The following is a 57,671-nucleotide window of genomic DNA, read 5'->3' on the forward strand; positions in this document are numbered from 1 at the left end:
CTGGGCGTTGATGCTGTTTCATTGCAGAGCCAGGATGGGTCGGCAACGCTCATGCTGACCATTTTCAGTGGGGAATCCGGTCCTCCAGGAACGCTCTCTCAATCGGATATGGTAAAGCATGCGCAGCGACTCAGGGGCTTTGCCGAGGAAGCACTGGCCGGTGGACTAAAGGGAAAGTTGCGGGACAACTCCCCTGAGGAAGACCTCAGAAATGGGCTCGAAGAGACTCGCGATCAGCTGATAAAACTTCGTCTGTTTCTTGTAACTGACTCGAAGCTTAGCGAAAGGGTCAAAGAGCTGCCTGCGGAGACAGCTGCAGGCGTGCCCTGCGAGTATCACATCTGGGATATTGTTCGGCTCGCAGAATTGTCGGAGTCAGGGCACGAGCCACTGGAAATTGATCTGGAGTCCGACTTCGGGCAATCAGTGGCTTGTCTGCCTGCACATCTGACCGCCGCGGAATACAAATCCTACCTCTGTGTTGTGCCCGCCAGCTTCGGCAGATCTCTACGAGAAATTTGGTGCACGATTGCTCGAAACCAATGTACGTGGGTTCCTTTCTGAGCGCGGGAAAGTCAATCGCGGCATTCGGTCTACCATTCAGAACAGTCCGCAGATGTTCTTCGCTTACAATAACGGATTGACTGCGACAGCTTCAAGTGTGGAACTGGATGAAGACAATTCCAGGATTCTCGATATCAAGGATCTTCAAATCGTCAATGGCGGGCAGACCACGGCTTCGCTTTTCTGGGCGAGAAAGAAGCACAAGGCTGATCTGGGCAGCGTTAGCGTGCAAATGAAGCTGTCTGTTATTCCGGACTCGCTCGGAGATAGCTTCGACGAGATAGTGGGCAAGATTTCCGAGTACGCGAATAGTCAGAACAAGGTCTCGGAAGCTGACTTGTCTGCCAATCGCGGGTTCCATCGTGAAATGGAAAAGATCTCCAGGCGCGCGGGGCGTTTCACCGGTTGGTGGAGGAAGGTTTCAGACCTATTGGTTCTATGAGCGCGCACGGGCGCAGTTCGATAACGAACGAAGGGCGCTGAGCAAAGCCGAGCAGCAGAAATTTGACCTTCGGTACCCAAGAGCCAGCTTACTTCCAAGACCGATCTGGCCAAGTATTGGGCGTGCTGGGAACAACTTCCGCAGTTTGTAAGTCGTGGCGCGCAGAAGAATTTCCAAAATTCGCCAGCACCATCAAAACACGCTGGGACAGAAGTCCGGATCAATTCAATGAAACGTTCTACAAGAGAATTGTTGGGGTGGCCATTCTCTACAAGGCGATGGAGTCAAGGATACAGAAGGAAGAATGGTACGACGGGTATCGGATAAACATCATTGCATATACCCTTGGCCTTCTTTTCCGGGCCATTGAGTCTGACGGAAAGCGACTGAACCTGCTGGGCGTCTGGTCTGAGCAAGCCCTGGAGCCATCCGCCGCTTCTGAACTCGTGGATCTTGCAAAACAGGTCTATGATGAGATTCGCGATTGCCCTGCCCGCCAAACTCGCCCCCAATGGGGCAACCTCGGCCAGTGGTTCAAGGAAGAGAAGTGCTGGGAGTATGCGACGGACTTCAGACTTGAGGTGCCGAAAGGAATCCGGACACTGCTCATTTCTCCATCCCAATATAGCTCCCAAGACGCTGCCGCCAACAAGGCACAGCGGGTCGACGAAACTATTGACGCGCAGATGGAGGTCTCCAGATTGCAACAGGAGGGCTACTGGCAACGGCTACACGAATGGAATCAGCAAGATCCGGTACTGTCTGAACTTGAGCAGGAGGCGGTCATAAAGATCGCCAGGTCGACCTTGACAACGGTACCTCCCGAAAGAATGTGCCTGCTATTGGTGAACGCACGGAAGCATGCAGAGTCGGAAGGGTTTGCTTGAGGATTTGCACCTGGTGAGGCAGGTCACTTCCGGCGATATCGGCCGCTGACGACCTGTTATTGACCTACCTCGGTATTCTCAGGATCTGGGCAACTGGTCACGCTGAGCCGCCCACGCTAGCCAGCTTACCGAGTCTGCCCAACGTGCGGCCTCCAATACGAGCTCGATAGAACATGTTTGAAGTAGCGACCTGTCGGACAGTTGATAGGTGCTGCTCGATGTCATGCCCCCGATCGAGCACGAGCCAGCTCAAAGGCGCCGCAATGCCACATAGGAAGGCCATCAGGCTGAGTGGATTCTGCTTCTGAGGGATGAAACCTTCTAATCTAATCCATGAATTCCGCCTTAGCTTGGGTGGCGGTAACATGGGCTTCATGGGTTCAAACCAGAGCACTGGAGCGCGCGCAGCAGTGAACACAATGGATATCTTGGGCGATGAAGACCTGTTTGAACTCCTGCTTGCGTCTTCCGCATCGGACCTCGGAGAACTCGCTAGCAAGTTGACTGGCGGCGGTCGCGGACGCATGGCAATGCACACTGCAGTCAAGAAGCTGATCTCGGAATCAACGCTGCGCGGAATTTACACGCCGGAAACAATTCGAATCATGATCAACGAATTGCAGCGCTTTGGTGGAAACACCATATTTAACAGTATCCAGGACAAAGGCGTGAGCTACGCCAAAATTGTCAAAGATGTCCTGAAACATTTAGGAGAAGCGGTCGATGAATCTGCGTCAACCCATGCGCTGGAGCTCGCGGTCGTAAACGCTCGTTTGTCTAGGCATTGGCCAAGACTCAGCGATGCAGAGAAGCAGGAGTATTTTTCCGCACTCGACGTTCGTCGAACAATCCCATGCGAGCTCTCTGACCTGCAAGAAGTGGTTTTGCTCGGCGGGCATACGGCTGCGTCGATTGCGCAACGTCTGGCTCGACTTAAATACGCCCCACCCCCGTCATCGGGGATGGCAAGTATTGCAGCAATTAGTGCGACTGTAATTCCAACGTTAGCTATTCTTGTGGCCGCAGGGGCGGCTTTTCGCATAACGATTCCGTGTGTTTTGCAGATAGCCTATATGCGGCAGAAAAAAGCAACTGGCGCACTTTCATTTGGGGGAGAGACTAATCATGAACTCGTCGGTGCGAGTGACGGCGACTCGATTGGCAGCGCAAATGATTCACCCCAAGGCTCCACTCAACCCGATCTAGTTCTTCGGAATGATCTGAAGCCAATTGTCAGCATTCTTGCCTTATCCCACCCTGATTCCATTGAGGCGCAGAAGCTGGTAGCAATAGACGTACCGGGCATCGATCGTTTGGCCCCACTTATTCAAGGTCTCCCGTCTCTTGCCGTTGGTAGCGAGTTGGGGACCAACCGCTATGTAAAAGTCTTGGTGAATGGCCCGCTTGCCTCGGCAGCTGACGGTGATGGCTTGCGTGGTTTCGTGCGAGGGAGCGATGGGCGGTTGGTCGAGCAAGCGCGCTTCTACGAGGACAATCACTTGGCGAATCTCACCAGTGGAGCTTTGCTTTTCCAAATTGCTTCCGTTGCCCTTGCGCAGAAGCACCTAGCCGACATCAATCAAAAGCTTCGTGATATCAAGGAAGGGATTGAGCGCATCCATGATTTCCAAATTAATAAGCGAAAGTCTGCCATTGTCGGAAAATTGGACTACCTGCGACAAGTGGCGCCAGCTATCCTTGACGGCGAGATGTCGCTACACGTTCGACAAGCACTGGAAGACTGCGAGCTAGCTCTTGGCGCGGTACAGGGGCACATACGAGCAGATCTCACTAGCACCGTGGTTGAACTCAGAACGTTTCGAGACCCTGGCAAACTTGGAGGCAATGGCCTTACGGCTGCACTAAAGGAGCGCCAGACTAGATTCGAGGAATTGGCGGAGCAGTGGCTCCTATGCCTAGCTGCACGTGGCATCGCGTGTCGGCTGGTTTGCTGCTACCCGAACGAGCGAAAGCTAGTGCGGCAACGCAGCAACAATCTCAAACAGATCGCTGATGATATGTTGGGTGTGGACGGGCTTGTCAAACAGTTCACAGGCGCTACGGCGAAGCGTGGCAAGGAACTGGATGGCCACTTTTATAGTAGCTCGGTCGAAACGCATGCCAACCACGAACGCTTGCGCCTGTGGGAGATTGACTACTTGAAGAAGTTTGAGCGCAATGCGCACGCGTCCATGGCTCAGCTCGATGGCATGCTTAGGGATAACTTGGAGCCTGTGGCTCTAGTATTGGAAATGCAGCACGACAAGATCGTACGAGTGATGTCCGGCTGAACTTTCGTCCTGACGAATTCTCGACTTCTTGTAGCCGATTTGATTTGGCGCCGGCCGTGCGAAAAGACACAGCGCCAGGCGAAGATGGAGATTTCGACGGTTTTTTGGACGCCCGAAACGCCTTGCCGAACATCCAGAATTGATCAACTTCAAAGCAGAACTTTGGGCAAGGACAAAGGGTGGAGCGAAGAAGCATAATAGCCAGATGGATGTCGTCATCGCGCTATGGGAAGAGGGCCATCTCTCGAATCCTTGCTGATCTTGATCAAAAAAGCGTTCGGGCCATACCGCTCGTCAACTTTCCCGGACTGGCACGTATAGTTGGCGCCCACCCTTTTCTAATTGAAAGGCTACGCACAGAACTTCTTTGTTCGCCAACGCACCGGCCTCGGTGATCCGCATTGCGGATCAAGGGCGCGGCAGCTTCCCAAAGCGCCGCCTCAAGGACTCAAGCAATGTCGATCCACTGGTATCCCGGCCACATGCACAAGGCCCAGAAGGAAATGATCGAGCTGCTGCCGCAGGTCGATCTACTGATCGAGATTCTGGATGCGCGGATTCCGTGGTCCAGCGAAAACCCGGCTATTGCCAAGCTGCGTGGGGACAAACCGTGCATCAAGGTGTTGAGCAAGTCCGATCTGGCCGACCCCTCAGTGACGGCGCTGTGGCAGGCGCGGTTCGAGCAGCAGCGGAACGTGAAGACTTTTCCGACCCGAAGCGATCAGCCGGCGGGGAGCAAGGCCTTGCTTGGGTTGTGTCGGGCGATGTTTCCGCAGCGGGACACGAACAAGGATCCGATTCACGCCATGGTGGTCGGCATTCCGAATGTCGGCAAATCAACGCTGATCAATATTCTGGCTGGCCGTACTATCGCCAGGACAGGTGATGAGCCGGCGATCACCAAGGGCCAGCAGCGCATCAACCTCGACAACAACATCACGCTGTTCGACACGCCGGGCATCCTGTGGCCCAAGGTCGAGAACCCGGCCAGCAGCTATCGGCTGGCTGTTACCGGCGCGATCCGGGATACGGCGATGGAATATGACGATGTGGCGCATTTTGCCGCCGAGTATTTGTTGGAGACTTACCCCGATCTTCTTGTGGAGCGCTTCAAGCTTGATGCCCTTCCCTCTGACGAGGAAGCGTTTCTGCAGGCTGCTGCGCTGAAGCGGGGGGCGGTCGCTGCCGGTGGCAAGTTCAACCGGCACAAGATCAGCGAGTTGCTGATCAAGGAGTTTCGCCAGGGAAAGCTGGGTAGGATCAGCCTGGAGACGCCCGAAATGATTGATGGGGAGCAGGCTGAGCTGGACCGGGTGGCTGCGGAAAAGGCCGCCGGCAAGGCGGAGCGCAAGCAGCGGTTCAAGGAGGGCTCGGGGAGCCTGGACAAGAAGGAACGAAAGGAAGTTCGGGTGGATGAGCGGGCGGCGAAGCGGCGGAAGCCAACAACGAAGCGGTGACGAGGGAAAAGCGATCGAAGCCTGCGCAGTGGATCGAGCGCTATTGGGTGTTAAAGCACCACCCTCGACAGCAGTTCCAGACGCTGTTCTCGGCCGCTGTTCCAGACGCGGCTCTACCTCCCCCATCCCTGGGGTCGTACCTCCTGCATCCATGCAGTCGTCATCCCCCTCTGGGCACCTTCTCCCGCCAGCGGTGGAAGGACTATTGCGCTGGCTATTGCCTCCCTTCAGGGAAAGTCATCGGTTTGCGTGGCAGGTCGGGTACGGGTAGTCGGCCGTCGGCGAGGTGGGTGAGTTGGACGAAAGCTTCCTCGGCGCGGATCGAATCGAATACGGCGTCGACGCGGGCTTCCATCATTTCCTTGGCGCGGACTTCGTTGTAGCGCTCGTATGTATAGAAGTGGCGTTCGAGCATTTCCAGTGCACGTTCCTTGTCGCCGGTCTGGGCGTAGATGGCAGCCAGGTTGTACGAAGCTGACATCAGCCACTCGTTTTCCTGGGCGATTCTCAACGCTTCTTCACGCTGGCCGTTGGCGGCCAGGAAGACTGCGGCGAACACCTGATTGTAGGGGTCCTTTGGCGCGAGCTTGAGAGCCAGCGCGGTGTAGTGGGCGGCTTTCTCGTGCTCGGCTTCGGAGTTCCAGAACACGGCGATATTGCGATAGGCCAGCGGCAGCGGAAATACCGCGACTGACTGCTCCATCAACTCCAGGCCCTTGATGAACTCGCCTTCATGAATGGTCATCTTGCCAAGCCCATGCAGCGCTACAGCGCGCGAGAGAGGATCAACCTGTTCGGTCAACATCTGCTCGAAGACGACGCGCGCCTCATCCCACTCGCCGGTGTGGTGGCGATACAGTTCGCCCAGGTAGCGCGAAGGCGCGGCATCGGCCGGATCGAGTTCGCGAGCCGCACTGTAGTAGCGCCTGGCCAGCTCATAGTCACCGGCGATTTCGGCATCGAGGCCGTGGTTCATCAGGTTGATGACCTGGTCCGCCAGATCTCCTTCGTGGATCGGCGTGCGATCCGGCAGCGCAGCGATCGTGTCGTCGTCAGCAACGTCGACATCCAGCTTCTTCAATTCCCTGGCAGCCTGCTTGGCCTCTTTCGGGAACAGCAGTCGTTCGGCCCAGACCTTTTGATACAGCTCGATGGCAGCCGCCTTGTCACCAGCCTTCGCCATCCCCTTCGCATCTTTCAATTGCTTGTTGACCGAGGCTTCGCGCCTGTCCAGTTCTTCTTTCACCATGTTCCTGACCGGCGCAATCTTCACGCCGGTGTTTCTGCCTTCTGCACGAGCGAGGACCGTGCCGTTGGCATCGGTCAGGATGACCTGGGACACATCCGGCGTCGCCCCCAGCTCCTTTGCAATCGGCTTGGAAAACTGCGCAACGAGCATGGTGATGCCCTGGCCCGACCACAACGAAAGCTCACGCGAGGTACGCAATCGCGACTCGGACATTTCGTTGGTCGACATCGGAAACCAGTAAAGCCGCAATCCCCCTGCCGGAATGGCCGGATTGTTGGACATCAACTGCCATGGCACCTCGTACGCTTTTTCCTTGTCGTTCGAGGTGCGAAATTCACTCATCGTGAAGCCACCGCTGCCACCGCCACCGCCGCCACCACAGGTAGCCCCTGCGACCGATGTCAGCAGCGATACAAACAATGCGACGGCAATGCGTTGCATGCGGAGGCTGGGAATTGGATTCATGGAGTGGCTCTCCTCGCGGAATCGATGACGTACGAGAGCTAGTGTAGTTGCTGCGATTGATCTGCGCGACCCATTTTTGCGAGCAGGACGTGATTTTCTTCGCCCATTCCACGCTGACAGTGGAAATTCGCTGTGGTTCGCATGCATCGTCGTCAGTCGGCGGCACCGCGAGAATGAGCCGGGTTTACATCAACGGCAGTCTGAAACCATAAACGGGCAATCCTTCCTGGTTGAAATCGAGATCCCTTGAACGAGCGAAACCCAGTCCCTCGTAGAGTGTCCAGGCAGTTTTCATGGCGTCCGTTGTGTGCAGGATGACCTGGGACATCCCTGCACCTGTCGCACGCTCGATGCAGGCGAGGGTCAACGCCTTGCCGACGCCTTGGCCGCGGAAGCGCGGACTTACCGCCAGCAGGCGAATGCCCGCAGCATTTCGTTCGGCAGTCGCGGTACCGCCTGATCCGTATTGCGCCATGTCCGAGAAATACACGACGCCGCCCTGCAGCTCGGATTTCTGCGAATGCGCAACCAGCACCTGCACGCCGGCTTTCTCGTTGAAGCTGCCAATGTTGGCCAGCATTTCGTAATAGCGCGGTTGTTCTGCCTTGCCTGGAAATCCGGGCAGCCCGGCATAGACTTCGACCATCAAGGCGCCGAGCGCGTCGAACTCATCTTCCCTGAGTTCATTGACCAAGATTCTGGAATTCATTCGCCTGACTACCCTTGATTTGGCGAAGCACTGCTGGACTCACGTCTCGGGAGGCAATGAATCGCGTACTCAACTGGCGTGTTCGAAAACGATGCGCATGCGTCCCTGACATGCCGACCACAGCTGTGTCGAAACGCCGCCCATCAGCTTCTCGCCATCGCGCATGATCGACCAGTCCAATACGACCAGGCTTGAATCCTCGCCGATGGCGCGGATGTCGATGACCTCATTGCTGAGCACGCCCATCATTGCGGGTTCGGCACCAAACTCGGCCTGCATGGATTCCGCGAAATCCTTGTAGCCGCGCGTTACACCCTTGGCATTGACCCAGGTGATATCGGTGCTTGGGCAATAGGATTCCATCGCGCCATCAAGATCACCGCTGTTCCAGGCACGGGTCTGTGCTTCGATACCAGCACGAGCGATGGTAGCCGGATCGCTCGGGCCGGAACATGCGGCTGATCCAGACAAGGCCATTGAGATCATCAGCAGGACAGCTCGAACGGTTGGGACTGAACGTGGGCACTTCATGTTCATGCCTGCTTGTTGAGATGGGCGACAAGGCCTTCACCAAGAATTGCCTGCCAGCCGCCGCTGACCGAGTTGCGCATGTCGGCACCGATGCGGCCGACGATGGCGTCGGTCAGCTTGAGGATGCTGGTTCCTTCCGTTTCGCCGGGCAGCACTTCAAGCCGCAGGGTTGATCGGGCGGGACCGCCATAGCGCACGGCGAGGTCGCCGACCAGATCGACCGAACGCCGCGGGTTGATCGCAAAGATGCTGTACCAGAGCACGCCCCCGCCGTTGGCCGATTCCTCGCGCAGGCAACCTCCGATTTTCTGGTCGAAGGTCATCACGGCATCTTCGCTGCCGGCGCGATAGGCGCGTGGCCACCAGATTTCCGGTTGCTCGAACAAGGTTGCCCAGAGCTTCTGGACGGAAACCGCGACCGGCCAGTCCAGGGCCAGATCGATGACGCTTGCGGATGTGGGGGAGTCGGATTGCGACATGTCGTTTCCTCCAGTGATGTCTGTCAGGCCATCCAGGGCGCCGGCGAACGCTGCGCCGCGCGGAGACAGCCAGCGTGATTGTAGTGAATGGATTTTCGCCACATTGAGATGATTTACACGGAATCGCCCCTGCTTGCGCGAAATGATCACGCCGGCCCGTTCGAGTACGCCGATGTGCTTCATGACGCCGAAGCGCGACATCGGCATGCCCTCGCAAAGCTGCGAGGTGGTCTTGCTGCCCGTGGCAAGGCGATCGACCAGGCTTCGCCGGGTCGGATCGGCCAGCGCCTGCCAGATGTCTGGCGCGGGTTCATTGGCTTGGCGAATCGAGTACATGTGACCATTTGGTCACATGTTGGGCCTGAGGTCAAGTTTGAAGCCCGATTCTCGCGGATCGTGCGGCCGCGATGCTCCAGGAGCTCTTCGCAGGAGGCGCGGCAGCGGCGATGCTCTTGTTTTTCGCCCGTTGAGACCCGTACGAACCAGAAGCCCAGCACGGCTGAAGCCGTTTCCTACGAAGAGCTGCCGCGCACCATCCGTATCTGGATCAACTCCCGGGCTCGAAGTCTCGTCGCACTCCCTGAGATCGCATCTGCCTATATCGGTGTGCTTCCCATGGAGGCCACGATGACGATCGCGAACGAACCTGCCCTGCTCGATTCCCCGCCACGCTCGATCGAACGCCTTGTCGAACGCTGGGCGCGCAAATACGGGGATCGCATCACCGGCTATTTCCGGCGACCGGCGCAAGCTGCCCGCTACGCCGAGTTTCCGAAGGGTTTGTCGCCTGACCTGCGCGATGCGCTGGAGCGGCGTGGCATCACCGAGCTCTACAGTCACCAGCGCGAGGCCTGGGATCATGTGCAGCGCGGCGAACACGTGGTGGTGGTGACACCGACCGCATCCGGCAAGACGCTCTGTTACAACCTGCCGGTTATCGAGGCGGTGCGCGAGGCAAGGGCCAAGGCGCTGTACCTGTTTCCGACCAAGGCGCTGGCCCAGGACCAGGTCGCCGAACTGCTGGAGCTCAACAAGGCCGGCACGCTGGGGCTTCGCGCCTTCACCTTCGATGGCGATACGCCCAGCGACGCGCGCCAGGCGATTCGCATCAAGGGCGACATCGTCGTCAGCAATCCGGACATGCTGCACCAGGCGATCCTGCCGCATCACACCAAGTGGGCGCAGTTCTTCGAATCGCTGCGCTATGTGGTGATCGATGAAGTGCATACCTATCGCGGCGTGTTCGGTTCGCACGTGGCCAATGTGATTCGTCGCCTGCGCCGGGTGTGCGCGTTTTACGGCGTGACGCCGACCTTCATCCTCTGTTCGGCGACGATCGGCAATCCGAAGGAACACGCCGAAGCCCTGCTCGGCGCACCGGTGCACGCGATCACGCAGAGTGGCGCACCGTGTGGCGAGCGCCACGTGCTGCTGTGGAACCCGCCCGTGATCAATCCCGATCTCGGCATCCGGGCCTCGGCGCGCTCGCAGTCGATGCGACTGGCCCGCCACGCGATCCGGGCGAAGATGAAAACCATCGTGTTCGCGCAGTCTCGCCTGATGGTCGAAGTGCTGACCAAGTACCTCAAGGACGTGTTCGATCACGACCCGCGCAAGCCGGCACGCATCCGTGCCTATCGGGGCGGCTATCTGCCGACCGAGCGCCGCGAAACCGAGCGCGCCCTGCGCAGTGGCAACATCGATGGCGTGGTCAGCACCTCGGCACTCGAACTCGGCGTCGATATCGGCGCGCTGGATGTGGCCATCCTCAACGGCTTCCCGGGCTCGATCGCGGCCACCTGGCAGCGTCTCGGTCGCGCGGGTCGACGCATGAAGCCTTCGCTGGGCATCATGATCGCATCGAGCCAGGCGCTCGATCAGTATGTCGTTCGGCATCCGGAATTCTTTGATTCCGCGCCACCCGAACATGCACGCATCGCCCCGGACCAGTTGCTGATCCTGCTCGATCATATCCGCTGCGCGGCATTCGAACTGCCGTTCGTGTCGGGCGACACGTTTGGCGAATCGCGTGCCGATGACTTCCTCGAAGTGCTGGCCGAATCGGGCGTGCTGCATCACGAAGGCGAACGCTGGGACTGGATCGCCGACAGCTATCCGGCCGGCGCGGTCAGCCTGCGCTCGGTGGCCGATGGCAATTTCGTCGTCATCGATCGCACCGATGGCCGCCAGACCGTGATTGCCGAGGTCGACTACTCCAGTGCCGCACTGACCTTGTACGAGGGCGCGATCTACATGATCCAGTCCAGTCCGTACCAGGTCGAGCGGCTCGACTGGGAGGGTCGCAAGGCTTTCGTCACGCGCACGAATGCGGACTACTACACCGACGCCATCGACTACACGAAACTCAAGGTGCTCGAGCGCTTCGACGGCGCCAGGGCCGGCAGTGGCACCTGCCACCATGGCGAAGTGCACGTGGTGCGGCATGTCTCGGGCTACAAGAAGATCCGCTTCTACAGCCACGAAAACATCGGCTACGGACCGGTCACCCTGCCCGACCAGGAATTGCACACCAGCGCGTTGTGGTGGCAATTGACCCAGGCCACCCTCGAGGCGGCGTTCGGCAGCCGTCAGGAAGCGCTCGATGGATTTCTCGGTGCTGCCTACGCGCTGCATACGGTGGCCTCGGTGCGCGCCATGGCCGACGGGCGCGACCTGCAGAAGGCCGTCGGTTCCGGCGATGCCGCCTGGTTCGCCACGCGCGATGGGCAAGGTCGCGGCCAATGGCGCGATGCCGGCGGCCAGCCGAGCGATCCCGAGCAGGCCGATACCTTCAATCCGACCCTGTATCTCTATGACAACTTCCCGGGCGGCATGGGTCTTTCCGAACCCTTGTTCAACAGCGCCGCCGTGCTCGTACGCGAAGCCATCATGTTGGTGGAAGGCTGCGACTGCAGCGGCGGCTGCCCGGCCTGCATCGGCCCGGTGACGGAAGCCGATGAACAGACCGGCGCAACCCAGCGTGAATGTGCGGCGACCGTACTGGCACTGCTCGACGCATGAGCGCGATTGCTGAAAAACTGAGGCAGTTGCGCAGGGATGCTGGATATTCGCAGCAAGGCTCAGCACCCCTCCCAGTCATTTCTCCGGAAACAGGACTGCGCAGGAATAACGAGCAAGAGCAAAAAGACACACCTCCACTCAGCGTCATCCCAGCGCAGGCTGGGATCCAGTTCTATCTTGAGCAAGACCCTAAGACCTCCAATCTGCGAAGGAATGACGAGAAGGAGCAAGAAGGAACACCTCCCCTCACCATCATCCCAGCGCAGGCCCTCAAAGGTTTTGGTCGCATACACAAAAAGCTGGATCCCAGCCTGCGCTGGGATGACGAGCAAGAGCAGAGTGGATCAAGCAAGCTTCGAACCTTGCGGAAGTTGATTCGGGCGCGCGAACAGCACACGAAGTTGCCAGGGCCATGTCGTGCGCTCAAGCCCCCGGCGGGCGACGAAATCGCCCCCGGCTTGCACTACGTCGAAACCGTGCTGAAGTACGAGGCTGCAGAAACCCTCAACGTGCCGGCGATCGACGAACAGCCCATCGATCGCCGGCGTCTGCTCTGCTTCGATACCGAGACAACAGGGCTTGCCGGCGGGGTCGGTACGCGTGCCTTCATGATTGGTGTCGCCGCCTGGGCTGGCAATGCCCTGACCGTGCGGCAGCTCTATCTGACGGCCATCGCGGGCGAGCGTGCGATGCTGCAAACCTTCGCTGGATGGCTCAAGCCCGACACCGTCCTCGTCAGCTACAACGGCAAGAGCTACGACGCGCCGCTGCTCAAGGGACGCCTGCGTCTCAATCGGGTCGATCACCGACTCGGCGAGCTGCCTCATATCGACTGGCTGCATCCGACCCGGCGCGTTTACAAGGGCAGCCTGTCCAACTGCAAGCTCGCCACCATCGAACGCGAGGTGCTACGCATCATTCGCGAAGACGACCTGCCCGGCTCCGAAGCACCTGCTGCGTGGCTTGCCTGGCTGCGAGGGCAATCGAGCAGGAATCTCGCCCGCGTGCTCGACCACAATCGTCAGGACGTGATCACGCTGATGCGACTCGGCGATCATCTGACATCGCGTTGAATCGCCATTCGCAGGAACAGCCTTCAGGCGTGATTTCGTGCACATCTCGCGAAGAAGCATCGCGACTGAAGTCTGCTCCTACGGCGAGCGGAGGGGGCGGACCGGTTCGTGCCCCTGGTCGCCGTTGCAGGCGCGACTGTACATTCTCGACAACCCGAGAGCCGTCTCCCCTGGCTTATTCCGTGGACGGTGGGAACGAGGCGAAGTGAGCTATAGCTTGACCACGATTCCGCTCTTTCCCTTTGCCGGATATTTCGTTCTGAACCGGGCATCCGGTTTCAGCGACTCGGCTTTCCACGCGATATTGTGGTCGGATCGGTAGTTGAACCACAGGGTAGGTTTCCTGCGCGAACCCTGGATGACGGCTTCGATGGCCTCGCTGTCAGGATGCCCGAATTTGTCGCCGTTGCTGCTGACCAGGTAGTGCCTGGCATCGATCAGTTCGAACATTTCCCGAGTGATGTTGTTCTTGCTGCCGTGGTGGGCCATCTTCAGGGCATCGACCTTGAGTGGGTTGTCCTCGGTGTAGCCAAGATTGCGCAGGGACTCGCAGACAACCCTGGCATGCGCGTCGGCTAGTAGCAGGCAGGATTTGCCCTCGTATTCGGCCAGGAAACCGATGCTGCTGCCGTTGGCAGTGGACGAGTCCCTGCCCTTGAGCAGGTCCTGCAACTCGTCGGTGATATCGGCCGGACCGAGGGTCAGATCCTCGCCGGGATGGAACTTGTTTTCCTCGACGAGCTGGTCCCAGGCGGCATCGAGGTCACCCGGGTCGATCTCCCACTTGTCGACGCTTTTTTCCCAATCCTTCTTGAGCTTGGCCAGGGCTGCCGCATTCGGCGAAACCAGGGTCAGCTTCATTCCATCGGCAAGCACGACGACATCGCCGGGCAATTTGCCGGTACAGACGGCCTTGTTGTCGAAACTGGTATTCCAGAGATCGAAAGCGCGGCGATGGATCAGGGCGCTGAGGAACTCGCCCTCGCGCCCGCCCAGGGTGTTGGCTTCCTCGATATGTCGCCAGCCGTTGAACCAGATTTCCTCCGGTGCGATCGGCCAGCGATTCTGCGGCTCGGCCATCAGCCGAATCAGCCCCTCGATGTGATCGGTATCGACATGGCTGATAACCAGCAACTCGACGCCCTGGTCGCCCGGAGGCAACTGCCTCAGGCGTGACGACACCTCCGGCCAGGCATTGATCGGGCCGCCATCGATCAGGATTCTTCGCGTTCGATCCGGTGTTCCGTACTCGATCCAGAGCGCGTCGCCGTGCTTGGCCGGGAGCATTTCGATGTTGAAAAAGTGGGAAGTCATGCTGTCTCCATTGACTTTGGTTCGCTTGGCGGGACTGGTGAAAAGCATCGCCCCTGTAGGGCCTCCTACACTACAGGCGCAAGTGACAATGCGACCCGACGCGAGGCTTGATCGGCCACGCAAGAACGCCTGTCAAATCCCGCATCACTATTCGGAAGATTTGCAGGAGGGGCGCAAGCCGCGATGCTCTTCGGCACGCTTCGAAAAAAGCATCGCCACTGAAGGTCCTCCAACGAGAGCACAAAGCATGAAGAGTCACGGCAAACATTCCTAGCTGGACAACAACCAGTCGGCGTCGCCGAAACCGACCAGGCACAGCGGCATCAGTTCGCCATCCAGCAATGCGTTTCGCTTGAGTTCCCGCAGCGTTTCTCCGATGCGGCGTGTCTGCACCGGATCGACCAGCGTCAACCCTTGAATCAGGCGTGCGGCAACGTCAGTGGCATCATCGGCCAGCACCGTGGCGATCGTGCCAATGACCGCCGCGGCTCCGCGCATCGTGAACACCGCCACCGGGTTCGAGTAGTCGTCACCGGTACCCGCCATGTCGCAGCCGAGCAAGGCGACGAGTGGTCGCTCGCCGGCTTCGGCGTCGGCACGAATATGAGCCGCGGTAATGCCAATCGTCTTGATGGCCTGGCCACCGATCTCGACCGTCGCGCTGAATCCCGCACCGTCGGAATGTGCCAGCGCAATCAGCAAGGAAGGCTTGTGCTGGCCGACCAGGGTTGCCCACTCTTTCCAGTCCTTTGCCTGGCTCGCATTGAGGTGTGCGGCCGCCATGTTCTGCAACAACGGCGCGAGACGCTCCTTGTTGACGTTGTTGCTGAAACCGAGCACGGCATTCCCCGAAATCTTCAGCGTGTCACGGCCGTCGACCGCTGCCGACTGCACGCCCACCTCGCCTTCGTTGGCCAGGTTCGCCTGCAAGGCATGACGCTCGATGACTTTGCTAAGCCCCCAGAAGCCCATCGGACAGAAAGACTTCGCGCCATGCTCGCAACTCCCTGGACATTTGCCGGCGGCAACCGCTTCTCGCCACTTGCCGCACGGCTCGGCATCATCGTCGGGTGGATCCAGCGCATAGATGAATTCAAACGGTATGACGATGGCATCGCTGCGCGTGCTGACGATCTGGATCAATTCGCCGTCAAGCACTTTCCTGCCCTGGGCAGGGGCTGTCATCGCACCTTGCGACTCGACCAGATAGAGATGCAGGTAGCTTCCGACTTGAGCCAGCTTGCGCACCAGCGCCCTGCCCTTCTCGCTGTCGAGTCCACCAGCGTAGTCCCTGGCTGTCCTTGCGAGTCCGCTCAGCAACTTGTTCAGATCAGCGACGGTCTTCTCGACAACACGCAGGTTCGATAGCCATGCGCGATCGCCAACCATGCCCTGCGCAGTCGGTTGATGCACACCGGCATGATTGAGCACGAAAGCCAGATCGAACGGTCGGCGATCAAGATTCGACAGGTTCGGCCTGACCTGGAGCACGCGATCGAGCGTGGGCGCAATGGCTTCCACTGGCGGCGAGTAGGCAAGATGCACGCTGGCGCGCAAGGCAGCCGTCTGAATCACCCGACCGCGATGCAGGACACTGATGCGGCCGTTGAACAGGCCTGCCTGCTCGGGCGTGAACCTGAAAGTACAAACCGTGCTCTTGCCGAAGCGTCGCAGGACGATGTCACCGTGCAGCGGTTGCGGGATGTAGTCGGGTTCGGACAGCCAGACACTGAGATCCCATTTCTCCAGTTCCTTGGGCAGCGCGGCTTCCGGAAACGCATCGGGCATCGCGTTCGCTTCACGATCGGGCGGGCCGATGAATATTTCGAGCAAGGCCGGCTGCCCGACCACGAAACCGTGCACGGCCGGCTTTCGTTCCCCGTTCGCATCGACAAAGGCCTTTTGCTGAAGAAAGCGATCGGATGACAGGGTGGATTCCGCACGATCCAGTTCTTCAGCGGCTTCAGCCAAACTGCTTGCGGCGCCGGATTCGTGATCGTAGGGGGCTTCGAAGCGCTCGAAATCCGGAAACTGTTCTGTATCGAATTCCTGGTCGTCACCCGCCAGTGCTTCCAGCGCATCTCCCGCACCGCCACCCTCATCGGCGCCAGATTCTTCTGCATCGCCGCCCAGCGACTCGAGTCCACGCGTGCTCGGTTCCGGTTCGGCTCCAACCGGCTCCAGCCTGGCTGCTCCCGGAGCGGCCGGACTTGGTGGCGGCACCCTGGAAATGACCGCATCGAGCACGTTGCGCACGGCGGAAGGCAAGCGACTCTGGCGCTTGAGCGTTCGTGTTCGCGTCAGCAAGCGTCCGGCGACCTGCTGGATGGTAAAGCGCGCCAAGGCATCGCCCAGTACGATCAGTGCCGGCTGCGGTAACCCGGCGAACGAGAGGCAGGCAGCCACATCGACGCGTCGGGCGTGGGACAACTCCTCTACGAGACGATTGAGCCGTCCGGGCAGATCCGCGCCGACTGCAGACTCGACAACGACAATGCCGCCCGCATGCGTCGCCTGGACCAGGTGATCAAGCACAACCATGTCATCCGCCAGCCAGGGCCTTTGCTGGCACCACACGACAAGATTGGCCGATACCGCCCCGCCCTGCAGTTGCTGTTTGACGTCGTCGAGTTCTCCGCTCAGCAGAAGCACATCACAGCTGAAACAGACAACGTGTTCACCGACGATTCGCGCAAGTCGATTCGACGGCCACAGCGCCGTCGCCTGCCTCAGAACTTCCTGCTCCTCCGCCTGCAGCGCGGCAAGGCGCAAGGGCCAGTCCGGCATTCGTTCATGTGCCGAATCCAGTTGCAGACTGGTGATGGGGGACAGGCTGCCCAATGCCTGCAGCCATTCACCGAACGGCGCCTCCCTGGGCCAGGCGCTAATCCGTAGCGGCGCCTTGTCCAGACGATCGCCTATTACGGCATTCCAGTCGTCCACCCAGGCATGCGGCGCAAAAGCCTGACAGCGTGTGGCGAACGCGCCCTCAAAGCCCGGCTGCGACCAGCGCAGTTCCTGCGTGTGCAAGGCATCGGACCGAACACGCCTGAGCCAATCGCGCGGATCGCCCGATTCCGGCTGCAGAACGGCCGTCGTCCCCAGCGCACGCCACGCGCGGGCGAAGGCGGAATTGTCGAGCTCCGCTGCCCAGTCGCGCCATTGCCGGAAGTGGTTCAATTCGGTGTCTCCTCGGTGCGTGCGCTCTGCGCTTCTGCGGACAGACGCCGGGCAAGGCTGGAGCGTCGCTCATCGCCGAGCACGCGGAACAGCGCGACCAGGTTGTCCAGCACTTCGGTGTTGCGCGGATCATCCTGCGAGGCTTCGGCCAGCCCGGTGGCGATGCGGCGCACGATGGCATCGTCAAGCCGGATATCGTCGTAGGGGCGGTCACGATGCTTCTGCAATTCGGCAGCCAGCTCACTCAGCGCAAGAAAGTCGGCATAGGGCGCGCCGTAATCCTCGGCCCGCCCGCCATCCCAGCGCGTGAGATACTTTTCGCCCGGCCAGAATTCCTTCTTGCGCAGATTGCCGAGGACGACAAGCTGACGCGAAACGATTGTCGTGTCACGCGACAATTCATCGGAGACGGTCGGTGCCGGTCCGCCGGTGGAGAAATTCAGCAACGCGCCGACAAATCGGGCGGTGCCGAGCAGCTTCTCGCACTCGCGCGTGCATTCGCTGGGCTTTTGCACCCAACCCGCCTTGCCATCAACAACGAGTTTCGACCAGTTGCCCCGCGTCTCCGCCACCGACAGCGCCGAATATCTGGAAATGCGTGCGGTGACGTCTGCGCTCGCCTTCGGCGACTTCCTGGCGAGGTTGCTCGAGCGTGCCATCGCAACCAGGGTCGTGCCGAATTCCTGCGGCATGCGCACGTGCTGGATCTGCATGCGCGTGGGCGAAATCCTCGCTCTGAGCGTTTCGCCGCCCATGGCCCGCGGAAGTTTCAGCGACCAGGAAAACGATTCCTCGACCAGCGTTTCCGGCAGCTGGGCCTGCACATCAACCACGATCGAATCTCCATCACGCCGAACCACGCCCCAGATGGCCAGGCTGGCCTGCTGGGCACGAACCACCAGGTCGACCTTGTCGAAGTAGCTCTGCGGATGCGCCGGGGTCGGCTCGAGCGAACCGTAGTAGTTGAGGATGCCCAGGGATTTGAGCCCGCTGCGCAGCAGCACCTCGCGTGCGATCAGGGTTGATACCGCGCTGCCCAGCCCGGTGCGATCCGGATCCTCGAACTCGAACACGGCGATGCGATAGCGCGCATCCGGCAGATGCAGCGGCGGCGCATTGCCGGCGAGGACGCTGTCGATATCCTCGTTGACATCCACGCCGACGATTGCATGCACGTCCGCAGCGACGGCGAACAGGAAAGCGCCAAGCAGGATCATCCAGATGCGAGTCATCACAGCAGCCCCCTGTTCGGCAGCGCGGCCTTGCACTCCTCGCGGAGCTCGGACAGCCGGTCGGGCAGATGGCCGAGCATGCGTTCGGAGGCCGCAATCAGGTCGACGCACTCCTGTGGCTTGTCCGAGAGCTTGTAGCCGATGGCCAGCGCGGTGAGCACTGCCGCGTTCGCCTCCGGTGCAAGCCGCGCCATGGTCGGATCGTCCAGATCGACATCGGTACTGGTGGCGGTCAGTGGTGCCAGCATCACGCCGTGACCATCGGCAACGGCAATCTGGACCTTCACCTTGATCGGATCGGGACTGGTCACAAATCCGCCGACGTAGGCATCGGCTCCCAGCAGGCGCGCAAACCTGCCATAGCGCTCGGGCACCTTTGGCTGGGCCGTTCCGCAAGGGAAGATGCCCGGCTGTTTTGCGGTGACGAAATCGGCCTTCTGGATCTGGGTGAGCAGGTCGTAGCGCAAGGTATCGGCGATGCGTGCGGAAAGATCCGGATCGGGTCGTCCCGGTGCGGGCCGGAAATATCCGACGATCACGGCAGGCCGGGATTTCTGGATGCAGGCAACGACGCCTTCGGGCAGAAGGCTCAAGGCGTAGCTGACTTCGGTGGGCTTGCCGTTCTCGATTTCCACGGTGCGCGACTCCGCGCGAAATCCGTCCAGGCTGGCCACGACTTCGAGCGCTTGCGAGCCCGGGCCCGCAGGCGCAGGGAATTGCAGCTGGAACCTGCCTTCATCATCCGTCAGCACGCTGGCTTCGACTTGCGCACCGGCGATGACTTTCACTTCAGCACCGCGAAGCGGCTCATCCGTTGCGCGATCCAGTACGCTGCCAATCAGCACGGTGGTGCTGGGGGCCGGGTCATCGCCACACCCGACCAGAAGGGCGAAGACGACGCATACCCAGCTATTGCGGTGCCAGTTCGACATGGGCCTCCTCCAGTTCATGGGTCGCCGGCGCGGCGGGACATCCGCTCAAGTCGATCGCCTGTGATGCAGCATCGTCGAAACGCAGGCTGAGCTGCCAGTTTTCTCCAGGTGACATGCCTGCCAGCGTGATACCTGCCGCACCACCGGGTGACAGCGGCCGGGATTCCGTCTTCCCGCTCTCTCGGCGGACGTCGACAACGCGGGCGGTCTTTCCGCCCGAAACGGGTTGCACCCTGACCTGCAGCAGGCAGTCGCGCGGACGAAGCATCCACCAGCTTGCGCCTGCGACCAGGGCAAGGACGAGCAACGCGATGGCCGCGCGACGGATGCCGGAAGGTATCTGCACGGTTTTCGTCGGCGTGGTCGGGAACGCGTTGCGACGCGTGTCGAGCGCATCGCGGATATGCGAGGCGGCGATCGCGTTGCGCTGCATGGCCATGTCGTCGGCGGCACGATGCAAGCCGACCAGCGCACCTGATTGGTCGAAGATGCCGCCGCCACTCATGCCTGGCCGGGTCTCGTCGACACCGGAAAGACTGAGCATGCCGGCTGCAGGCGTTCGCTCCTGGCTGAAGGGCCCGGTAGCGAGGTTTTCGACGATACTGCCGTTCACCCAGATACCGGTGCCCGCTGCGTGTTTGCTCAAGCCGGCACCGCCCGGATAGCCGACGATCCAGACGCTGTCGTCTTCGTCGATCTCGCTCCAGCGCAGCGGTCGCCCCTGCTTCTGGAATGCCGGATCGTCGATATCGAGCAGGACCCAGTCATTCGGCGCGTCACGCAGCGCGTCCGGCAATGCATCCGGTCGGCCGCCGCAGGGCGACAGCGGACTCAGACTGGCGCGGAAGATGTCCGGGTGATCGCCACAGCGGCGCTTGTCCCTGTAGGTACGCGTATAGCCCTGGCCGGGACGCCAGCACAGTATTTCCTCGTAGACGGCGCCGCCCCAGTCGCCCGTTCCGGGAACCTTGCGGCGAACCACATGCGCACAGGTCAGAAGATAGCGACGTACCGTTCCTGGCTGATCACGATGTTCGATTTCGACGAGCACGCCACTGCCCATGGATGCCGCGTCTTCTGAGGCGAAATCCTTGCCCGGGCTGCAGGTTCGGGCCTCGATATACCAGACCCTTTGCCTGATATCTGGAGGGGCTTTGCTCACGACGGGCGTCCGCGCTCTATCCTCGTTGTGTCGACGATGCGGACATTGCCGCTGTCGAGATAGCGTTGAAGGTTATCCGGCCGGTAGTGGCAATTCGCGTCCTTGGATCGATCGACGGCGGACTTGTGCACGGCCTCGCCATCCTCGCGATGCGCGCCGATCTCACGGATGTTCCGACCCATGGCCTTGTAGGCCATGGTCATCGAGTCTTTCACTTCCGAGTGATAGACCGGCGCAAAGAATTTCAGGTAGGCCGCATTGAATTTGAGGCCCAGGGCCTCGGCCTTTTCGATGATCCAGTGCAGGGCTTCGTTGGCAAGTCCGTCCGGCGTGTAGCCGCCGCCGATATTGCTGTGGACGCCGGCGAACCAGGCCTGTTCGAGCTGACCCTGCCAGTCTGCCGGCCGCTTCCAGAGATCAGGAGCGAACGGCTTGCGTTGTTCGTCGATGGCCAGTGCATGAAAGGCATTCTGGATATGCCCGTTCAATGCGATGTCGTGATACTTGTACTTGTTTCGATTGACCACGCGCCCCAGGAATCCGGGTGCGCCCAGCGAACCGACCGTATCCCAGACCCCGATCATGCGTATCGGAGGACATTCCCGTCGGACCTTCACGTTGTGGAAGATCTGCTCCCAGCGCGGTGTTCCGGCCGTTTCGTTCGATTCGTAGGCCGCATAGACATCGGGCACGTAGTAGTCGTCTCCCTTGTCCAGCAATCCGACCCGATTCATGAAGCCGGCCAGGGTACGCACGGTGAAGGCACCGCGGCTGAATCCGAACAGATAGATCTCATCGCCTTCCTCGTAGTTGTAGCTGAGGAAGCGGTAGATATCGCGCACATTGCGTTCGATGCCGCGACCGAAGGCCCCGCCGGTCACCTTGTCGAGCCCGCCGCTGGTGCCGACCCCTTCATCATAGAAGACCACCTGGTCCACGCCATCGCCGCCGCGAGGCAGCACGGCGCGCGCCAGTTTGGTCACGTTGGTGGGACGACGCTTGCCGGTGTCTTCGTCCAGCTGGTCTCGCACGTTCCAGGTGCCATCTGCGCAAACAACGATCCGTTTCATGAGTTCCTCCCGGCCCGATACACCCCTCGACTCCCGTCGAGAAATCGGTCAAATGGCTGATCCGAAAACGCGAAACATTCTACCGTCTGGAATATACTTTTTCCACACACAAGTCAATCAGGCCAGCCGGAATTTGCAGCCTGAAATTTCATCCAGAACGCAGGAGATTTATCGGGGTCTATGCTTTTCGGCACGCAAGGACAAAAGCATCGCCCTTGACGGGCCTCCTACGCGGCTGCGGAACAGTGGCGCGGATACCAGTGCGCATGGCGGTCCTTTTGATTCAACTCCGCGTCGGCAGGCCGGGAATCTTGTCGCTGTAGGAGGCCCGTCAGGGGCGATGCTCTTCGACACGATTCGATTCGCCTGAAAGCAGAATCGAGTCGATTTCCTACACGATATTCCGAATCTGGCCATGCCACCCGTTGTCACGGATCTGGATCATGGACAGATGATCAGGCAACACTATCCAGCAAGAGGCAGAGCCCGGCTACGGCAAGGTCGCAGCAGCGAAACGGGACGGATCTATCTGGTCACTTTCACCACCCGTGATCGCTTTCCGTTGTTCACCGACTGGTCGATAGCCACCGTGTTCGCCAGGACATTGACGAATCGGCTGCTGTGGAGAGCGTCCCGCCTGCACTGCTGGGTGTTGATGCCGAATCACTGGCATGGCCTCATAGAACCAGGACCGCAAGACACTTTGTCCACGCTGGTCGGAAGGATCAAGGCCTGCACCGCTCGCGCGGTGAATCAAGCACGTGCGACGACCTCGAGCGTCTGGGCGGACGGATTCCACGACCATGCGGTTCGCAAAGAAGAAGACGTCGTCGATATGGCGCGCTACATCGTCCTGAATCCTGTAAGGGCCGGGATGGTCGATCGTGCAGGCCTGTACCCGTTCTGGGACGCAATATGGATTGGTGCAGGGCGCGCGCCTTGATGGTTTCAGCGCCACTCTGCATCGCAATTATCCCGACCGAATCCAGCCGGGGCACGAAAGCATCGCGACATTTCCAAGTCACCGCAGGAGGCCCGCCACGGGCGAGGCTCTTCAACACGTTTCGAAAGGAGCATCGACCCTGTCGGGCCTTTTACGAAGAAGAACCGGTGAGCGGCAGAGTGCAGTGATTTCGTCCAGACGGCATCACGCAACCTTGTTTCGGGTTTCGCCCTTGTTGCGGATCTCGTTCTGCCGGTCACGAAAGCGTTGCAGGGCTTCGCCCAGGGCTTTAGCGCGATCGCGGAACTGCAGCATCTGCTGGCGAGTCTGGATCACGCTGCGGACCAGGTCGGCGCGCTGGCGGAGCTGGTCTTCGGTCATGGGCATGTCGAGTGGCGCAAGATCCGAGCAGATCGATCCGATGGCTTGCAGCGAAGCCACGGCGACCTTGGCATTTGCGGATGCTTCTTTCATTGACATGATGGTTCTCCAGAGCTCTTGCGCACGGGTAATCGTCTTTCAGGAAACGGTTCGCCATGCGGGTTCGCGAATGCATGATTGCCCTCTGGCAGTCGCTACCGATCGGCATGAACCTGCAACGCAATCCCGTCCTGGCCTTAAGGCCTCAACGACGGATTTCATTGACCGATTCGATTCTGATCCGCTGGCCTGAACACCACCTAATCCGCAGTGCTCCACGCTCGGGAAGTGCGATGCGTCCGACACTTTTTCTGCACAGGCAGCGCACAGCTGAACAGGGAGCGTGTCCGGGTTAACTGTCCCTTCACATTCGCGGCCGAAAATGGGCGCTGTCAACAAAGGTGAACAAGGGTCGAGTGAACAGCTTAAGTTCGTCGAACTTGCCTATGGTTGCACTCGATTCGATCTTTCGTAACCGATCCGTTCATTGACGATAAGACACACTTGTCTAAGCAGGCGAACCTGGAGAAGAAATTTGAACGTGACAATCCTCTTCGGTGACCGGGAAAGGAAATGCTCCCTGGACGAAATCGTGCAGCGCGCGCACGCCGCGGTGGACGCCGTCATCGAGCCGTTGCGTGCATCCTCTCCCTCCTCGCAAGATACAGGACCGGTGTGGCACGGCGTCGCCATGCAGATCGACTGCCGCGAAGACTCCGAATATCAGCAGTTGTTGCGCGCCATCGAGGTCAACTGCGCCCTGCGCCGCATCGCAGTGATGGGTGTGCGTACGGCTTGATGGGTGATTGGAGGATTGGCTTGTCAAACATCCGCCCTGCGCAAGTGTCGTTCGCGCAAATCGTTTAATAGATCTGAATGAACGTTCTGTCATGGTCAGGGGCCGAAGTCGCACATATCTAGCGGCGGGTCTCGGACGCACCTGCTTTTCGCGGCGTCTAGAAAACACGAGCAGGCGGGTCTGAGACCCGCCCCTACAAAGCCCGTTACTGCAACATTTTCGACACGAACGACCGGCCGGCGCCGGGGCGATGAAACAACGCCGTGCGTGACACTGCTCGTCAGCTTCGCTAATTTGTGCGATTGGCCTGATCGCAGACACTCGTGGACCAGCAGCTCGACAGCATCGCCCAACTGATTGGCCAGGGTCGCCCCGACCTTGCCGCACAACAGGCTGCTCAGTTGCGCGCCCAATATCCCGACGCATCGGAGCCGGCACGGCTGCACGGGGTCGCCCTTCTCAGCATGAACCGGGTCGACGAAGCGGTGGCCACGCTGGAAATTGCGCAACGTCTGGATCCGAAATCGATCGAGACCATTTGCAATCTGTCCAGTGCATTGATGGCAAAGGGCGATGCGCAAGCCGCACTGATCGTTATTGAATCTGCCCGCCTGATCGCACCCGCGCACCCGGCCGTGCTCAACGGCCTTGGCAACGCGCGACGCGCGGTGGGCGATGCACAAGGTTCGCGCGATGCCTACTTTGAAGCGACCCGGGCTGCACCGGCCTATCTCGGTGCCTGGCTGAATCTGGCAGCGGCCGAACTGGCACTCGGCAAGGCTGGCGAGAGCGAGCGCATCCTGCGCATGATCCTGAAGCAGACCCCGCATCCGCAGGCCCTGTTGCTGCTGGCGCAATCGCTGGTCGCGCAACAGCGCCTGGACGAGGCAGCCAGCGTCTGCCGGGAAGGCGAACGCCTGGCCGCGGACGACGCCCATTTCCCGTATCAACTCGGGCAGATTGCGGACGAGCAAAAGCTGCCGGAGGATGCCGCCCGGGCCCATGCGCGCGCTGTCAGCCTCAATCCCGGGTTGACCGGCGCCCTCGCCCAACTGGTCTTCATCAAGCGTCAGCTTTGCGATGACGAAAACCTCGAGTCACTCTCCAGCCGCTTGCGCGCGGCCGTGGCTCAGGGCGCTTCCGACATCGCACCGTTCGGTTTCCTGGCCGAACCGGCCAGTGCAGAGGAACAACGCCAGTGCGCCCGGCAATTTGCCGACGGGCTCGCACGCCGGGTAGACCCGATTCGGAGCCGGTCGCATTTCACGCATCGCCGCCGACAAGCCGGCGAGCGCCTGCGGGTCGGCTTTGCCTCGAACGGCTTTGGCAACCATCCGACCGGATTACTGACCGTCGCCTTTTTCGAGGCACTGGCGCAACACGACATCGAAACGCATCTGTTCGCGACTGCGCCCGCAGACGGATCGCCGGTGCAGGAACGCCTGCAGCACGCCGCCAGTCACTGGCACGAGCTTGGCGGATCGACCTCGCGGGCCATGGCGGAATCCATTGCCGCAACGGAGGTTGAGATCCTGGTCGACCTGCGCGTCTGGGGGGGCGGCAACATCAGTGATGCGCTGGTGTTGCGTCCCGCCCCGGTGCAGGTCAACTGGCTGGCCTATCCGGGGACGTCGGGCGCAGACTGGATCGACTACGTGATCGCCGATCGTCAGGTACTCCCGGCCAGCCTGTGCCCGCATTTCTCCGAGCAGGTCGCGTGGTTGCCACGCTGCTTCCAGCCTTCGGATCCCGGTCGAAGCGTGGCCGAACCCCCGTTACGCAAGCAATGTGGCTTGCCGGATTCAGGCACCGTCTACGTGTGCTTCAACAACAGCTACAAGCTGGATCATCGCAGTCGACAGCGCATGTTCGCGATCCTGCGCGCGGTGCCCGATTCGGTCCTTTGGCTGCTGTCAGGACCCGGCAACAGCAACGATCGCCTGCGCGACATCACCACCGTGGCGGGGGTTGATCCGCAGCGGCTGGTTTTCATGGACAAGCTTCCACATGCCGACTACCTGGCCCGCTATCGACATGCCGATCTGTTTCTGGATACCAGCACTTACAACGCGCATACGACCGCTTCAGACGCGATCTGGGCCGGCTGCCCGGTACTGACCACCGCCGGCGAGACTTTTGCCGCCCGCGTGGCGGCCAGCCTCAATCATCATCTCGGCTTGCAGGAGCTCAACGTTCCTGATGATGATGCCTTCATCGAGACGGCCATTCGCTTGGGCCAGGACCGCGCCGCCCGCGACCAACTGCATGACCGGCTCGCCGAGCGCCGACACGCCAGCGGCCTGTTCGACATGCATGCCTTCGCCGCAGATTTCGCGCAGCTGCTGGAGAGGATGGCCGACCGTCACCGCCAGGGGCTCCCTCCGATGGCACTGACCTGAGGCAACGTTGACGCAGCCGTCATTCCAGCGAAGGCTGGACTGCGGAGGCAGGATGCCGGAACGAATATTCGCGTAGCGAATGGCCCGAAGGGCTTGCTGCAGGAGCAGCATGCAATCCAGTTCTTTTTCTTGTATCTGCAAATCAAGCGCAAACCGGATCTCGGCCAGACCAGCCATCCGGCCGTTGGGAAGCGCTCCCAGCCTTCGCCGGGATGAAGCGCCATTGAGTTAATGCCGTTCTGCTCTCGCTCCCTCCCCTATCGACTGAAACCGGCACTCAAGCTAGGCTCGGACCATGAACGCCAAAGCCGAACTGATTCCGCTGACACTCTGTGTCCTCACCGTGTCCGATTCCCGGACCGCGGAGAACGACAGCTCGGGCGACTACCTGGTCGACGCCATCACGTCGGCCGGGCATCTCCTGCACGAGCGCGGCATCGTCAGGGACGATCGCTACCAGATGCGCGCCATCGTTTCGCGCTGGATAGCCGACGATCGTGTTCACGGCATCCTGATCACCGGCGGCACCGGCTTCACCGGCCGCGATTCGACACCGGAAGCCATCGAACCGCTGCTCGACAAGCTCATGCCGGGTTTTGGCGAAATGTTCCGTGCCATCAGCATCGGGGAAATCGGCACTTCGAGCCTGCAATCCCGAGCCTTTGCCGGACTTGCCAACCAGACTTTCCTGTTCTGCCTGCCCGGCTCCACATCAGCCTGCCGAACCGCCTGGGAAAAGATCATCAGCAGTCAGCTGGATGCGCGGACGAAGCCCTGCAATCTCGCCGGCTTGCAGTCACGCCTCGGGGAGTCGTGAACCCACGCAATTCTCGAGATCAAATATTCCTTCGTAGGGGTGGGTCTCAGACCCACCCGCTCTTTTTTCAAGGATCTCCCGAGAAGCGGGCGGGTCTGAGACCCGCCCCGACGAAAGCCAATTCCACGGCGTCCTGACAACGCATCAACTCCAATGACCCAACAGGATCACCATGAAACGCAAGGACTACGAAAAGGCCATCGAGCCCCTCTACACCGAACTGATCAATCTGCAACGCTGGATCGTCGAAACCGGGCAGCGGGTGGTCGTGGTATTCGAAGGGCGTGATGCTGCCGGAAAAGGCGGCGTGATCAAGGCCATCGAGGCCAAGCTCAACAATCGCCACGTGCGAACCGTGGCCCTGCCCAAACCCAACGATCGCGAAAGCACCCAGTGGTATTTCCAGCGCTATGCCAGCCAGCTCCCGAGTGCCGGCGAACTCGTGCTGTTCGACCGCAGCTGGTACAACCGCGCCGGCGTCGAAACCGTCATGGGATTCTGCACCGAGGAACAGCACGACCAGTTCCTCAGCGACTGCCCCGTATTCGAACGCCTGATCACCAACGACGGCCTGATCCTGCTCAAGTACTGGCTCAGCGTCGATCAGGAAGAACAGGAAGAGCGCTTCCAGGAACGCGCCGAAGACCCGACCAAACGCTGGAAGCTGTCGCCCATCGACATCAAGGCGCGCGAACAGTACGAAGCCTACGGAAAGGCGCGCGACACGATGCTCAAGTCGACCCACACCGAGTACGCACCCTGGTTTGTCGTCGACTTCAACGACCAGAAGCGCGGCCGGCTCAACCTCATCGCGCACCTGCTCAAGCACTTGCCCAAGCGCCAACCCGCCGCCCCCGCAATCGAACTGCCGACACTCACGGGAAAGCCGATGAAGGAACGAATCCCGGATGGCTTTCTGATCGAGGAGGCCTACAGCGAAGCGGAAAAGCAGGACGAATAGCCAGCACCAGCGGCCGCAAATCGCCACCGTAGGAGCCGACTTCAGTCGCGATGCGCCTTTTCCCAATACACGAAGAGCATCGCAAAGCTCGAAGGCCCTTGTAGAGGTGGGTCTCAGACCCACCTGCTCTGCTCCACGCTTTCCGGCGATCAATACGAGAGCGGGCGGGTCTGAGACCCGCCCCTACAAATCCTCTTCTTGCTTCGTCTGACCCACGCCAGGTGCCGTACCCCTTGAGGTTGCAGAAACTGGTGCGATCATTCGCGCGACCCATTCGACACCAAGTTCGCCGACCCCTTCGTCACCCATGCCTGCCCAATAACGCGCAACTTCCGTAGGAGCTGACTTCAGTCGCGATGCGCCTTTTCCCAATACACGAAGAGCATCGCAAAGCTCGAAGGCCATCGTAGGGGTGGGTCTCAGACCCACCTGCTCTGCTCCACGCTTTCCGGCGATCAATACGAAGCGGCGGGTCTGAGACCCGCCCCTACAAATTCTCTTCTTGCTTCGTCTGACCCACGCCAGGTGCCGTACCCCTTGAGGTTGCAGAAACTGGTGCGATCATTCGCGCGACCCATTCGACATCAAGCTCGCCGAACCCTGCGCCACCCATGCCCGCCCCATGACGCGCCACTTCCGTAGGAGCCGACTTCAGTCGCGATGCGCCTTTTCCCAATACACGAAGAGCATCGCAAAGCTCGAAGGCCATCGTAGGGGTGGGTCTCGGACCCACCGGCTCTGCTCCACGCTTTCCGGCGATCAATACGAGAGCGGGCGGGTCTGAGACTCGTCCTTGCGAACACGACTCGTGAATCACCCGGCCCACACCGGACGTCATATCCACTTGAGGTTGAGAAAACTGGCACTATCATTCGCGCGATCCGAATTGAGGAATAGCTTGCATGTCTCGCTGGAAAGCCGCGTCGATTCATCTTTCAATCAGCGCAATAGTTGGACTGCTGGTCTTTGCGCTGTTGTTCCTTGTCTGGTATCCACAGCCCCTGTTTGAAGCCTCTGGTGGGCAACAGCTGATCGTCCTCTTGCTGGGCGTCGACCTTGTACTCGGCCCGTTGCTAACCCTGATCCTGTTCAAGTCCGGCAAGAAGGGCATGGCCCTGGACCTTGGTTTGATCGCACTTATCCAGGGAGCCGCTCTGCTTTACGGCACCCATGTCATCGCCCAGGCAAGGCCTGCGTTTATTGTCGCCGCCATCGACAGATTCAGTGTCGTCTCGGCCAACGAACTCGACCCTGCCGACCTGGCGAAAGGCAGCGCCCCCGAATACCGTTCAATGTCCTGGACGGGCCCGCGCCTCGTCGCAGCCCGACTCCCAACCGATGTCGACAGACTCAATGCCTTGGCTTTTTCCGGCGCCGAGGGCAAGGACATCGAAAAATTTCCGGAATTCTACGTGCCGTATGAACAGGAAGCGGCAGCGCTGCTGAAGAGGGCGAAGAGTGCCGAGTCTTTGCGCAGATCCATCCCTGAAGCGGCACCGTTGCTCGATGCGTGGCTCAGGGATAAAGGCCGGTCAGACTCCGAAATCGTCTGGACTCCAGTCAATGCCAGGCGAGCCAGCCTGATCATGTTGCTGGATGCGACTACGGGCGCAGTGCTCGGGGCCTTGCCGATTGATCCGTGGTAGCGTCAAGGCGGCATTTGTGGATCTTTCGTTTCATCGAAACTCGCGGTCAGCCTGGCGACACGTAGCGGGTCCGGCAGAGTCATGACCGGACTTCAAGAGATTCGCAAGACCCCAAACAAGCAAACGGGACCCTGTTGAAGGACAAGGCCCTGACAATGAATGTCACTTTATGACGCAGCCTGACGACAATGGCTTCGGCGACGATCGACCTGCCTTGGCGGGGGCATTTAAGCAAAAGTGGCCGGACAAGACCCCCGTCACAGTTTCATTCCGAGATTCCAAACCGGACCGCTGCAATCGTGAACAGTGTCAACAAAACAAGGGGAATTTGCCGGAAGCCACCCTTTTGGCACGGATGCTGCTATATCTTGTGCACGCTTCCGGGGTTTGTCGAAGCGGGCGGCCAGGAGAGCCAACCCTGAGTCGACCGACCCGGGAGTCCAGAGGGAAATCCGGATTCACCTTTACTACTTGTATCGAGGGAAACACCATGAACATGAACAAGACCCAAGGCTTCACGCTTATCGAGCTGATGATCGTCATCGCGATCATCGCCATCCTGGCTGCTATCGCTCTGCCGGCGTATCAGGACTACACCATCCGCGCCAAGATGTCTGAGCCAATCGTTGCTGCCGACGCCTGCAAGAACTCGGTTGCAGAGTTCCATCAGAGCCTTGGCCGTCTGCCGGCTTCGCTGGGTAGCGCAGGTTGCAGCAGCAATGCCACGACTTACGTCGCCAGCACGGCCGTCGGCGCCGGTGGCGTCATCACTGTCACCACATCGGCTGATGCCAGCCTCGGAACGGCGGCTAGCACCAACATCGTGCTGACCCCGACGGCAACCTCCGTTGACGCCCCGCTGACCTGGTCCTGCGCTGCTTCGACGACGCCAGACAAGTTCCTGCCGGCCATCTGCCGCTAATAGTTCCATCCGTGTCATTCAAAACGCCGCCTTCGGGCGGCGTTTTTTTTGCCTGCCGGTTCAATCCGGGCCATGCTCCGACCCACCGACTGGAATTTCCGCATGCCATCCAAATCAGAAACCCGATACCTCAGCGCCGTCGTGGCGACGATTGTCCTCTGTCTAGCAGTGTATTGGACCAGTCTGGGTGGCGGTTTCCTGTTTGATGACTACTACAACCTTCTTGACAACGCGGCGCTGCGCGCCATAGGCACTTCAGCTCAGGACTGGATGGCTGTTGCCATGTCATCGGATGCCGGCATGCTCCGTCGTCCGGTGAGCATGCTGTCGTTCGGTCTCGACACTGTCTTGTTTGGCATGAATCCGTGGGCGTTCAAGGCAGTCAACCTCCTCATTCATCTGGCCAATGGTGCGTTGCTCTACCTGCTTGCACTCCGCCTTGTCCCCCGCCTTCCGAGCAATCCCCATTCGGCAAGCCATTCTGACAGTCGATGGGTCGCGCTGTTGATTGCCGCCCTCTGGCTGCTGCATCCCCTCAATGTCAGCACCGTAGCCTACATCGTGCAACGCATGACCGAACTGTCCGCCTTGTTCACGCTGTGCGGATTGCTCTGGTACACCGATGCTCGCCTGCGCATGACGCGCGGAGAGCCTGGCTTGTTGCGTTCGATTGCAGGACTCTGCTTCTTCGGTCTGCTGGCCATCCTGAGCAAGGAGAGTGGTGCGCTGATTTTTGCCCTGGCATGGGTTGTGGAGATCACTTGTTTCCAGTTTGAAACAATCCAACCGAAACAGAATCGAATACTCAAGGCTTTCTTCCTGACAAGCGTCGGACTGCCCTTGCTGCTCCTGTTCGCCTTTGTCGTTACGCACCCCGATTGGCTGAGTCAGGCCTATGCACTCCGGGACTTCAGCCTGGCGGAGCGACTACTGACCGAAGCGCGTGTCCTTTGCCACTACCTGCTCTGGATCATCGTACCCAACCCCGGCTGGATGGCGCTCTATCACGACGACATCGTCATCTCGACGCGATTGCTCGAACCCGCAGGCACACTATTCGCCATCCTGTTCATTGCCGTTGTCATCGCCAGTGCGTGGCTCTTGCGCAAGCGCTACCCGGCCTATTCATTCGCCGCAGGCTGGTTCCTGGTTGGCCATGCCATGGAATCCAGCTTCCTTCCGCTGGAAATCGTATTCGAGCATCGAAACTATTTGCCGATGATGGGTTTGATTCTTGGGCTCGCGGCCTTGATCATTCCGTGGGTCCGCTCCCGGCTCACTCTGCGCAGCACCATGGTCCTGGGTATCGCCCTGACAGCGGGTCTGGCCGGATTGACGGCAGTGCGGACCTTGCAATGGAGCGATCCGCTCACATTGGCCATCGCTGAAGCCCGCCATCACCCTGCTTCAGCAAGAAGTCAGTACGAAGCCGGCAGGGCAGTCATTATTGCCGGCGCAAAGGCAGGCACGCGAGAATCGGCCGACCTGGCGGCACTCCCCTATTTCGAGCGAGCTGCGGAACTCGATCCCGGCCAGATTCATGCCCTGGTCGAACTGATTCTTATCAAGGCCAGTCGAGGGCCGGTGCCGGCGGCCAGACTGGAGGATTTGACGAATCGCATTGCAGCGCTCAGCTACTTCCCGCGCTTGAATCCTTTTCTCGACTTGCTAGTGACGGCGAGCAATCAGCCGCTGTCGCTTGAACCTGAGGCCCTGTCCAGAATGGTCGAGACGGCTCTTGCAAATCCTCGCTTTCCCGCGAAAGTACGCGCCACGATAATGAACAACTATGGTGCCTATCAGTTCAATATCCTGCACGACACGCAGCAAGCCGTGAGTCTGACGCTGGCCGCAGCGGCCGAAGACCCCGCGAACCCCTATTTCGAGTTGAACGTCGCAAAGATCGCATTGGCAGTCGGACAAATGGACGTTGCTCGAGCTCATCTAGACAAGGCGGAGGCGCTGGACAGGAGCCATCGATTCAAAGAGGAAATCACCCACCTGCGAACCCAACTGGGTGACTAGATGGTCTGGCGGCGAGCACCGTATCTGGACTTCCGAGCCTGGGTTCATCCGTGTAGCCAAGACCCGAACCGGGAGGCAAGTGTTCGGAGCCTGTGGCAGCACAATGGCAACGGCGCTGTTCGGGAGGGAGCATGTGAAACGCCCGACTTCAGGCAAGTAGTCCATGAATATTCCGGTGAATTGGGGAGGGCTTGTCCCCAAGAAGCCCCGCCAGAGAAAGGTCGATGAATCGGAATTTGGATCGACAGGTAAAATGGAGCAAGATCGGCACATCGGGCTCAGCTCCTTGCCATGGCATAGATCAGATGAATGCAGCATCAGCAATCCGCTACGAAAACACAGACGGCTTCTTGCCGCTCGTCGGTAGTACTGGCCCGTCGCAAGTCGCGGCACTCTTGTTCCGTAAGGTGAATGATGCGCGACATTGATCTGCCATCTTCCGAAAAGGCATCCGTCTACCCGGCCGTGGCGACCCCGTCGAATCCAATGGGGATGTACAGATGAAAGCGATCATCCTTGCCGGTGGGTTGGGTACGCGAATCAGCGAAGAGACGTCGGTCAGACCCAAACCCATGATCGAGATAGGTGGCATGCCAATTTTGTGGCACATCCTCAAGATCTACTCCCACCACGGCATCAATGACTTCGTTATCTGTCTTGGCTACAAGGGCTTTCTGATCAAGGAATACTTCGCCAATTATTTCCTGCACATGTCGGATGTGACTATCGATCTGGGCAGCAACAGCATGGATGTGCATCACAAGCATGCCGAGCCATGGCGGATAACCCTGGTAGATACTGGCAATGACACCCAGACCGGCGGTCGGCTCAAACGGGTTTCCAGCTACCTCGAAGACGAATCATTCTGCTTCACCTACGGAGATGGACTGTCGGATGTCGATGTGGGAGAGATCATCGCATTCCATCGCGCCAAGCAGACCCTGGCCACGGTATGCGCCGTACAACCTCCGGGCCGTTTCGGTGCACTCGATATCAACGAAGGCCGGATTACCCGCTTCGAGGAAAAGCCTTCAGGCGATGGATCGTGGATCAACGGCGGTTTTTTCGTACTCGAACCTGGCGCACTCGACTACATCGATGGCGACGCCAGTGTCTGGGAACGAACGCCGCTGGAATCGCTGGCTCGGGACGGGCAACTCTCAGCATACACGCACCATGGATTCTGGCAGCCCATGGATACTCTGCGCGATCGGACCAAACTGGAAGAGCTTTGGCGCAGTGGAGTAGCGCCGTGGAAAGTCTGGCCTTGAGAGCGCTGTTCAATGGCGCATTCGCCGACAGGCGCGTGCTGGTGACCGGCCATACCGGCTTCAAGGGGTCGTGGTTGTGCCTATGGCTGGACGCGATTGGCGCGGAAGTCACTGGAATGTCATTGCCAGACGAAGGCACGCAAGCACATTGGCCGCTGCTGAAGCTCGACAAAGTGCGCAGTCTCGCAATTGATCTGCGAGATGCTGCCGCAGTGCGCGAAGCAATGGAGGAAATCCGCCCAGAAGTGGTGTTCCACCTGGCTGCACAGTCACTGGTCCGCGTGAGCTATCGAGACCCCGCGACGACATTCTCCACGAATGTCGCAGGCCTGGTAAACCTGCTGGAAGCGGTGCGAAGCTGCGATTCGGTGCGCGCGATGGTCAATGCGACAACCGACAAGGTCTATCTTGAAATGAATGAAGCGCGCGGCTACCGCGAGACGGACGCACTTGGCGGACATGATCCATACAGTACGTCCAAGGCATGTGCCGAGCTGATCACCGAGTGTTACCGGAAGAGTTTTCTTGATTCGATAAGGCCCTTTTTACGAGTCGCGACAGCTCGGGCCGGCAATGTGATTGGCGGCGGCGACTGGGCAGAAGACCGCCTGGTGCCGGATCTGGTACGTTCCTCTATCGCCAGTGTCCCGCTACGCATCCGAAATCCTCACGCGATTCGCCCGTGGCAACACGTGCTTGAGTCCCTTTCCGGATACTTGAGTCTGGCGCAAGCCTTGCTGGATCGAAAGTCTGCAGAAGGTTCGTGGAACTTCGGTCCCGACGAGAGTGCCGCCCTCCCTGTCTGTGATCTGGTCGCACAATGGATGTCTCAGTGGCCCGGTGCACAAGTTGAATCTGCCGATGGCTGGCACCCGCATGAGGCGGCCGTACTATTGCTTGATTCCAGCAAAGCGGCCAGGGAGCTTTACTGGAAACCGATCTGGAAAGCCGAAACCACAATTTGCCGCACCATCGACTGGTACAGAAACTACTATCAAGACGGGATCCTCAAAAGCCGAGACGATCTAGCGGCCTATGTCGACGATGCGACGGCGGCCAGGCTCCATTGGGCGATTCCGTCGTGAGCAAGAAGCTCTTCCTGCAGCAAACACCATTGGCGGGCTTGACCGTGATCACGTCAACGCCGGCGGTAGACTCGCGTGGGCGCCTCGAACGATTGTTCTGCGAGGATGATCTGGCAAGTCTTCAACCTGGAATTCACTTCACTCAGATCAACCTATCTGCCACTGCCAGGCAAGGCACGGTGCGAGGGATGCATTTCCAGCGTCCCCCCTCTGCCGAGGCGAAGTTGATTCGATGCCTCAGCGGGCGCGTATTCGATGTAGCCGTCGATCTACGTGTCGGCTCGCCAACCTGGCTGCAATGGCATGCAGTCGAATTGGATTCCGGCGCTTCGCGACAGATTTTCATCCCCAAAGGCTTTGCTCACGGATTCCAGGCACTTACCGATAATGTCCAGTTGCTGTACATGCATACAGCCAGCTGGAACAGCAATGACGAAGGTACATTGCGGCATGACGACCCATCGCTGGCGATAGATTGGCCACTTCCTGCCATTGGAATATCAGAAAGGGATCAGTCAGCGGCATTGATCGACGAACATTTCGTGGGTATCGAAGCATGAGATGTCGTTTTTGCGACAGCAATCTGGATGATCCAGCGCTGGACAACGTTTTCGTCGACCTCGGCTCGGCGCCGCCCTCAAATGCATTCGTGTCCAGCAAGGCCTTGAGCGAACCAGAAGTCCATCTGCCACTCAAAGTCCGCACATGCCCACAATGCCTGCTCGTCCAGGTCGACGAAATACAGTCTCATACTGAATTGTTTGCGCCTGACTACGTCTACTATTCATCGTACTCACGCTCCTGGTTGGAGCACGCGGAGCGGTTTGTCTCCCTGGCGGCGTCGCGCCTGCAGCTGGATTGCAACAGCCTGGTGGTCGAGGTGGCATCGAATGACGGCTACCTTTTGCAGCATGTACTGACTCGCGGCATTCCGTGCGTTGGCATCGAGCCTACCACCGGTACGGCGCACGTGGCGCAGGGAAAGGGGATAGATACCGAAATTGAATTCTTCGGGCTCGATTTCTCCCGTGATTTCGTAATCCGCCGTCGGCAAGCTGATCTGGTCATCGCAAACAACGTGCTTGCACATGTGCCCGATCTCAACGATTTCGTTGCTGGACTGGCTCAACTACTCGCGCCGGAAGGAAGTATCACTGTCGAATTTCCACACTTGCTCCAATTGGTCAGCAAATGTCAATTCGACACGATCTACCACGAACATTTTTCATATTTTTCGCTTCACGTTGTACGTACGGTGTTTGCGGCGCATGGTCTGCGCATCTGGGATGTTGAGGCACTATCTACTCACGGTGGTTCATTGAGGATTTGGGCAGCCCATGAGGCTGGAGCACAAGTTGAAACCGCTGCTGTAGCCAGGACGCTGTCTGAAGAAGCGGACGCCGGCATGCTCAAGATGGACTACTATCGCGGATTCCAGGCTAAAGCCGACCATACAAAGAACGAATTGCTTCGCTTCCTGTTGCAACAGAATGGGAATGGCCGAAAAGTTGTTGGCTACGGTGCTGCGGCAAAGGGCAACACCCTTCTCAACTACGCTGGCGTGCGGCCAGACCTTCTGGCATACGTGGCTGATGCTTCACCGTACAAGCAAGGCCGGTACCTGCCAGGCTCGCGAATCCCAGTCGTCGCCGAGGATCACTTGCGGGCTAATCGCCCGGAATTTGTCTTGATCCTCCCCTGGAATTTGCTAGATGAAATAGTCATGCAATTAAGCTATGTCCGCGAGTGGGGAGGGCAGTTTGTCATTGCCGTACCGAAACTGACTGTTCAATGAATAACTTAGAAAAATCACGAATTTACTACACTAAACCATCGATTACGGAACTCGAGGTGGAGTATGCAACGGATGCGGCGAAAAACGGTTGGGGCGAGCACTGCTACGATTATATCCATCGGTTTGAAGAGTTGCTTCGCGCACATCTCGGCGTCAAGCATGCAATTGCTACATCCAGCGGCACGGGCGCACTGCAACTCGGGATGGCCGCGATGGGTATCGGTCCCGGCGACGAAGTCATTCTGGGTGATATCAACTGGATCGCGTCAGCGGCCCCAATTCACCATCTTGGCGCCAAACCTATTCTGGTAGATGTTCTGCCGGATACCTGGTGTCTGGATCCTGCGGCGGTAGAAAAAGCGATATCCGCCAAGACCAAAGCAATACTGGCTGTGCACCTCTATGGAAACCTGTGCGATATGGACGCGCTCCAAACAATAGGCCTTGAGCACGGAATCCCCGTAGTTGAGGATGCCGCAGAAGCCATAGGCTCTATATGGCACGGCCGCCGAGCTGGCTCAATCGGGAAATTCGGCGCGTTCTCATTTCATGGCACGAAAACCATCACAACCGGTGAAGGGGGGGCCTTCGTAACCAACGATGCCAAGCTCCACGAACGTGCGATGACATTGTCCAACCACGGACGCAGGCGAGGAGAGACGAGGCAGTTCTGGCCGGAAACATTTGGCTTCAAGTTCAAAATGGCTAACGTCCAGGCAGCAATTGGTTGTGCCCAACTGGAGCGGGCAAATCACCTGATCTCAGGAAAACGTCGAGTATTTACCTACTATCACGATTCACTGAGTCATCTGCCCTTGCGCATGAATCCAGAGCCCATCGGAACCGTCAATGGCTACTGGATGCCAACAGTAATAGTGGAGAAAGACGTTTTGTTCGATCGTGACGTGCTATTGGATGAATTCAGAGCCAACAATATCGACTGCCGCGTTTTCTTTTGGCCACTTTCTTCGACTCCACCCTTCTCTTCCCAAGCAATTCATGAAACAAGCACTTCGCTTTCGGCTCGTGCATTCAACCTTCCGAGCTATCAGGACCTGACTGTTAGCGAACAGGATAGGATAATCAGCATTGTTCATGATGTCATCCGCAACAATCATGAGTAGCGAGATTGCGCAGCCATTGTTGGGCATTATTGGATCCAGTGGCGGCGCATGCCTCAAAGCAGCAGCGCAGTGCCTCAAGCAGGCGGGAATCGATCAGCGCTGGGCGGTATTAACGGATAGAAACTGTGGGTTATCGGACTGGGCAACCAGCGAATCCGCTGTATCGCGCATTCTCCCATACCAGGGAGTTCATCATTTCTCCGCTCATGCTCAAGACTTTTTTTCGAAACTGGGGGTAAACAAGATACTGCTCTTCTATACGCGAAAGATCGGCGCTCCACTCATTGACGCGTTTGAAGTTTGCAACATTCACCCCTCTCTGCTGCCTGCGTTCCCTGGACTGGGCGCCTTGCGCAGAGCAGTGAGCACTAACCCCAAGGCACTTGGATCAACACTTCATTTTGTCGACGAAAACCTGGATACAGGCAAGATCATCATGCAGGTTAGCAGCCCATTTCAAACCAATTCTTCAATCACGGCTGCTGAGCGAATCAGCTACCTGCAAAAGATCTGGCTAACCCTCTACTGGCAGAACGGCATGGTCAGGACATCACCCTACTTGCAAGATCAAGTGGAGATTGAGTTTGAGCGCTATAGAGATGAGCTCGGATTTCATTTGCCAATTTGCGCGGAGCTGCATAGATGCGCATAGTTATTTCGCAGCCCATGTATTTTCCTTGGGTAGGGTTGCTAGAGCAATTGAGACTAAGTGACATTTTTGTGCACTATGACGATGTTCAGTTCGCACGTGGTTTCTATAACAGGGTGGAAGTTAAAACCAAAGATGGCATGCGCTGGATGACAGTTCCCCTTCAAAAGGTTCGGCGCGGCAATCATTTGACTGAGATTGTCCCAGACAACAGCAAGAACTGGCGGGATGAGCATCGCAGAATATTGAGTAGCGCGTACGCCAAGGCGCCTTTCTACGAAGACATGATGGATTTGTTTGATCGTGCCTCATGCATCCCAGCAGAATCCATTGCAGATATTTCACGTGCCTCAACAATGGTGCTTGCGGAGTACTTTGGCCTCGACAAGGGGCGCGCGTTCATCAACTCGTCGACTCTCGGGGTAAGTGGAACCAGCAGTCGACGGTTATTGGATATCTGCTTGCACTTGGGCGGTACTGAATACATAACAGGCCATGGCGCTCAAAACTATCTTGATCATTCCTTGTTCGAAGAAAAGCGAATAGCGGTCGAGTACATGAATTATCTTTGCAGGCCCTATCCCCAGGCCCATCCGCCTTTTACGCCGTATGTCACATCGCTGGACCTTGTCGCCAACTGTGGCCGAGACGGCCTCCAGTATATTTGCTCGGGCACCCTCCGATGGAAGGAGTTTCTTGATGAATCCAAATGATGCTTTCAAGGCTGAGGTCATGCGCAATATCGAGCAACTCAAGAACAATCGCGAGTTGCGCGAAGCCTCGCTTGAATGGGTAGCCGAAATAACACCTAAGCGTTACGCGTACAACTTCAATTGGCTGGGGCGCCCGATCATCCAGGTTCCGCAGGATATGGTGGCTATACAAGAACTTGTCTGGAGGGTCAGGCCTGACCTAATTGTCGAGACCGGCATCGCGCATGGAGGCTCTTTGATCATGAGTGCATCTCTGCTAGCCATGCTCGATTATTGTGACGCAGTTGCTAGTGGGGAACTCTTGGACCTGCAAAGACCAAAGCGAAGAGTGCTCGGAATTGACATCGATATTCGTGAACACAATCGGGAGGCAATTCTTGCACACCCGATGTCACATCGCATCGATATGCTACAAGGTTCATCGATTGCGCCCGACATTGTTTCAAGGGTTCACGCTGTTTCGCAAAGTTTCGAACGGGTAATGGTATTGCTGGATTCCAATCACACGCACGACCATGTACTAGGCGAACTTCAGGCTTACGCACCGCTTGTAACCAGCAATAGCTACTGCGTAGTGTTTGATACTGTTATAGACGTTTTGCCGCATGGATCATGTTTAGATAGACCCTGGGACATCGGCAACAATCCAATGACGGCGGTTCGTGAGTTTCTGCGCACCAATGAGGACTTCGTCGTGGATGAGGACATCGAGGCGAAACTATTGATAACCGTTGCGCCTCACGGATACCTTCGCCGAAAGGGCTAGCCCAACTGGAGATTCCTCGACTATGGGTACCGACAAGGACTGGGAAAAATGGGGGCGTGACGACCCGTATTTCGGTGTTCTTAGCGACGAGAAGTACAGGTCGGAACATCTGTCGGATGAAAACCTGGCTGACTTCTTTGCCTCCGGCGAGGAGCATGTCCGCATGATCATTGACACGATCAGAGGACATTTCTCACGAGAGTTTGTACCGGAATCAGCGCTGGATTTCGGTTGCGGTGTTGGTCGCCTGCTAATTCCTCTGGCGCGCGTGAGCAAGCGGGCCACAGGCATTGATGTGTCTTCCTCCATGTTGGAGAAGGCCCGGCAGCACTGCGCCAGACTAGGCATCGAGAATGTCCAACTCGCTTTGTCAGACGACGCTCTCAGCAGAATAAAAAGTTCGCATGACCTGATTCATTCTCATATTGTTTTTGCGCATATTCATCCTTCTCGCGGAATGAAGGTCATGCAGCGACTGGCCGAAAAGGTGAGTCCCGGCGGATTCATGGCCGTGCAATTTCTCTATGCATGCAATGCACCTGGTCTCATCCGTGGCATGGTGAACCTGCGATATCGGATTCCCTTGCTCAATGCACTGCGCAACATGTTGCGCGGTCGTCCTGTCAAGGAGCCTGCGATGCAATTGCATGTCTACAATCTCCCCGCGATACTGCAATTCCTCAATCGTTGCAATTTTGGCGAGGCGCTCTTGATCACGGACCGCTTCGACAATGACACGTTCGACTCGGCGATACTCATCGCGCAACGCTCCTGGTAACAGCAGTAGCCCTCACCAATGCCCCGTCTCCGCGACAACGTACTTGCAAACTACGCGGGGCAAGCGTGGGTAGCAATCATGGGCGTTGCGTTCGTGCCCGTCTACTTGCGATTGCTGGGGATCGAACAATTCGGCTTGATTGCGTTCATGCTGAGCTTGCAGACGATTTCATTGCTACTCGACATGGGAACTGGAGTTTTCCTGGGGCGCGAGCTGGCGCAACGCGCGCACCATGCAGACAGGCGAGATAGCATCCGGCAATTGATTCGGAGCTTTGAATGTCTGATCTGGCCGACGGCGGCTCTCATTGCGATACTCATCGTATCCACTAGCGGAGAAATCGCCTCGCACTGGCTCCATCCCGAGCAGCTAGGCAAGGAAACAACCACGAAAGCGGTCGGCATTATCGGTCTGGTAGTGGCCCTGTTGTGGCCAACCGCATTCTATGCCTCGGCGCTTTCCGGCCTTGAACAGCAGAAAAAGCTGAATGTACTCGTCGCGGTCTTTGCCACACTGCGTTATGCAGGAGTGGTCCCGGTACTTCTCTGGAGCAACAGCGGGTTACTGGGATTCTTGTGGTGGCATTGCCTGATAGCTGGTTTGCAGAGCATCTGCAGCGCCATGGTGTTGTGGCGGCACTTGCCACAGTCCGCCGAACGCACCAGGTTCCAGCTTTCGGAGATTCTTGGCGCAAGACATTTTGCGCTCGGCGTATTCTCCATAACGGCGCTGGGCCTGATCCTGTCGCAGATGGATAGACTGGCGATGTCCGCGCTGCGCCCGCTTGAGGAACTCGGCTACTACGGTGTGGCGCTAACGATCAGTGGTGGCCTCGGCAGGCTGGTTCAACCCATGTTTGCCGCGATCTATCCAAGACTCAGCAAACTCGCCGGTTCAGACGACCAGCTCAGGGTGTCCGAGCTATATCACTTGTCCAGCCAGATTGTTGCAGCCGTTGTCGCAGCGGTTGCCGGTGTAGTTTGCATCTATTCCGAGTCAGTATTGAGACTTTGGACTGGCGATTCAGTGCTCTCGGCGCAAGTTGCGCTACCCCTGACGCTTGTGTTCGCAGGCACGGCTATCAACGGTGTCATGAACGTCCCATACGCTCTGCAACTCGCACATGGATGGACGCGACTTGCCGCCTTGAGCAACCTGGTGGGAATAATCCTGTTTGCGCCCGCTTTCGTGCTTGCAGTCGAGAATCATGGAATGACGGGAGCTGCCGCAGTCTGGCTGGCTGTCAACGTCACGTACCTGGTATTCATTGCCCCTCTCTTGCATCGTCGCTTGTTGCGCGGCGAACTCGGGCTTTGGTATGCGCAAAGTGTACTGCAGCCATTTTCAGCTGCGTTCGGCGTTGTTCTGGTTGCGAAATGGCTCTACCCTTCAATTGATCGGACAATCGGCGGTGTGACGTGGATTTCCGCTACAGGACTGATCGCACTTACCGCATCGCTTCTTGTATCACAGGGATTCAGAAAACTGCTGATTGCATACCTTCGTCAGATGCGAATCGAGCGAACTGATAGCTCATTCAAGCCGTAGCAAGTGGCCGAAACTCTTCTGCAGTTCTCTTCGAGAATTTACGATCCCCTTCTCCAAGCCAGCATAGAGCTTCCTGAAAACGCGGAAAAAACCGGGAATATGCTCGCAACCGACAGACAGACTCCGAAGAACCCACGGGCGCAGATACCCGGAGTAGCTTTCTGACAAGGCTAGCGACGCGTCCTTCGCGAAATCCGTACGCCCGTTCGCCAGCGCGTTCACTCCGCGACGAAACAGCATGCGTTGGGCATCTGCATGCAATGCGGCGAGCAACTTGTGTCGATCAGACGCGCTGAGAGACTCCAAATTGGCCATGTTCTCAAACATTTTCAACCAACCCGGCCAGAATGAAGATAGAGGCTGCGTCGCGCTGAATGAATCAGAATTGATGCTGAACACCGCAGAAGGATGCTTTTCGACGAGGAAGGGAAATCGGGCTCCCAAGCGCAACGTGTAGTCGAGATCGGCTGGCCCAAGCGTTTCCGGATCAATGAAGCCAAGCAGGTCCAGCAGTTCCTTTCGAAAGACGATACCTGTCCAGGTCGGGGCCAAACCACCCGTCATGGTCAGCACGCCTTCCGGCGGGTAGAACATTCCCTCTCGAGGCCATCTGTCCAGCCTTGCATCCCAGATTGTTCCTCGTTCATCCACATTGAGCGTCATTCCAACCCAGAACATTGCATCCGGATTCGCAGCCAATCCGGCTAGCGCACGCCGATAAAAGTCAGGCAACAAATAGTCGTCATCAGACAGTATCGAGAAGTATGGCGTTTCCACCCTGCGCACCCCGAACTCGAAGTTTGCCTGCGCGCCGATATTCTTCGAATGACAGTGGTAGTGGACTCTGTTGTAGTCCCTTGCGAGATCCGCCACGACATTGCCGGTTTCATCGCCCGAACAATTGTCGAGTACTTCTATACGGAGATTGACCTCTTCCTGATCGACGGCACTCTGGATCGCCCGACGCAGCAGACTTGGCCTTCGGAACGTTGGAATGATCGTCGTAATCTCCGCGCCAGCGATCGAAATGTCCGAAATGCTCTCAGTCATACTGTTCTCTAGCATCGCAGCCATGCTGGACTCGCGACCACATACGTTTCACGTCAACGGACGAGTGCCGCCGGCTTCACCCAGCATTCTGTCCCTGCGCAAGCAGGAAACTCTTCAATGCGTGTGAAATCCTCGGGGCAGCATGGCCATCCCCAAAAGGTGAACCACCCTGGACCATCCGCCCATAGCTGGCTGGGTTATCAAGCAGTTCGGTGACCGCGTCGACAATTTGATCACATTGCATTCCTACCAGTCTGGCAACACCCGCTTCGATAGCTTCCGGCCGCTCGGTCTCAGCGCGAAGTACGAGTACCGGCTTGCCCAGTGCCGGCGCCTCCTCCTGCACGCCTCCAGAATCCGTCAGGATGATATATGCCCGCTTTAGAGCCCCGACAAACTGGGCATAATCGAGCGGGTTGCAAAGAACGATGCCCCGTTGGTCGGTCAGTCGGGAGCGAATGGTGCCAGAAACAATGGGGTTTGGATGAACCGGAAGCAGAAACTCGATGTCATCGCGACGAGAACAGAGCTCAAGTAGTGCATCGCAGATTGACCCAAGCGGCTTCCCGAAGCTTTCTCGGCGATGAACAGTTACCAGTATCAGTCGTTTGTCTGTTTGGATGGGCAAATCGATATCTGCGTTTCGCGCTGACTGGTGGAACAGCGCATCGATAACCGTGTTCCCGGTTACCATGACTCGATCTGGCTCCACCCCCTCTTTGAGCAGATTGTCGCGTGCGCGCGCTGTCGGTGCAAAATGCAGGTCGGCAAGGTAGCTGGCCACAACCCGATTCATCTCCTCCGGAAATGGAGATTTTCGGTCATGAGTGCGCAGCCCTGCCTCCACGTGGGCGAAGGGAATTTCCCGGTAGAAGCAGCACAGGGCAATTGCAAATACAGTAGTCGTATCACCCTGTGCTATCACCAGGTCGGGCGCCTCGTCTCCGAGAACCTGATTGACCTTCTCGATCATACGCGCCGTAAGTGACGCCAATGACTGTCCGACTTGCATGATATCCAGATCGATGTCCACGAGAATCTCGAACTGCGCAAGCACCTGATCGAGCATTTCCCTATGCTGAGCTGTAGCCATTACACGCACGTCGGCCCAGCCCTCTGAGCGCAGCTGCCGGATAACGGGCGCCATCTTGATGCCTTCCGGTCGAGTACCAACCACGCAAAGCAGCTTTCGATGATCGTTGATTCCCCTCATCGTTGTATCCTTGATGCCAGTGACGAACCAATTCTGATGCATGCGTCCCTCTATTCAGAGGCGCATCTCGCTTCCATCGGACCATGAATCGCGGCCCGGACAATCTTGCCGCAACAACCAGAAGTGCAACACACCTTGCGAATCCTGCATCTCGCCAAAAGACGTTATACCAACAAGGACGCGCTTGCCGAACGCTTCGGGCGCGTTTACCAGCTTCCCTTGTATTGGTCCGCCCGCAATCATCAAGTTGAACTGGCACTGGTCGACTACCACTCCCTCCAGAAAGAGCAGGTAGCCCAGGATGGATTCACTACCCACAGCTTACCCATTCTTGATCCGCTTTCATTCTGGCGGCTGAAGCGAATCGCACGCGCCCTGCAGCCAGACGTGATTGTCGCAAGCGGCGACTGTTTCGTTGGCCTCATCGGCTACCACATCTCTCGGTCGGCCTGTGCCCCCTTTGTGTTCGATGTCTACGACGACTACTCAAGCTTTGGTTCCTACCGTGCATTTCTGGGATGGAATGCACTGGATTTCCTATTGAATCGAGCCGACCTTGTCCTATACGCCAGTCGTACGCTGGCTGACAGACATTTCGCGCGTTCAAAGTGGGTGCTGACGCCAAATGGGGTGGACACAGAAAAATTCAGACCCGGCGACACTGCAACAGCACGGCGAAGAATTGGCCTGGACGGAAATGTCGATACGCTAGTCGGCTATTTTGGCAGCATGGAACGGGACAGAGGGGTCGACGACTTGATTGTCGCAGTAGGGCAACTACACGCTATCGACTCAAACATTCGCCTCCTTCTTTGCGGCACTCTGCGGCCGGACTTGCAACCCTTGCCCCCGTGGATCAACTACATGGGTGTGGTTCCACACGTGGCGATGCCCGACTATCTGAACGCCTGTGACGTGCTGGCCTTGCCTTATCGGAGAAGCCAGATGATGGATATGGGTGCTTCCTGCAAGATAGCAGAGTACCTCCTTTGCGAACGCCCGCTTGTCGCCACACATACACCCAATTTCAGCAGCAACTTCCCGATGCAGGCTGTCGAATTGGGACCCGCCATGTGCTCGCCTGCTGATGCCGCAGATCTTGCTCGGGCGATTAGCCTGCAACTTCAGGAAAGGCGCATATGTTCTCGCCCAGAGGATCACGCATGGCCAACAATTGCGAATAATGTACTATCATCAATACTCGGTCTAGGCGTCCACGACATTTAGATTCTTTCAAGAACTGAAGCTCGAATCATGGAAGCTCGAAGCATGGTCGGAAGACAAAGCTGAACGACTGACTGGGTCGCGGGGATCATGAAGCCAGGGTCAGGACTTGCGAAGGTTGATCAAGACAGGGGCTAGTATTCTTCAACAGGCTACTTGCCTTAGGAGGGCTTCCTGATCAAGTCCAAGAGTACCTTTTCATAGCCCGCAGCCACCGTGGGCCAATCAAATCTTGCAAGCAACGACTTGAAAGCTGCTTCGGCCAAATGCGAGTTCGGGGGTGATTTCAGTATCGCGCATACCTGCTCAGCTATTGAGCGAGGTGAATCTGAAGTGCAAAACTTTACTTGATCCTCGCCGAAAGCACTCCGTGTCGCAGGCAAGTCCCCAACCACTACCGGGCAACCGCATCCCGCAGCTTCAACAGCAACCAGGCCCAATCCTTCCTGGTCGCCACCCGAGGCTTCCACAAAGGGCGCAACAAAAACAGCTGCCCGCCGATACAACGCTGGCAGTTCTGGCTGAGGCACCGAACCGACAAAGCGCACCTTGTGGGTCAACCCAAGGCGCCGGACCTGAATGTTGCGCTCCGCCAATTCCGGTCCGAAACCAGCCACAGTCAGATAGCAAGATGGATATTCCATCAAAATGGCAGGCATCGCGTCTATCAGGTGTTTCAGGCCTTTTTTCTCAACCAGTCTCCCGACAAACAGGATTTCGTCGCGTGAGCGTTTGACTTCCGGATCCGGGGAGAATCGAGAGGAAAGGTCCACGCCCATGGGTTGCACGCTCACATTCCTGACGCCGATTCCGATTCGCTCCAATTCTCTGCACATTGCAGCGCTGACCACTGTCAGGCCATCCGCGTTCCGAGCGACAAAAAGTTTCAGGACCGTCATGATCCTGCCTCGCAATGCGAAGAGATCTGCCCCATGTGAGGTGACAAGAAACGGAGGAAATCGTTTGGACAACTTCGCAAGTATTGCGGCAACAAATCCCTGAGGCAGTAGCCAGTGGGCGTGAATTACATCAACTTGCCGCTTTCGAACCTGGCGCCAGGAATTCCATGCCTGTGCAATCAGGAAGGTCGGTAAAAGCAGCATCTTCCATCGTTGTCGGCGGAGATTGGCAACCATTCCTCCATTGTGAACAAGAGTTTCGAGGCGTCGTGGGGCATACCGGTATCGGATGACCTCCACCCCGTCGAGCACTTCATTGGTCTCGGCACCGGGCGCGCTTGGCACAATGGCGATCACGTGGAATTGATCAGTCAGGCGCTTTCCCAGTTCGTGAACGAATCCGGGTTCGTGGTCGCCCGCCCATCGCGGATAGGTAGACGCAAGCACAAGAAGCGTTGGGCGAGAACGGTTGTCAGATGTCACGACGATATGTAAGCGAAGTGATTTGTTCCGAAATCAACCCGATCAGAAAAGTAATGACTGCTGCGCTGAGGAGCAGCGCGCTCATGTTTGTAAATCGACCATGGACCACAAAAGTGTACCCGTAGTATACGAGACCGAGAATGAAGAACATGGCACTGGTCGGCACGAACAACTTGAGAGGCGAATACAGGGTCGCAATCTTGAAAATGATCAGCAGGAATCTGAGTCCATCTCGGACGGGGCGTATATGACTCTTGCCTACGCGTCTGGCGACTGGAATAGGCTCGTAGGCCACTGCATATGCGCTGCGGAAGAACGCCATCGTGCAGGTGGTTGGATATGAGAATCCGTTCGGCAGCAGATGCAGGAATTCCCGGAATTTGTCAGCTCGCACTGCCCGGAAGCCCGAAGTGAGATCCTTGACCGCGAATCCCGTGATCCGTGTGGCCAGCCAGTTATAGAGCCCGTTGGCCAGACCGCGACTGACACCCGCCTGCCCGGACCAATCCCTTGCCCCGACCACCATGTCGTAGCCCTCGTCGAACCTGGCAAGCAGCTTTCCGACCAGGACCGGATCATGCTGGCCATCAGCATCCATGAAAACAATGGTGTCGCCTCCGGCCGCGCGTGCCCCGCGCTTGATGGCCGCCCCATTGCCCATTGAATAAGGTTGGGACAGGCAAACAACGGCATTTTGCCGACAAATTTCGGGGGTCTGGTCGCTGGAACCGTCATCCACGACGATGATTTCAGCCTCGGGTTGAGCCTCCCTGAGTCTGGGCAGGAGCTCGACCAGGGCTGCGGCTTCGTTCTTGGCCGGCAGGACAATACTGAGCATGGGCCCCTCGGAAAAGGTGGCGTCGGGTCGTTCGCGCCAGAATAAGTGTGGATTGGGCCACTATACTGCCCGGCAGGTGTTCTTTCGGCAACGTATTTGAGGTAGATTCGGCAGTAGTTTCGGGGACTTGCACGACATTCCTATGGCAACACAGTTGAATCCGGGCACATTGGTCGGCCTTTCCGGCATCAGCCGGCGCCTCGTCGCCGAAGGGGTGCTGGGGGAAAATGACGCGCGCAAGGCCATCGAGGATGCCAGCAAGCAGAAAATTCCCATTGGAGCCTGGCTTGCCGAGAACGGGCTCGTATCCAGTGCCCAGATCGCCCTGGCTTCGGCTTTCGAGTTTGGCGTCCCCTTGTTCGACGTGACGGCGCTGGACCTCACCCAGATCCCGATCAAGCTGGTCAAGGAAGAACTGATCAACAAACACAAGGCCTTGCCGCTGTTCAAGCGCGGCAATCGACTGTTCGTTGGCGTATCGGACCCGACCAACCTCCGAGCCCTGGATGACATCAAGTTTCAGTCCAATCACATCATCGAGCCGATCCTGGTCGACGAGCAGCAGCTCGAACGCGCCATCGAGCAGGCTCAGCACGCGACCAGCACTTCCATCGAGGACATGGAAGATACCGAAGGCCTGGAGGATCTCGAGCTAGGCGATGTCGGTGAAGACGAAGGGGGTGGTGGTGTTGATGCCAGCGGGGCCGATGATGCGCCAGTCGTGCGTTTCGTCAACAAGGTACTGGTCGATGCGATCAAACGTGGCGCCTCGGATATCCATTTCGAACCCTATGAAACCAACTACCGGGTACGCCTGCGCATGGATGGCATGCTCAAGCACGTCGCCTCCCCCCCAACTCGCCTGACCCCTCGCATTTCGTCTCGCATCAAGGTCATGGCCGGACTCGATATTGCCGAGCGCCGGGTCCCGCAGGATGGCCGAATCAAGCTCAACCTCTCGAAGACCAAATCCATCGACTTTCGCGTGAGTACTTGCCCTACGCTATTTGGCGAAAAAATCGTCATGCGTATCCTCGACGGTTCGGCCGCGAAGATGGGCATCGACAAGCTGGGCTACGAGGAAGATCAAAAGAAGCTTTTTCTCGACGCCATCGAGAAGCCCTACGGCATGGTGCTGGTGACCGGCCCGACCGGCTCGGGAAAGACCGTCTCCCTGTATACGGCATTGAACATTCTCAATACCGAGGGCCGAAACATCTCAACCGTGGAGGATCCGGTCGAAATTCGTGTCCCCGGAATCAATCAGGTTCAGCAGAACACCAAACGCGGGATGACCTTTGCAGCCGCCCTGCGCTCGTTCCTGCGCCAGGATCCGGATGTGGTGATGGTGGGTGAAATCCGTGACCTTGAAACTGCCGAGATCGCAATCAAGGCCGCACAAACCGGCCACATGGTCTTGTCCACCCTGCACACCAACGACGCGCCGCAAACAATTGCGCGCCTTATGAACATGGGCATAGCGCCCTACAACATCACTTCCTCGGTCACCCTGATCATCGCCCAGCGCCTGGCTCGTCGTTTGCACACCTGCAAGAAACCCCTGGAACTGCCAGAAGCCGCCCTGCTCGCCGAGGGCTTCACAAAGGCCGATATCGAGGCCGGCATGCAATTGCAGGAAGCGGTCGGTTGCTCGGGTTGCAACGAAGGCTACAAGGGTCGGACCGGCATCTACCAGGTCATGCCGCTGACCGAGTCCATCGCAAAAATCATCCTTTCCGGGGGCACGGCGATCCAGATTGCGGACCAGGCCCGCGCCGATGGCATTCGGGATCTGCGAGCATCCGCATTGCTGAAGGCACGCCAGGGCGTTACCAGCCTTGCTGAAATCAATCGAGTTACCAAGGACTAAGACATGGCAACCACGACCGCAACCGCCAGAGCGGGTATCAAGACGAGCGCCGGTAAATCGCGTGCTGCGCTCAGCAAGATGGATACCTACGTCTGGGTAGGACTCGACAAGCGCGGCATCCGCATGAAGGGCGAGATGTCGACCAAGAGCGCCAGCCTGGTCAAGGCCGAGCTCCGCCGACAGGGAATCAATCCGCAGTCCGTCAAGGCCAAGCCAAAGCCACTGTTTGGAAAGACGGGCAAGGCCATCAAGTCTCGAGACGTATCGGTATTCAGCCGCCAGCTCGCGACCATGATGGCGGCAGGCGTACCGATGGTTCAGGGCTTCGAAATCGTTGCAGGCGGGCAGAACAATCCACGCATGAAGGAAATGCTGGTCGATATCAAGACCGATATCGAAGGCGGTTCCGCACTCAACGAAGCTCTCAGCAAATACCCGGTGCAGTTCGACGAACTCTACTGCAACCTGGTCAAGGCAGGTGAATCGGCCGGCGTACTCGATACCGTCCTCGACACGATTGCCAACTATCAGGAAAACATCGAAGCCATCAAGGGCAAGATCAAGAAGGCGATGTTTTATCCGGCCATGGTCTTGTCCGTTGCCGTGCTGGTGTCGGCCATTCTGCTTATCTTTGTCATCCCCCAGTTCGAGACGGTGTTCAAGAATTTCAACGCAGATCTGCCCGCATTCACGATGATGCTGGTGAATCTTTCACGCTTCATGGTAGCGAACTGGTGGCTCATTCTCCTGATCCTGATTGGCTCTGTTTTCGCCCTCATTACCGTCTACAAGCGCTCGGAGAAATTCCAGCATCTCGTAGGTCGCTTTCTTCTCAAGCTTCCCGTTATCGGCGAGATCCTGCGGCAATCAGCCATGGCACGCTTTGCGCGCACCCTTGGCGTGACATTCCGCGCCGGCGTGCCCCTGGTGGAAGCTCTGGAATCGGTCTCGGGGGCCACTGGCAGCGTCGTCTACAACGAGGCAGTAAAACGAATTCGCGAGGATGTCTCGGTGGGTCATCAGTTGCAGCTGGCCATCCGCCAGACCGGCTTGTTTCCGAACATGGTTGTGCAAATGGTGGCGATCGGCGAAGAGTCCGGCGCCCTGGATGCCATGCTCTTCAAGATCGCGGAATTCTACGAGCAGGAAGTCAACAATGCGGTCGACGCATTGGCCAGCTTGCTGGAGCCATTCATCATGGTCATCATCGGCGTGATTGTCGGTGGCATGGTTATCGGCATGTACCTGCCGATCTTCAAGCTCGGCGCCGTAGTGGGTTGATCCAGTCATCCACCAGACCCGGAATGCAGCTCTATGGAAAGGCACCGCAGAAACCTGCCCGATGCCCAATCCGTGTAGGGGCGAGTCCAGGACTCGCCCACTCCTTTTCGGCATTTGGTGAGACAACACAAAAGAGGCAGGTCTGAGGCCCACCCCTGTGCAAGCAGAATGGCAACGCCGGCATCATGTCTGATTCGTGAAAACTGGTATCTTCGCCCTTCATTCCTGACATTCCCGGATTATGGATTTCTCCTGGCTGGAACAACCTGTTTTCCTGATCCCCGTTGTCGCGGTGCTTGGCCTGCTGGTCGGCAGCTTTCTCAATGTGGTGATCTTGCGCCTGCCACTCAGACTGGAGCACGACTGGAAAACCCAGGCCCGCGAATTTCTTGGCCAAGACGAAGCCCAGGCTGAAGCCCCGCCGCCAGATCTCGTGTTTCAGGGCTCGCATTGCATGCACTGCAAACATGCCCTGTCGCCTCTGGACAACATCCCCGTGCTCAGTTTCCTGTTCCTTCGGGGGCGCTGCCGGTATTGCAAGGTTGCGCTATCCTGGCAGTACCCGCTGGTTGAATTGCTCAGCGCTGCGGGCTGCGCAATTGTCGCCTTCAAGCTCGGATTCGGCTGGCCCTTGCTGGCCGCTCTTGCATTTACCTGGATCCTGATCGCGGCATCGGGAATCGATGCACGCACCCAGTTGCTGCCGGATCAGCTAACCCTGCCCTTGCTCTGGCTGGGCCTGCTGCTTTCTTTGGTGCCCGTGTTCGTCGATGCCCCAACTGCAATTCTTGGTGCCGCAATCGGCTGGGCCAGCCTCTGGTCAGTGTTTTGGCTGTTCAAACTGACTACTGGCAAGGAAGGCATGGGCTATGGCGACTTCAAGTTGCTCGGGGCTTTGGGTGCGTGGATGGGAGCGACGGCCCTGCTGCCGATCATTCTGATGTCCTCGCTGATAGGCGCCGTTGTTGGTGGTGCAATCCTGGCGATCAATCGCAAGGGCAAGAACACGCCAATACCGTTTGGCCCTTTCATTGCAGCCGCCGGTTGGGTCTGGTTTGTCTTTGGCAGCGAACTGTCAGCCCTGTATGAGGCATGGTTCCTGGCTGGCTGAGCGACATCAGCGCGAAAATCACTGGACGGCAGTGAGATGGTACTCGGCCCCGGAACTTGACCGGACGTTTCATCGGTGCAGCCGTTTGTCATCTTCCCGGAAAACCCGAAGCCAGCCAGCATCCCAGACGCAGGTGTCCGATATCCTGATACCTGAGAAAATTGCCGTGACGATGTGTGTCAGTCAAAACCATCCGAATAGAGATAGTCGTGCACGATGGTCCCGGTCGCCGGGCTACCGGTCACCTTCACCTGAAATTGGGTATTCAACAAGACGGATATCGAGTCTCCATTGAAGTTGGTGCCTAGAATGTCCGGTTTGCCATCGAGATTGAGATCAGATGCCTTGACTGCCTCGGGGCTCGAGCCGGCTGCAAACGGTTCAGCCGAGGCAAAATCCACGACGAAGCTGCCAGGTTCGGTCGAGTTCAAGAAAACCGAAATCTGATCATCGTATCTGTTTGAAACGAAAAGATCGGGCTTGCCATCGCCGTCGGCATCGGCAACATCAACCGCCACAGCGCCGGAGCCGGATGCAAACAATTGGGCCGCAGCGAACGCTGGCAGCAGGCTTCCTGGCTCCGTGGCATTCAACATCACTGAAAAAGTGTTTGCCTCGGCATTGATGACGATCACATCCTTCCGCCCATCGCTGTTGATATCGGAAACGACGGCAGAGCGCGGCTTTGCGACGTCAAATGCCTGCCTGGGCAAAAAAGAGGCGGTGCTGCTACCGGGAACTGTCGAATTGAGCAATACAGAAAGCTCGTCGTCACTGGTGTTGGAAACAATCAGGTCCGCACGGCCGTCTCCGTTGATGTCGGCACCTACCAGGCCGGTCGGACTTGTACCCGCCCCAAACATTTGTTGCGTCATGAAATCTGGCGCGGCCGTGCCGGCAAGCGTAGCGTTGAGCAATACGGCAACCGCATTCTCCGCAGAACTGGCCGCTGCGATGTCCGGCCTGCCATCGCCGTTGAGATCCGTCGCAACCAATCCAAGCGGACCGGCACCACTGGCGAACGCAACCTGTGGCGAGAAACTGGCGGCACCGTCACCCGGCGTGGTCGCGTTCATCAGCACAGAGGTCGTGCCTTCGTAGTGATTCGAAACGAGCAGGTCGCGTAAACCATCTCCGTTGACATCTGCACTGGCAACAGAGGTCGGGTTGAGTCCTGTGGAGAAAGACTGCATCGAAACAAACTCGGGATCGTACGCTCCCGGGGAGGTGACGTTAATCAGCACCGATACCGAACCGCCAAAGTAGTTTGTGGCAATTGCGTCGGGCCTTCCATCTCCATTGAGGTCGGCAACTTCCGCGGAATTCGTCCCATCTCCTGCAGGGAAATCCTGGTGCACTGTGAATCCTGCTCGTGTGCCGTCGATCGCGGTGGTGTTGAGTGATACGGCTACCGTGCCACCCATGTAGTCAACAGCGATCAGGTCTTCCAGGCCATCGTTGTTGAGATCGGCACTCGCGATTCTGTCGCCTGGCGACGGACCGGAAATCGGCAGCAATGATGAAAAGCTGACGGTGCTGGAGCCCGGGGGCGTGGAGTTGACCAGCAGTTTTGCGGAGTATGGGGCTATATCAAACTTTCCGACGAAGATATCCGGGCTGCCGTCGCCGTTTGTATCTGCTATGGAAAGCCAGTTCGTGAAATTTCCTACCGGGAATACTTGCTGGGGCGCAAATTCCGCTGCATCTGAACCCTCATCCGTGTTGTTGAGCAGAACGGAAACTGTGCCATCTGCCGAATTGGCAGCAACCAGATCCACTTTTCCGTCACGATTGATATCAGACCCGACAACGAATCTTGAGCCGCCGCCAGCCGCGAGAACTACTTGAGGAGCAAAAGTGAGACTGCTAGAACCGGCGTCCGTCATGTTTATCAGTACGGATAGCGTATCGTCTCCCATGCTGGAGACAACAAGATCGGGCTTGCCATCGCCATTGAGATCCGCAGCCGCTATCGAACTTGGAGCCGACCCCGCCGAGAAGCGCTGCTGGGGCGCGAAATCGGCATCCATACTTCCCGCATCCGTATTGTTCAGAAGCACAGAAACACTTGAGTCGGTGACATTTGGGGTGGCCAAATCGAACAAGCCATCTCCATTGAAATCTGCGGTACACGTCGAAAAAGGACTGGATCCGATCGGCGTCGCGAAAAATTCTGCAGCATTGAAGGCAATGGCATTCGACCCGGTCGGCGTTGTGTTCAGTAGTACGTGAACACCGTCATTCGAGCTGTCCCCGAGTGCAACATCGATTTTTCCATCGCCATTCAGGTCTACTGCGACAGGCTGTCTATTCCCTGCCGGAAAGACCTGTGCTTCTAGAAAGCTCAATGCTGATGCACCAGGAACTGATTGATTGACCAGAACTGAAATGGTCTGGTTAGAATAATTTACAACGATGAGTTCCGACTGACCGTCACCATTGAGGTCTGCAGCCGTTGCCGTCGCTGAGAACTGACCCACCAGAAATTCCTGCTGCGGGCCAAAAGATGGTTGTGGCCCGACCCCGGCTGCCCCGTCCAGGTGCAACTGGAACGACACGTCCGGTTCAGCACTCGTATTGGCAACAAGCGGAACCGAAATTGACCCCGCGGATGCGCCGGGCGGGAATGCGAACGTACCGACTGTTTCGACATAGTCGGTGCCAGCATGTGCCGTTCCATCGACAGTTCGAACATTCAGGACCGCTTCATATGTGGTATCCCCCGTTCTGCTGACCGGAAACTGCAGAAGCACAGGCAAACTGCCCGATCCCTTCACTCCGTCGCCCAGGTTGACAGTGGAGGTGTCAGCGTGGCTCAAACCGGCAAAAGACAAGCTGGCCGCAAGAACCAACAACAGGATATGACGCCTACAGACAACCGGGGAGATTGTTTTCATTGTTATTTCTTCCATGTTTGCGGCACCAGTATGCAACCTGGGTATGTGAGATGCCAAGGGCAAGGCGGGCTGAGAGGCAGGTAGACCGCAGGGTGCAAAGGAGAGCCCCTATCCAGACGAGAGCCACAGTCACCCAGATTCTCCCGCCGGATCAGCATCTGGTCGGGAATTCTCTGCGCTAGTGATTCGGCGGGAGCGACTGGATCAACCTGACAGGCTTGCAACCCACGTGCAGGGATCAAGCAATTCGTGGCTCTCGTGCCTACTGACTGCCCGCCGGTCACACGCGCGCCAGAACCCCCTGCTCATGGCCGGCCGCTTTCCCCTGCACGAATGGTGGGCGATAGTGGGATCGAACCACTGACTTCCACCGTGTGAAGGTGGCACTCTACCGCTGAGTTAATCGCCCGGTTGGCAGCTCCTGCTCCTGTCGCTCCCTGAGGAGTCCCTTGACCCGGCACCTGTATGCAGGTCGGCCGTGCCTAGGTGGAGTGGTGCCGGAAATAGGAATCGAACCTACGACCTCATCATTACGAATGACGCGCTCTACCAACTGAGCTATTCCGGCGCAGAAGGGTTGCGGAGTATAGACTCGGACTCTTCCGTCGACAACCCACTCACGCAAACCGATTCTGACTGCAGCAATCGCTGGAGCCGGCTTGCTGTGGCGATCGCCCCGATTGCCCTACCAGCAGCCGGCAACCCCAAGAGTACCCGAGGCTGTTTTTGTGGATCTGCTATCCAGGGTCAAGGTCCCGCACTTTGAGTCCGCGGTCTGGGCTCCCGTAGGGGTAGCGGTGATCGTGAACTGGTTACCTGCGGCCGGTATGTTGTAGGTGAGATTGTAGTAGACATCCCCAGTCCTTGGAGAGCGATTGTACGTACCCACCGGCCACCCTGTGTAGGTGCGGTTCAACGAGAAATACCGCTCCAGCATCTGGCTGTATTCGAGCATGTCCGTCTTGGCCTGGGTACGGCGCGTCTTCTTGACGTGCTCCGTGTAGCTCGGAAGCGCAATGACGGCAAGGATGGTGATCACCACCATCACGATCAGTAGTTCAATCAATGTAAAACCCGTGAGCTTCTTCACCTTCAACTCCTCGTTGCGCTAACTTTCCCTGGACTGCTTCTGCCAGAGAATCCCATGATTGAACGCCTACCTCGGCCAATCAAGGGTCCTTCCCTGGACCCTCGGCCATGCAATTCACTCCCTAGCGAATCTGCCGCCACATGATGCGTCCGCATGGAATCGCCTTGCCCGGCGGTCGACCTGCCGAATTGGGCGAGCGCCAAGCGCACTCTTCGACTGGAGGCTCGCATCCCGGGGTACCGGGTGTGCAGGGCGGTACGTAACCCGGGCTGCCAGGGAGGGTCAGCGCGTCTGGCGCCGGGCGGATCAGCACGATCGGAGGCTCGCCTGGCGGCGGTCCGCGCACGGTGTCGGTTCCTGCCAACGGACCATCGGGCGGCACCTGGCCGACAGGGAACCCACCCGTGGGCTCGATCGGGATGTAGTCAGCGGCACCCGTCAATGAATCCAGCACCATCGTGGCATTCAGGCTACCCGGCTCGCAGGTATCGCCCTCCGGCCGGAACGTGTTGAATATGACATTGCTGAGAATGCCCTGCGGGGTGGCGGTCACTCGCTCACCGTCGATCAGGTCCTGATCTGCCACGGGGCAGCCCGTACATTCAAGATCGAGGTACCAGCCCAGCTTCCCCGAACCGGTGGCACTCAGGCGATAGTCAACCGGGTTGCGCGTCGCCTCGCGGTAGCCATTGATGCCGCCGGCCCCCAAGGGCGTGTAACTCGTGATCTGCTGCCGCTCAAGATCCGCGTGTACGCCGCCCGTTCGCGATGCGATCGGGAAGTAGGCCGTCCACGTTGCATTGACATCGTCCCAGCTACGGCTGTCCCAGATACCGTAGATGGTTTCGATTGCGGCGCGAGTCCCGAGTCCGATACGCGTCTCGTCAGCGTCATCCGCATTGAGATAGCGACCGGTACCAAATATCACCATGGTTCCGCCCAGGGGATTGGCGACCGTGTACGACCCACTGGTAATCGACTGCGGTTTGCCGGTCG

At 58.2% G+C, this 57,671-nt stretch carries 46 protein-coding genes, 2 tRNA genes and 3 pseudogenes (2 of these 51 cut by a window edge); 31 read left to right on the top strand and 20 right to left on the bottom strand.

Annotated elements, in window-relative coordinates; translation table 11 throughout:
* The 7 genes and pseudogenes from R3F00_RS09075 to ylqF all read left to right on the top strand — a co-directional run.
* Positions 1-564 carry the 3' portion of a hypothetical protein gene (locus R3F00_RS09075; protein WP_371281461.1) on the top strand. 183 nt of this gene lie to the left of the window's left edge, so 564 of the gene's 747 nt are visible here — the last part of the coding sequence; the start codon falls outside the window, past its left edge; its stop codon occupies positions 562-564.
* Positions 479-1,006 (top strand): AIPR family protein, encoded by a 528-nt coding sequence (locus R3F00_RS09080; protein ID WP_371281462.1) that lies wholly within the window; start codon positions 479-481, stop codon positions 1,004-1,006. The genes R3F00_RS09075 and R3F00_RS09080 overlap by 86 nt, the downstream gene beginning before the upstream one ends.
* Positions 927-1,114 (top strand): annotated as a pseudogene (locus R3F00_RS09085) (AIPR family protein); the annotation flags it as partial. The gene R3F00_RS09080 and the pseudogene R3F00_RS09085, both read left to right, overlap by 80 nt.
* 14 nt (positions 1,115-1,128) lie before the next feature.
* Positions 1,129-1,893, top strand: coding sequence for an AIPR family protein (locus R3F00_RS09090; protein WP_371281463.1), 765 nt, complete (start codon positions 1,129-1,131; stop codon positions 1,891-1,893).
* A gap of 419 nt (positions 1,894-2,312) precedes the next feature.
* Positions 2,313-4,184: a hypothetical protein gene (locus R3F00_RS09095; protein ID WP_371281464.1), complete on the top strand. Its 1,872-nt coding sequence runs from the start codon at positions 2,313-2,315 to the stop codon at positions 4,182-4,184.
* Positions 4,185-4,317: 133 nt separating this feature from the next.
* Positions 4,318-4,443, top strand: a pseudogene (locus tag R3F00_RS09100) (hypothetical protein); the annotation flags it as partial.
* Positions 4,444-4,639: 196 nt separating this feature from the next.
* The gene (gene ylqF / locus R3F00_RS09105; RefSeq protein ID WP_371281465.1) at positions 4,640-5,641 is read left to right on the top strand and encodes a ribosome biogenesis GTPase YlqF; all 1,002 of its coding nucleotides are present in this window, start codon (positions 4,640-4,642) and stop codon (positions 5,639-5,641) included.
* Positions 5,642-5,855: 214 nt separating this feature from the next.
* On the opposite strand, the gene R3F00_RS09110 is transcribed toward ylqF, so the two are convergent.
* From R3F00_RS09110 to R3F00_RS09125, 4 genes are all read right to left on the bottom strand, one after another.
* Positions 5,856-7,355, bottom strand: a complete 1,500-nt coding sequence (locus tag R3F00_RS09110) for a tetratricopeptide repeat protein (RefSeq protein ID WP_371281466.1) — start codon at positions 7,353-7,355, stop codon at positions 5,856-5,858.
* 184 nt (positions 7,356-7,539) lie between these two features.
* Positions 7,540-8,064 (bottom strand): GNAT family N-acetyltransferase, encoded by a 525-nt coding sequence (locus R3F00_RS09115; RefSeq protein WP_371281467.1) that lies wholly within the window; start codon positions 8,062-8,064, stop codon positions 7,540-7,542.
* 69 nt (positions 8,065-8,133) lie between these two features.
* The gene (locus R3F00_RS09120) at positions 8,134-8,550 is read right to left on the bottom strand and encodes a hypothetical protein (RefSeq protein ID WP_371281468.1); all 417 of its coding nucleotides are present in this window, start codon (positions 8,548-8,550) and stop codon (positions 8,134-8,136) included.
* 47 nt (positions 8,551-8,597) lie between these two features.
* Positions 8,598-9,410: a helix-turn-helix domain-containing protein gene (locus R3F00_RS09125; RefSeq protein ID WP_371281469.1), complete on the bottom strand. Its 813-nt coding sequence runs from the start codon at positions 9,408-9,410 to the stop codon at positions 8,598-8,600.
* Between the two features lie 348 nt (positions 9,411-9,758).
* On the opposite strand from R3F00_RS09125, the pseudogene R3F00_RS09130 reads away from it, so the two are divergent.
* Positions 9,759-12,095, top strand: a pseudogene (locus tag R3F00_RS09130) (DEAD/DEAH box helicase); the annotation flags it as partial.
* Between the two features lie 362 nt (positions 12,096-12,457).
* Entirely contained in the window at positions 12,458-13,168 is a 711-nt protein-coding gene (locus R3F00_RS09135) for a ribonuclease H-like domain-containing protein (RefSeq protein WP_371281470.1), read from the top strand.
* Between the two features lie 210 nt (positions 13,169-13,378).
* On the opposite strand, the gene R3F00_RS09140 is transcribed toward R3F00_RS09135, so the two are convergent.
* From R3F00_RS09140 to R3F00_RS09165, 6 genes are all read right to left on the bottom strand, one after another.
* Positions 13,379-14,482, bottom strand: coding sequence for a ComEC/Rec2 family competence protein (locus R3F00_RS09140; RefSeq protein WP_371281471.1), 1,104 nt, complete (start codon positions 14,480-14,482; stop codon positions 13,379-13,381).
* Positions 14,483-14,752: 270 nt separating this feature from the next.
* On the bottom strand, positions 14,753-17,662 hold the full coding sequence (locus R3F00_RS09145) for a hypothetical protein (RefSeq protein ID WP_371281472.1): 2,910 nt from the start codon (positions 17,660-17,662) through the stop codon (positions 14,753-14,755).
* Positions 17,659-18,894, bottom strand: coding sequence for an SH3 domain-containing protein (locus R3F00_RS09150; protein WP_371281473.1), 1,236 nt, complete (start codon positions 18,892-18,894; stop codon positions 17,659-17,661). Before R3F00_RS09150 ends, R3F00_RS09145 begins: the two co-directional genes overlap by 4 nt.
* Entirely contained in the window at positions 18,894-19,826 is a 933-nt protein-coding gene (locus R3F00_RS09155; RefSeq protein ID WP_371281474.1) for a carboxypeptidase regulatory-like domain-containing protein, read from the bottom strand. The genes R3F00_RS09150 and R3F00_RS09155 overlap by 1 nt, the downstream gene beginning before the upstream one ends.
* Positions 19,804-20,988, bottom strand: a complete 1,185-nt coding sequence (locus tag R3F00_RS09160) for a serine protease (RefSeq protein ID WP_371281475.1) — start codon at positions 20,986-20,988, stop codon at positions 19,804-19,806. Before R3F00_RS09160 ends, R3F00_RS09155 begins: the two co-directional genes overlap by 23 nt.
* Positions 20,985-22,058 (bottom strand): DUF2235 domain-containing protein, encoded by a 1,074-nt coding sequence (locus R3F00_RS09165; protein WP_371281476.1) that lies wholly within the window; start codon positions 22,056-22,058, stop codon positions 20,985-20,987. Before R3F00_RS09165 ends, R3F00_RS09160 begins: the two co-directional genes overlap by 4 nt.
* A gap of 451 nt (positions 22,059-22,509) precedes the next feature.
* Here R3F00_RS09165 and R3F00_RS09170 point away from each other — a divergent pair, with 451 nt between their 5' ends.
* The gene (locus tag R3F00_RS09170; RefSeq protein ID WP_371281477.1) at positions 22,510-23,001 is read left to right on the top strand and encodes a transposase; all 492 of its coding nucleotides are present in this window, start codon (positions 22,510-22,512) and stop codon (positions 22,999-23,001) included.
* 204 nt (positions 23,002-23,205) lie between these two features.
* Here R3F00_RS09170 and R3F00_RS09175 read toward each other — a convergent pair whose 3' ends face one another.
* Positions 23,206-23,481, bottom strand: a complete 276-nt coding sequence (locus R3F00_RS09175) for a hypothetical protein (RefSeq protein WP_371281478.1) — start codon at positions 23,479-23,481, stop codon at positions 23,206-23,208.
* Between the two features lie 481 nt (positions 23,482-23,962).
* On the opposite strand from R3F00_RS09175, the gene R3F00_RS09180 reads away from it, so the two are divergent.
* From R3F00_RS09180 to R3F00_RS09260, 17 genes are all read left to right on the top strand, one after another.
* Entirely contained in the window at positions 23,963-24,220 is a 258-nt protein-coding gene (locus R3F00_RS09180; RefSeq protein WP_371281479.1) for a hypothetical protein, read from the top strand.
* 323 nt (positions 24,221-24,543) lie between these two features.
* Positions 24,544-26,619, top strand: coding sequence for a tetratricopeptide repeat protein (locus R3F00_RS09185; RefSeq protein ID WP_371281480.1), 2,076 nt, complete (start codon positions 24,544-24,546; stop codon positions 26,617-26,619).
* 295 nt (positions 26,620-26,914) lie between these two features.
* Positions 26,915-27,436, top strand: a complete 522-nt coding sequence (gene moaB, locus R3F00_RS09190) for a molybdenum cofactor biosynthesis protein B (protein WP_371281481.1) — start codon at positions 26,915-26,917, stop codon at positions 27,434-27,436.
* A gap of 172 nt (positions 27,437-27,608) precedes the next feature.
* Positions 27,609-28,397 carry a polyphosphate kinase 2 gene (gene ppk2 / locus R3F00_RS09195; protein WP_371281482.1) on the top strand — a complete coding sequence of 263 codons (789 nt, stop codon included), beginning with the start codon at positions 27,609-27,611 and terminating at the stop codon, positions 28,395-28,397.
* Positions 28,398-29,299: 902 nt separating this feature from the next.
* Positions 29,300-30,043, top strand: coding sequence for a TfpX/TfpZ family type IV pilin accessory protein (gene tfpZ / locus R3F00_RS09200; RefSeq protein ID WP_371281483.1), 744 nt, complete (start codon positions 29,300-29,302; stop codon positions 30,041-30,043).
* 169 nt (positions 30,044-30,212) lie between these two features.
* Positions 30,213-30,965, top strand: a complete 753-nt coding sequence (locus R3F00_RS09205) for a pilin (protein ID WP_371281484.1) — start codon at positions 30,213-30,215, stop codon at positions 30,963-30,965.
* Positions 30,966-31,067: 102 nt separating this feature from the next.
* Positions 31,068-32,990, top strand: a complete 1,923-nt coding sequence (locus R3F00_RS09210; RefSeq protein ID WP_371281485.1) for a hypothetical protein — start codon at positions 31,068-31,070, stop codon at positions 32,988-32,990.
* Between the two features lie 500 nt (positions 32,991-33,490).
* A complete protein-coding gene (gene rfbF, locus R3F00_RS09215; RefSeq protein ID WP_371281486.1) occupies positions 33,491-34,261 on the top strand; it encodes a glucose-1-phosphate cytidylyltransferase in 771 nt (256 codons plus the stop codon).
* A complete protein-coding gene (gene rfbG / locus R3F00_RS09220; protein ID WP_371281487.1) occupies positions 34,243-35,346 on the top strand; it encodes a CDP-glucose 4,6-dehydratase in 1,104 nt (367 codons plus the stop codon). Before rfbF ends, rfbG begins: the two co-directional genes overlap by 19 nt.
* Positions 35,343-35,906, top strand: a complete 564-nt coding sequence (locus R3F00_RS09225; protein WP_371281488.1) for a dTDP-4-dehydrorhamnose 3,5-epimerase family protein — start codon at positions 35,343-35,345, stop codon at positions 35,904-35,906. The genes rfbG and R3F00_RS09225 overlap by 4 nt, the downstream gene beginning before the upstream one ends.
* The gene (locus tag R3F00_RS09230) at positions 35,903-37,141 is read left to right on the top strand and encodes a methyltransferase domain-containing protein (protein ID WP_371281489.1); all 1,239 of its coding nucleotides are present in this window, start codon (positions 35,903-35,905) and stop codon (positions 37,139-37,141) included. The genes R3F00_RS09225 and R3F00_RS09230 overlap by 4 nt, the downstream gene beginning before the upstream one ends.
* Complete coding sequence (locus R3F00_RS09235) at positions 37,138-38,265, top strand: DegT/DnrJ/EryC1/StrS family aminotransferase (protein ID WP_371281490.1); 1,128 nt, start codon at positions 37,138-37,140, stop codon at positions 38,263-38,265. The genes R3F00_RS09230 and R3F00_RS09235 overlap by 4 nt, the downstream gene beginning before the upstream one ends.
* Complete coding sequence (locus tag R3F00_RS09240; protein ID WP_371281491.1) at positions 38,258-38,917, top strand: formyltransferase family protein; 660 nt, start codon at positions 38,258-38,260, stop codon at positions 38,915-38,917. Before R3F00_RS09235 ends, R3F00_RS09240 begins: the two co-directional genes overlap by 8 nt.
* The gene (locus R3F00_RS09245) at positions 38,908-39,627 is read left to right on the top strand and encodes a WbqC family protein (RefSeq protein WP_371281492.1); all 720 of its coding nucleotides are present in this window, start codon (positions 38,908-38,910) and stop codon (positions 39,625-39,627) included. Before R3F00_RS09240 ends, R3F00_RS09245 begins: the two co-directional genes overlap by 10 nt.
* Positions 39,614-40,393 (top strand): cephalosporin hydroxylase family protein, encoded by a 780-nt coding sequence (locus R3F00_RS09250; protein ID WP_371281493.1) that lies wholly within the window; start codon positions 39,614-39,616, stop codon positions 40,391-40,393. The genes R3F00_RS09245 and R3F00_RS09250 overlap by 14 nt, the downstream gene beginning before the upstream one ends.
* Before the next feature lie 22 nt (positions 40,394-40,415).
* Positions 40,416-41,171 carry a class I SAM-dependent methyltransferase gene (locus tag R3F00_RS09255; protein ID WP_371281494.1) on the top strand — a complete coding sequence of 252 codons (756 nt, stop codon included), beginning with the start codon at positions 40,416-40,418 and terminating at the stop codon, positions 41,169-41,171.
* Between the two features lie 18 nt (positions 41,172-41,189).
* The gene (locus R3F00_RS09260; RefSeq protein WP_371281495.1) at positions 41,190-42,719 is read left to right on the top strand and encodes a lipopolysaccharide biosynthesis protein; all 1,530 of its coding nucleotides are present in this window, start codon (positions 41,190-41,192) and stop codon (positions 42,717-42,719) included.
* Here R3F00_RS09260 and R3F00_RS09265 read toward each other — a convergent pair.
* Positions 42,705-43,793, bottom strand: coding sequence for a glycosyltransferase family 2 protein (locus tag R3F00_RS09265; protein ID WP_371281496.1), 1,089 nt, complete (start codon positions 43,791-43,793; stop codon positions 42,705-42,707). The two genes, R3F00_RS09260 and R3F00_RS09265, sit on opposite strands and share 15 nt — an antisense overlap.
* 52 nt (positions 43,794-43,845) lie before the next feature.
* A complete protein-coding gene (gene wecB / locus R3F00_RS09270) occupies positions 43,846-44,982 on the bottom strand; it encodes a non-hydrolyzing UDP-N-acetylglucosamine 2-epimerase (protein WP_371281497.1) in 1,137 nt (378 codons plus the stop codon).
* 135 nt (positions 44,983-45,117) lie between these two features.
* Between wecB and R3F00_RS09275 the strand changes: the two genes are divergently transcribed.
* A complete protein-coding gene (locus R3F00_RS09275) occupies positions 45,118-46,209 on the top strand; it encodes a glycosyltransferase (RefSeq protein ID WP_371281498.1) in 1,092 nt (363 codons plus the stop codon).
* A gap of 158 nt (positions 46,210-46,367) precedes the next feature.
* On the opposite strand, the gene R3F00_RS09280 is transcribed toward R3F00_RS09275, so the two are convergent.
* Positions 46,368-47,588, bottom strand: a complete 1,221-nt coding sequence (locus R3F00_RS09280) for a glycosyltransferase (RefSeq protein WP_371281499.1) — start codon at positions 47,586-47,588, stop codon at positions 46,368-46,370.
* Positions 47,578-48,426: a glycosyltransferase family 2 protein gene (locus R3F00_RS09285; RefSeq protein WP_371281500.1), complete on the bottom strand. Its 849-nt coding sequence runs from the start codon at positions 48,424-48,426 to the stop codon at positions 47,578-47,580. Before R3F00_RS09285 ends, R3F00_RS09280 begins: the two co-directional genes overlap by 11 nt.
* A 142-nt stretch (positions 48,427-48,568) precedes the next feature.
* On the opposite strand from R3F00_RS09285, the gene pilB reads away from it, so the two are divergent.
* The 3 genes from pilB to R3F00_RS09300 all read left to right on the top strand — a co-directional run bounded on the left by pilB (position 48,569) and on the right by R3F00_RS09300 (position 52,688).
* Positions 48,569-50,296 carry a type IV-A pilus assembly ATPase PilB gene (gene pilB, locus R3F00_RS09290; protein ID WP_371281501.1) on the top strand — a complete coding sequence of 576 codons (1,728 nt, stop codon included), beginning with the start codon at positions 48,569-48,571 and terminating at the stop codon, positions 50,294-50,296.
* 3 nt (positions 50,297-50,299) lie between these two features.
* Positions 50,300-51,577, top strand: a complete 1,278-nt coding sequence (locus R3F00_RS09295) for a type II secretion system F family protein (RefSeq protein ID WP_371281502.1) — start codon at positions 50,300-50,302, stop codon at positions 51,575-51,577.
* 241 nt (positions 51,578-51,818) lie between these two features.
* Positions 51,819-52,688 carry an A24 family peptidase gene (locus R3F00_RS09300; RefSeq protein WP_371281503.1) on the top strand — a complete coding sequence of 290 codons (870 nt, stop codon included), beginning with the start codon at positions 51,819-51,821 and terminating at the stop codon, positions 52,686-52,688.
* 179 nt (positions 52,689-52,867) lie between these two features.
* Here R3F00_RS09300 and R3F00_RS09305 read toward each other — a convergent pair whose 3' ends face one another.
* The 5 genes from R3F00_RS09305 to R3F00_RS09325 form a co-directional block, all read right to left on the bottom strand.
* Positions 52,868-55,600, bottom strand: coding sequence for an FG-GAP-like repeat-containing protein (locus R3F00_RS09305; protein ID WP_371281504.1), 2,733 nt, complete (start codon positions 55,598-55,600; stop codon positions 52,868-52,870).
* A 319-nt stretch (positions 55,601-55,919) separates the two neighbouring features.
* Positions 55,920-55,994 (bottom strand) — tRNA-Val (locus R3F00_RS09310).
* Positions 55,995-56,077: 83 nt separating this feature from the next.
* A tRNA-Thr gene (locus R3F00_RS09315) sits at positions 56,078-56,153 on the bottom strand.
* A gap of 117 nt (positions 56,154-56,270) precedes the next feature.
* A complete protein-coding gene (locus R3F00_RS09320) occupies positions 56,271-56,675 on the bottom strand; it encodes a type IV pilin protein (protein WP_371281505.1) in 405 nt (134 codons plus the stop codon).
* A 121-nt stretch (positions 56,676-56,796) separates the two neighbouring features.
* Positions 56,797-57,671 carry the 3' end of a PilC/PilY family type IV pilus protein gene (locus tag R3F00_RS09325; protein ID WP_371281506.1) on the bottom strand. The gene runs 4,309 nt beyond the window's last position, so only the last 875 of its 5,184 coding nucleotides appear in the window; the start codon falls outside the window, past its right edge; the stop codon is at positions 56,797-56,799.

The sequence above is a fragment of the Dokdonella sp. genome, from assembly GCF_041395345.1.
Lineage (GTDB): Bacteria > Pseudomonadota > Gammaproteobacteria > Xanthomonadales > Rhodanobacteraceae > Dokdonella.

Excerpts from the sequence above, each read along its gene's own strand:
- rfbF (WP_371281486.1), top strand. The coding sequence starts at position 33,491 with ATGAAAGCGATCATCCTTGCCGGTGGGTTGGGTACGCGAATCAGCGAA.
- R3F00_RS09235 (WP_371281490.1), top strand. The coding sequence starts at position 37,138 with ATGAATAACTTAGAAAAATCACGAATTTACTACACTAAACCATCGATT.
- R3F00_RS09255 (WP_371281494.1), top strand. The coding sequence starts at position 40,416 with ATGGGTACCGACAAGGACTGGGAAAAATGGGGGCGTGACGACCCGTAT.
- R3F00_RS09140 (WP_371281471.1), bottom strand. The coding sequence starts at position 14,482 with ATGACTTCCCACTTTTTCAACATCGAAATGCTCCCGGCCAAGCACGGC.
- R3F00_RS09120 (WP_371281468.1), bottom strand. The coding sequence starts at position 8,550 with ATGATCTCAATGGCCTTGTCTGGATCAGCCGCATGTTCCGGCCCGAGC.
- R3F00_RS09230 (WP_371281489.1), top strand. The coding sequence starts at position 35,903 with ATGAGATGTCGTTTTTGCGACAGCAATCTGGATGATCCAGCGCTGGAC.
- R3F00_RS09095 (WP_371281464.1), top strand. The coding sequence starts at position 2,313 with ATGGATATCTTGGGCGATGAAGACCTGTTTGAACTCCTGCTTGCGTCT.
- pilB (WP_371281501.1), top strand. The coding sequence starts at position 48,569 with ATGGCAACACAGTTGAATCCGGGCACATTGGTCGGCCTTTCCGGCATC.
- tfpZ (WP_371281483.1), top strand. The coding sequence starts at position 29,300 with ATGTCTCGCTGGAAAGCCGCGTCGATTCATCTTTCAATCAGCGCAATA.
- ylqF (WP_371281465.1), top strand. The coding sequence starts at position 4,640 with ATGTCGATCCACTGGTATCCCGGCCACATGCACAAGGCCCAGAAGGAA.
- R3F00_RS09115 (WP_371281467.1), bottom strand. The coding sequence starts at position 8,064 with ATGAATTCCAGAATCTTGGTCAATGAACTCAGGGAAGATGAGTTCGAC.
- R3F00_RS09175 (WP_371281478.1), bottom strand. The coding sequence starts at position 23,481 with ATGTCAATGAAAGAAGCATCCGCAAATGCCAAGGTCGCCGTGGCTTCG.
- R3F00_RS09285 (WP_371281500.1), bottom strand. The coding sequence starts at position 48,426 with ATGCTCAGTATTGTCCTGCCGGCCAAGAACGAAGCCGCAGCCCTGGTC.
- R3F00_RS09110 (WP_371281466.1), bottom strand. The coding sequence starts at position 7,355 with ATGAATCCAATTCCCAGCCTCCGCATGCAACGCATTGCCGTCGCATTG.
- R3F00_RS09245 (WP_371281492.1), top strand. The coding sequence starts at position 38,908 with ATGCGCATAGTTATTTCGCAGCCCATGTATTTTCCTTGGGTAGGGTTG.
- R3F00_RS09210 (WP_371281485.1), top strand. The coding sequence starts at position 31,068 with ATGCCATCCAAATCAGAAACCCGATACCTCAGCGCCGTCGTGGCGACG.
- R3F00_RS09265 (WP_371281496.1), bottom strand. The coding sequence starts at position 43,793 with ATGGCTGCGATGCTAGAGAACAGTATGACTGAGAGCATTTCGGACATT.
- moaB (WP_371281481.1), top strand. The coding sequence starts at position 26,915 with ATGAACGCCAAAGCCGAACTGATTCCGCTGACACTCTGTGTCCTCACC.
- ppk2 (WP_371281482.1), top strand. The coding sequence starts at position 27,609 with ATGAAACGCAAGGACTACGAAAAGGCCATCGAGCCCCTCTACACCGAA.
- R3F00_RS09305 (WP_371281504.1), bottom strand. The coding sequence starts at position 55,600 with ATGGAAGAAATAACAATGAAAACAATCTCCCCGGTTGTCTGTAGGCGT.
- wecB (WP_371281497.1), bottom strand. The coding sequence starts at position 44,982 with ATGAGGGGAATCAACGATCATCGAAAGCTGCTTTGCGTGGTTGGTACT.
- R3F00_RS09170 (WP_371281477.1), top strand. The coding sequence starts at position 22,510 with ATGATCAGGCAACACTATCCAGCAAGAGGCAGAGCCCGGCTACGGCAA.
- R3F00_RS09300 (WP_371281503.1), top strand. The coding sequence starts at position 51,819 with ATGGATTTCTCCTGGCTGGAACAACCTGTTTTCCTGATCCCCGTTGTC.
- R3F00_RS09150 (WP_371281473.1), bottom strand. The coding sequence starts at position 18,894 with ATGACTCGCATCTGGATGATCCTGCTTGGCGCTTTCCTGTTCGCCGTC.
- R3F00_RS09240 (WP_371281491.1), top strand. The coding sequence starts at position 38,258 with ATGAGTAGCGAGATTGCGCAGCCATTGTTGGGCATTATTGGATCCAGT.
- R3F00_RS09260 (WP_371281495.1), top strand. The coding sequence starts at position 41,190 with ATGCCCCGTCTCCGCGACAACGTACTTGCAAACTACGCGGGGCAAGCG.
- R3F00_RS09205 (WP_371281484.1), top strand. The coding sequence starts at position 30,213 with ATGACGCAGCCTGACGACAATGGCTTCGGCGACGATCGACCTGCCTTG.
- R3F00_RS09125 (WP_371281469.1), bottom strand. The coding sequence starts at position 9,410 with ATGTACTCGATTCGCCAAGCCAATGAACCCGCGCCAGACATCTGGCAG.
- R3F00_RS09250 (WP_371281493.1), top strand. The coding sequence starts at position 39,614 with ATGAATCCAAATGATGCTTTCAAGGCTGAGGTCATGCGCAATATCGAG.
- R3F00_RS09155 (WP_371281474.1), bottom strand. The coding sequence starts at position 19,826 with ATGTCGAACTGGCACCGCAATAGCTGGGTATGCGTCGTCTTCGCCCTT.
- R3F00_RS09295 (WP_371281502.1), top strand. The coding sequence starts at position 50,300 with ATGGCAACCACGACCGCAACCGCCAGAGCGGGTATCAAGACGAGCGCC.
- R3F00_RS09165 (WP_371281476.1), bottom strand. The coding sequence starts at position 22,058 with ATGAAACGGATCGTTGTTTGCGCAGATGGCACCTGGAACGTGCGAGAC.